This window comes from Serratia sp. YC16, from assembly GCF_009707615.1.
In the GTDB taxonomy this organism is placed as follows: Bacteria; Pseudomonadota; Gammaproteobacteria; order Enterobacterales; family Enterobacteriaceae; genus Serratia; species Serratia surfactantfaciens.
Genome location: NZ_WLYN01000001.1, coordinates 1475502 through 1530839, shown reverse-complemented (window position 1 = coordinate 1530839; position 55338 = coordinate 1475502). Strand labels below are relative to the sequence as shown.

Annotated in this window: 51 protein-coding genes, 11 tRNA genes and 1 other RNA gene (2 of these 63 running past the window's edge); 30 read left to right on the top strand and 33 right to left on the bottom strand. The window is 60.8% G+C overall.

The window, feature by feature from the left end:
* The 7 genes from GKN89_RS07230 to GKN89_RS07200 all read left to right on the top strand — a co-directional run.
* Positions 1-793 carry the 3' portion of a sulfate ABC transporter substrate-binding protein gene (locus tag GKN89_RS07230; protein ID WP_019453853.1) on the top strand. Its footprint begins 230 nt before the window's first position, so 793 of the gene's 1023 nt are visible here — the last part of the coding sequence; its start codon lies off the left edge, out of view; its stop codon occupies positions 791-793.
* Positions 794-1633, top strand: coding sequence for a sulfate/thiosulfate ABC transporter permease CysT (gene cysT, locus GKN89_RS07225; protein WP_019453852.1), 840 nt, complete (start codon positions 794-796; stop codon positions 1631-1633).
* The gene (gene cysW / locus GKN89_RS07220) at positions 1633-2508 is read left to right on the top strand and encodes a sulfate/thiosulfate ABC transporter permease CysW (protein ID WP_019453851.1); all 876 of its coding nucleotides are present in this window, start codon (positions 1633-1635) and stop codon (positions 2506-2508) included. Before cysT ends, cysW begins: the two co-directional genes overlap by 1 nt.
* The gene (gene cysA, locus GKN89_RS07215; RefSeq protein ID WP_019453850.1) at positions 2498-3586 is read left to right on the top strand and encodes a sulfate/thiosulfate ABC transporter ATP-binding protein CysA; all 1089 of its coding nucleotides are present in this window, start codon (positions 2498-2500) and stop codon (positions 3584-3586) included. The genes cysW and cysA overlap by 11 nt, the downstream gene beginning before the upstream one ends.
* Before the next feature lie 84 nt (positions 3587-3670).
* A complete protein-coding gene (cysM, locus tag GKN89_RS07210; protein WP_370520169.1) occupies positions 3671-4552 on the top strand; it encodes a cysteine synthase CysM in 882 nt (293 codons plus the stop codon).
* A gap of 255 nt (positions 4553-4807) precedes the next feature.
* Complete coding sequence (locus tag GKN89_RS07205; RefSeq protein ID WP_025303784.1) at positions 4808-5488, top strand: response regulator transcription factor; 681 nt, start codon at positions 4808-4810, stop codon at positions 5486-5488.
* 6 nt (positions 5489-5494) lie between these two features.
* Entirely contained in the window at positions 5495-6817 is a 1323-nt protein-coding gene (locus GKN89_RS07200) for an ATP-binding protein (protein WP_025160147.1), read from the top strand.
* 76 nt (positions 6818-6893) lie between these two features.
* On the opposite strand, the gene crr is transcribed toward GKN89_RS07200, so the two are convergent.
* The 5 genes from crr to cysZ all read right to left on the bottom strand — a co-directional run bounded on the left by crr (position 6894) and on the right by cysZ (position 11796).
* Positions 6894-7403 (bottom strand): PTS glucose transporter subunit IIA, encoded by a 510-nt coding sequence (gene crr, locus GKN89_RS07195; protein WP_004936467.1) that lies wholly within the window; start codon positions 7401-7403, stop codon positions 6894-6896.
* Between the two features lie 49 nt (positions 7404-7452).
* The gene (ptsI, locus tag GKN89_RS07190) at positions 7453-9180 is read right to left on the bottom strand and encodes a phosphoenolpyruvate-protein phosphotransferase PtsI (protein WP_025160148.1); all 1728 of its coding nucleotides are present in this window, start codon (positions 9178-9180) and stop codon (positions 7453-7455) included.
* A 46-nt stretch (positions 9181-9226) separates the two neighbouring features.
* A complete protein-coding gene (ptsH, locus tag GKN89_RS07185) occupies positions 9227-9484 on the bottom strand; it encodes a phosphocarrier protein Hpr (protein ID WP_004936458.1) in 258 nt (85 codons plus the stop codon).
* Positions 9485-9883: 399 nt separating this feature from the next.
* The gene (gene cysK, locus GKN89_RS07180) at positions 9884-10852 is read right to left on the bottom strand and encodes a cysteine synthase A (protein ID WP_016926786.1); all 969 of its coding nucleotides are present in this window, start codon (positions 10850-10852) and stop codon (positions 9884-9886) included.
* A 185-nt stretch (positions 10853-11037) separates the two neighbouring features.
* Positions 11038-11796, bottom strand: coding sequence for a sulfate transporter CysZ (cysZ, locus tag GKN89_RS07175; RefSeq protein ID WP_019453845.1), 759 nt, complete (start codon positions 11794-11796; stop codon positions 11038-11040).
* 221 nt (positions 11797-12017) lie between these two features.
* Between cysZ and zipA the strand changes: the two genes are divergently transcribed.
* The 3 genes from zipA (at position 12018) to GKN89_RS07160 (ending at position 15359) form a co-directional block, all read left to right on the top strand.
* On the top strand, positions 12018-13043 hold the full coding sequence (zipA, locus tag GKN89_RS07170) for a cell division protein ZipA (protein ID WP_063919828.1): 1026 nt from the start codon (positions 12018-12020) through the stop codon (positions 13041-13043).
* A gap of 79 nt (positions 13044-13122) precedes the next feature.
* A complete protein-coding gene (gene ligA, locus GKN89_RS07165) occupies positions 13123-15144 on the top strand; it encodes an NAD-dependent DNA ligase LigA (protein ID WP_025160149.1) in 2022 nt (673 codons plus the stop codon).
* The gene (locus tag GKN89_RS07160) at positions 15144-15359 is read left to right on the top strand and encodes a DUF3820 family protein (protein WP_004936441.1); all 216 of its coding nucleotides are present in this window, start codon (positions 15144-15146) and stop codon (positions 15357-15359) included. The genes ligA and GKN89_RS07160 overlap by 1 nt, the downstream gene beginning before the upstream one ends.
* Before the next feature lie 27 nt (positions 15360-15386).
* On the opposite strand, the gene GKN89_RS07155 is transcribed toward GKN89_RS07160, so the two are convergent.
* A complete protein-coding gene (locus GKN89_RS07155; RefSeq protein ID WP_019453842.1) occupies positions 15387-16379 on the bottom strand; it encodes a bile acid:sodium symporter family protein in 993 nt (330 codons plus the stop codon).
* A 97-nt stretch (positions 16380-16476) separates the two neighbouring features.
* Here GKN89_RS07155 and GKN89_RS07150 point away from each other — a divergent pair, with 97 nt between their 5' ends.
* Complete coding sequence (locus GKN89_RS07150) at positions 16477-17397, top strand: LysR family transcriptional regulator (RefSeq protein ID WP_019453841.1); 921 nt, start codon at positions 16477-16479, stop codon at positions 17395-17397.
* 1 nt (position 17398) lies between these two features.
* On the opposite strand, the gene GKN89_RS07145 is transcribed toward GKN89_RS07150, so the two are convergent.
* Positions 17399-17866 carry a FlxA-like family protein gene (locus GKN89_RS07145; protein WP_154746595.1) on the bottom strand — a complete coding sequence of 156 codons (468 nt, stop codon included), beginning with the start codon at positions 17864-17866 and terminating at the stop codon, positions 17399-17401.
* A 52-nt stretch (positions 17867-17918) separates the two neighbouring features.
* Complete coding sequence (locus GKN89_RS07140) at positions 17919-18467, bottom strand: nucleotidyltransferase family protein (RefSeq protein WP_019453839.1); 549 nt, start codon at positions 18465-18467, stop codon at positions 17919-17921.
* Between the two features lie 159 nt (positions 18468-18626).
* On the opposite strand from GKN89_RS07140, the gene GKN89_RS07135 reads away from it, so the two are divergent.
* Both GKN89_RS07135 and eutC read left to right on the top strand, forming a co-directional pair.
* Positions 18627-20012, top strand: a complete 1386-nt coding sequence (locus GKN89_RS07135) for an ethanolamine ammonia-lyase subunit EutB (protein WP_154746594.1) — start codon at positions 18627-18629, stop codon at positions 20010-20012.
* On the top strand, positions 20009-20800 hold the full coding sequence (eutC, locus tag GKN89_RS07130; RefSeq protein ID WP_019453837.1) for an ethanolamine ammonia-lyase subunit EutC: 792 nt from the start codon (positions 20009-20011) through the stop codon (positions 20798-20800). The genes GKN89_RS07135 and eutC overlap by 4 nt, the downstream gene beginning before the upstream one ends.
* Here the strand turns inward: eutC and GKN89_RS07125 are convergent.
* Complete coding sequence (locus GKN89_RS07125) at positions 20779-21681, bottom strand: LysR family transcriptional regulator (RefSeq protein WP_019453836.1); 903 nt, start codon at positions 21679-21681, stop codon at positions 20779-20781. The genes eutC and GKN89_RS07125 overlap by 22 nt on opposite strands.
* Before the next feature lie 451 nt (positions 21682-22132).
* Between GKN89_RS07125 and budA the strand changes: the two genes are divergently transcribed.
* The 3 genes from budA to GKN89_RS07110 all read left to right on the top strand — a co-directional run bounded on the left by budA (position 22133) and on the right by GKN89_RS07110 (position 26357).
* Complete coding sequence (gene budA / locus GKN89_RS07120; protein WP_004936416.1) at positions 22133-22912, top strand: acetolactate decarboxylase; 780 nt, start codon at positions 22133-22135, stop codon at positions 22910-22912.
* A gap of 32 nt (positions 22913-22944) precedes the next feature.
* Positions 22945-24630 (top strand): acetolactate synthase AlsS, encoded by a 1686-nt coding sequence (alsS, locus tag GKN89_RS07115; RefSeq protein WP_019453835.1) that lies wholly within the window; start codon positions 22945-22947, stop codon positions 24628-24630.
* Between the two features lie 140 nt (positions 24631-24770).
* A complete protein-coding gene (locus GKN89_RS07110; protein ID WP_154746593.1) occupies positions 24771-26357 on the top strand; it encodes an ABC transporter substrate-binding protein in 1587 nt (528 codons plus the stop codon).
* Between the two features lie 28 nt (positions 26358-26385).
* Here GKN89_RS07110 and GKN89_RS07105 read toward each other — a convergent pair whose 3' ends face one another.
* From GKN89_RS07105 to GKN89_RS07050, 12 genes are all read right to left on the bottom strand, one after another.
* The gene (locus GKN89_RS07105) at positions 26386-27192 is read right to left on the bottom strand and encodes an ABC transporter ATP-binding protein (RefSeq protein WP_004936408.1); all 807 of its coding nucleotides are present in this window, start codon (positions 27190-27192) and stop codon (positions 26386-26388) included.
* A 17-nt stretch (positions 27193-27209) separates the two neighbouring features.
* Positions 27210-28247, bottom strand: a complete 1038-nt coding sequence (fepG, locus tag GKN89_RS07100) for an iron-enterobactin ABC transporter permease (RefSeq protein ID WP_063919822.1) — start codon at positions 28245-28247, stop codon at positions 27210-27212.
* The gene (fepD, locus tag GKN89_RS07095; RefSeq protein WP_019453832.1) at positions 28247-29302 is read right to left on the bottom strand and encodes a Fe(3+)-siderophore ABC transporter permease; all 1056 of its coding nucleotides are present in this window, start codon (positions 29300-29302) and stop codon (positions 28247-28249) included. Before fepD ends, fepG begins: the two co-directional genes overlap by 1 nt.
* Before the next feature lie 216 nt (positions 29303-29518).
* The gene (fepB, locus tag GKN89_RS07090) at positions 29519-30526 is read right to left on the bottom strand and encodes a Fe2+-enterobactin ABC transporter substrate-binding protein (RefSeq protein ID WP_154746591.1); all 1008 of its coding nucleotides are present in this window, start codon (positions 30524-30526) and stop codon (positions 29519-29521) included.
* A gap of 202 nt (positions 30527-30728) precedes the next feature.
* Positions 30729-30853: non-coding RNA, RtT sRNA (locus GKN89_RS07085), on the bottom strand.
* Between the two features lie 75 nt (positions 30854-30928).
* Positions 30929-31004 (bottom strand) — tRNA-Lys (locus GKN89_RS07080).
* Positions 31005-31043: 39 nt separating this feature from the next.
* Positions 31044-31119 (bottom strand) — tRNA-Val (locus GKN89_RS07075).
* A 39-nt stretch (positions 31120-31158) separates the two neighbouring features.
* Positions 31159-31234: transfer RNA gene (locus GKN89_RS07070), tRNA-Val, on the bottom strand.
* A 39-nt stretch (positions 31235-31273) separates the two neighbouring features.
* Positions 31274-31349 (bottom strand) — tRNA-Val (locus tag GKN89_RS07065).
* 39 nt (positions 31350-31388) lie between these two features.
* Positions 31389-31464, bottom strand: a tRNA-Val gene (locus GKN89_RS07060).
* 39 nt (positions 31465-31503) lie between these two features.
* Positions 31504-31579 (bottom strand) — tRNA-Val (locus GKN89_RS07055).
* Between the two features lie 29 nt (positions 31580-31608).
* Positions 31609-31684 (bottom strand) — tRNA-Val (locus GKN89_RS07050).
* Between the two features lie 294 nt (positions 31685-31978).
* Between GKN89_RS07050 and gltX the strand changes: the two genes are divergently transcribed.
* Positions 31979-33394 carry a glutamate--tRNA ligase gene (gene gltX / locus GKN89_RS07045; protein ID WP_063919820.1) on the top strand — a complete coding sequence of 472 codons (1416 nt, stop codon included), beginning with the start codon at positions 31979-31981 and terminating at the stop codon, positions 33392-33394.
* Between the two features lie 70 nt (positions 33395-33464).
* Here gltX and GKN89_RS07040 read toward each other — a convergent pair whose 3' ends face one another.
* The gene (locus GKN89_RS07040; protein ID WP_019453829.1) at positions 33465-34250 is read right to left on the bottom strand and encodes a formate/nitrite transporter family protein; all 786 of its coding nucleotides are present in this window, start codon (positions 34248-34250) and stop codon (positions 33465-33467) included.
* Between the two features lie 308 nt (positions 34251-34558).
* Here GKN89_RS07040 and GKN89_RS07035 point away from each other — a divergent pair.
* The 4 genes from GKN89_RS07035 to GKN89_RS07020 all read left to right on the top strand — a co-directional run bounded on the left by GKN89_RS07035 (position 34559) and on the right by GKN89_RS07020 (position 35039).
* Positions 34559-34634, top strand: a tRNA-Ala gene (locus GKN89_RS07035).
* Between the two features lie 59 nt (positions 34635-34693).
* A tRNA-Ala gene (locus tag GKN89_RS07030) sits at positions 34694-34769 on the top strand.
* Between the two features lie 59 nt (positions 34770-34828).
* A tRNA-Ala gene (locus tag GKN89_RS07025) sits at positions 34829-34904 on the top strand.
* Between the two features lie 59 nt (positions 34905-34963).
* A tRNA-Ala gene (locus tag GKN89_RS07020) sits at positions 34964-35039 on the top strand.
* A 121-nt stretch (positions 35040-35160) separates the two neighbouring features.
* On the opposite strand, the gene GKN89_RS07015 is transcribed toward GKN89_RS07020, so the two are convergent.
* Positions 35161-36348 (bottom strand): NupC/NupG family nucleoside CNT transporter, encoded by a 1188-nt coding sequence (locus GKN89_RS07015; protein ID WP_019453828.1) that lies wholly within the window; start codon positions 36346-36348, stop codon positions 35161-35163.
* 377 nt (positions 36349-36725) lie between these two features.
* Here GKN89_RS07015 and GKN89_RS07010 point away from each other — a divergent pair, with 377 nt between their 5' ends.
* Positions 36726-37961, top strand: a complete 1236-nt coding sequence (locus GKN89_RS07010) for an Nramp family divalent metal transporter (RefSeq protein ID WP_019453827.1) — start codon at positions 36726-36728, stop codon at positions 37959-37961.
* A 40-nt stretch (positions 37962-38001) separates the two neighbouring features.
* Here the strand turns inward: GKN89_RS07010 and GKN89_RS07005 are convergent, their stop codons facing one another.
* Together GKN89_RS07005 and mgrA are read right to left on the bottom strand one after the other, a co-directional pair.
* Complete coding sequence (locus GKN89_RS07005) at positions 38002-38412, bottom strand: DUF2502 domain-containing protein (RefSeq protein WP_154746590.1); 411 nt, start codon at positions 38410-38412, stop codon at positions 38002-38004.
* A 224-nt stretch (positions 38413-38636) separates the two neighbouring features.
* Positions 38637-39626 (bottom strand): L-glyceraldehyde 3-phosphate reductase, encoded by a 990-nt coding sequence (gene mgrA, locus GKN89_RS07000; protein WP_154746589.1) that lies wholly within the window; start codon positions 39624-39626, stop codon positions 38637-38639.
* A gap of 189 nt (positions 39627-39815) precedes the next feature.
* Between mgrA and GKN89_RS06995 the strand changes: the two genes are divergently transcribed.
* Entirely contained in the window at positions 39816-41477 is a 1662-nt protein-coding gene (locus GKN89_RS06995; RefSeq protein WP_195933990.1) for an alpha-keto acid decarboxylase family protein, read from the top strand.
* Here GKN89_RS06995 and GKN89_RS06990 read toward each other — a convergent pair.
* Entirely contained in the window at positions 41453-42343 is an 891-nt protein-coding gene (locus GKN89_RS06990) for a LysR family transcriptional regulator (protein ID WP_025160151.1), read from the bottom strand. The genes GKN89_RS06995 and GKN89_RS06990 overlap by 25 nt on opposite strands.
* 98 nt (positions 42344-42441) lie before the next feature.
* Between GKN89_RS06990 and GKN89_RS06985 the strand changes: the two genes are divergently transcribed.
* The gene (locus GKN89_RS06985) at positions 42442-42894 is read left to right on the top strand and encodes a multidrug/biocide efflux PACE transporter (RefSeq protein WP_019453822.1); all 453 of its coding nucleotides are present in this window, start codon (positions 42442-42444) and stop codon (positions 42892-42894) included.
* A 67-nt stretch (positions 42895-42961) separates the two neighbouring features.
* The gene (locus GKN89_RS06980) at positions 42962-43654 is read left to right on the top strand and encodes an aspartate/glutamate racemase family protein (RefSeq protein ID WP_019453821.1); all 693 of its coding nucleotides are present in this window, start codon (positions 42962-42964) and stop codon (positions 43652-43654) included.
* Here the strand turns inward: GKN89_RS06980 and GKN89_RS06975 are convergent.
* The gene (locus GKN89_RS06975; protein WP_154746588.1) at positions 43651-44898 is read right to left on the bottom strand and encodes an ion channel protein; all 1248 of its coding nucleotides are present in this window, start codon (positions 44896-44898) and stop codon (positions 43651-43653) included. The genes GKN89_RS06980 and GKN89_RS06975 overlap by 4 nt on opposite strands.
* Before the next feature lie 310 nt (positions 44899-45208).
* Here GKN89_RS06975 and glk point away from each other — a divergent pair, with 310 nt between their 5' ends.
* Entirely contained in the window at positions 45209-46171 is a 963-nt protein-coding gene (gene glk, locus GKN89_RS06970; RefSeq protein ID WP_154746587.1) for a glucokinase, read from the top strand.
* 67 nt (positions 46172-46238) lie between these two features.
* On the opposite strand, the gene GKN89_RS06965 is transcribed toward glk, so the two are convergent.
* Positions 46239-47468, bottom strand: coding sequence for an OFA family MFS transporter (locus tag GKN89_RS06965; protein ID WP_154746586.1), 1230 nt, complete (start codon positions 47466-47468; stop codon positions 46239-46241).
* A 397-nt stretch (positions 47469-47865) separates the two neighbouring features.
* Between GKN89_RS06965 and GKN89_RS06960 the strand changes: the two genes are divergently transcribed.
* Positions 47866-48192 (top strand): DUF2502 domain-containing protein, encoded by a 327-nt coding sequence (locus GKN89_RS06960; protein ID WP_048234501.1) that lies wholly within the window; start codon positions 47866-47868, stop codon positions 48190-48192.
* Positions 48193-48196: 4 nt separating this feature from the next.
* On the opposite strand, the gene GKN89_RS06955 is transcribed toward GKN89_RS06960, so the two are convergent.
* The 3 genes from GKN89_RS06955 to GKN89_RS06945 all read right to left on the bottom strand — a co-directional run bounded on the left by GKN89_RS06955 (position 48197) and on the right by GKN89_RS06945 (position 51956).
* Positions 48197-48931 (bottom strand): LytTR family DNA-binding domain-containing protein, encoded by a 735-nt coding sequence (locus GKN89_RS06955; protein ID WP_019453816.1) that lies wholly within the window; start codon positions 48929-48931, stop codon positions 48197-48199.
* Positions 48928-50619, bottom strand: a complete 1692-nt coding sequence (locus tag GKN89_RS06950; RefSeq protein ID WP_019453815.1) for a sensor histidine kinase — start codon at positions 50617-50619, stop codon at positions 48928-48930. Before GKN89_RS06950 ends, GKN89_RS06955 begins: the two co-directional genes overlap by 4 nt.
* A 92-nt stretch (positions 50620-50711) precedes the next feature.
* Positions 50712-51956 carry a DUF1479 domain-containing protein gene (locus GKN89_RS06945; protein ID WP_154746585.1) on the bottom strand — a complete coding sequence of 415 codons (1245 nt, stop codon included), beginning with the start codon at positions 51954-51956 and terminating at the stop codon, positions 50712-50714.
* Positions 51957-52124: 168 nt separating this feature from the next.
* On the opposite strand from GKN89_RS06945, the gene GKN89_RS06940 reads away from it, so the two are divergent.
* The 3 genes from GKN89_RS06940 (at position 52125) to GKN89_RS06930 (ending at position 54649) form a co-directional block, all read left to right on the top strand.
* On the top strand, positions 52125-52664 hold the full coding sequence (locus GKN89_RS06940) for a GNAT family N-acetyltransferase (protein ID WP_154746584.1): 540 nt from the start codon (positions 52125-52127) through the stop codon (positions 52662-52664).
* A gap of 119 nt (positions 52665-52783) precedes the next feature.
* On the top strand, positions 52784-54013 hold the full coding sequence (gene alaC / locus GKN89_RS06935; RefSeq protein WP_019453812.1) for an alanine transaminase: 1230 nt from the start codon (positions 52784-52786) through the stop codon (positions 54011-54013).
* Positions 54014-54124: 111 nt separating this feature from the next.
* Positions 54125-54649, top strand: a complete 525-nt coding sequence (locus GKN89_RS06930; protein WP_019453811.1) for a cytochrome b — start codon at positions 54125-54127, stop codon at positions 54647-54649.
* A gap of 55 nt (positions 54650-54704) precedes the next feature.
* On the opposite strand, the gene ypdK is transcribed toward GKN89_RS06930, so the two are convergent.
* Together ypdK and GKN89_RS06920 are read right to left on the bottom strand one after the other, a co-directional pair.
* Entirely contained in the window at positions 54705-54779 is a 75-nt protein-coding gene (gene ypdK, locus GKN89_RS06925; RefSeq protein WP_099782600.1) for a membrane protein YpdK, read from the bottom strand.
* A 557-nt stretch (positions 54780-55336) separates the two neighbouring features.
* Positions 55337-55338: a 2-nt sliver of a transcriptional regulator gene (locus tag GKN89_RS06920; RefSeq protein WP_019453810.1), read on the bottom strand. The gene runs 436 nt beyond the window's last position; a 2-nt sliver of its 438-nt coding sequence is all that appears in the window; the start codon falls outside the window, past its right edge; only part of the stop codon is in view: it crosses the right edge, with 2 bases visible at positions 55337-55338.

Here is a 55338-nt window from a genome sequence, read left to right as displayed (position 1 = left end):
TATCCTGCAGGGCTTGCGCGCCGACGTGGTGACGTACAACCAGGTGACCGACGTGCAGATCCTGCACGATCGTGGGCAGCTGATCCCGGCGGACTGGCAGGCGCGCCTGCCCAACAACAGCTCGCCGTTCTATTCCACCATGGCGTTTTTGGTGCGCAAGGACAACCCGAAGGGCATCCACACCTGGAACGATTTGGTGCGCGACGACGTGAAGCTGGTGTTCCCGAATCCGAAAACCTCCGGCAACGGCCGCTACACCTATCTGGCCGCCTGGGGCGCCGCCAGCCAGGCTGACGGCAACGATCCGGCCAAGACCCGCGCCTTTATGACCCGCTTCCTGAAAAACGTGCTGGTGTTCGATACCGGTGGCCGCGGCGCGACCACCACCTTCGTCGAACGCGGCTTGGGCGACGTGCTGATCAGCTTCGAGTCCGAAGTGAACAACATCCGTAAGCAATACGGTGAAGACAAGTACGAAGTGATCGTGCCGCCGGTCGATATTCTGGCGGAGTTTCCTGTGGCCTGGGTCGACAAAAACGTCGAGCGCAACGGCACCGAGCAGGCGGCCAAAGCCTATCTGAACTACCTCTACAGCCCGGCGGCGCAGCAGGTGATCACCAGCTTCTACTACCGCGTCTATGACCAGAAAGCGATGGCGGCGGCGAAAGGGCAATTCCCGGACACCAAACTGTTCCGGGTGGAAGACCAGTTCGGCGGTTGGCCGCAGGTGATGAAAACTCACTTCGCCACCGGCGGCGAGTTGGATCAGCTGTTAGCGGCAGGGCGCAAGTAAATGTTGGCGTTGTCGTCCAGTAAGCGGGTGCTGCCCGGATTTGGCCTCAGCCTCGGCAGCAGCCTGTTTTATACCTGTCTGATCCTGCTGCTGCCGCTCACCGCGCTGGTGATGCAGCTGGCGCAGATGAGCCTGGCGCAATATTGGGAAGTGATTTCCAACCCGCAGGTGGTGGCGGCGTACAAAGTGACGCTGCTGGCCGCCGGCGTCGCCAGCCTGTTCAACGCGGTGTTCGGCATGCTGATGGCCTGGATCCTGACGCGCTACCGTTTTCCCGGCCGTTCGCTGCTGGACGGCCTGATCGATCTGCCGTTCGCGCTGCCGACGGCGGTGGCCGGCCTGACGCTGGCCGGTCTGTTTTCCACCACTGGCTGGTACGGTCAGTGGCTGGCGCACTTTGACATTAAGGTCACCTTCACCTGGCTTGGGATCGCGGTGGCGATGGCGTTCACCAGCCTGCCGTTTGTGGTGCGCACCGTGCAGCCGGTTTTGGAAGAGCTGGGGCCGGAATACGAAGAGGCGGCCGAGACGCTGGGCGCCACGCGCTGGCAGAGCTTTCGCCGCGTGGTGTTGCCCGAGGTGGCGCCGGCACTGCTGGCCGGCACCGCCATTTCCTTTACCCGCAGCCTGGGCGAGTTCGGCGCGGTGATTTTCATCGCCGGCAACATCGCCTGGAAGACGGAAGTGACCTCGCTGATGATTTTTGTACGTTTGCAGGAGTTCGATTACCCGGCGGCCAGCGCTATCGCTTCGGTGATCCTGGCGGCGTCGCTGCTGCTGCTGTTCAGCATTAACGTATTGCAAAGCCGCTTCGGCAGACGTTTGGGAGGAGGGCACTGATGGCTGATGTTTCCGCCTTCAACGGCGCCGAGCGCCCGCGCGTCAACTGGGGCAAGTGGACGCTGATCGCCATCGGCGCGCTGTTTTCGGTGCTGCTGCTGGTGGTGCCGATGATGTCGATTTTCGCCGAGGCCTTCTCCAAAGGGTTCGGCGCAATGTGGAGCAACCTGCTCGATCCGGACATGCTGCACGCCATCTGGCTGACGGTCTTGATCGCGCTGATCACCGTGCCGTTCAACCTGGTGTTCGGCACCTTGCTGGCGTGGCTGGTGACGCGTTTCACCTTCCCCGGCCGCCAGCTGCTGCTGACGCTGATCGACATTCCGTTCGCCGTTTCACCGGTGGTGGCGGGGCTGATTTACCTGCTGTTTTACGGCAGCAACGGCCTGCTGGGCGGCTGGCTGGACGCGCATAACATCCAGATCATGTTCTCCTGGCCGGGCATGGTGCTGGTGACCATTTTCGTCACCTGTCCCTTCGTGGTGCGCGAGCTGGTGCCGATGATGCTCAGCCAGGGCAGCCAGGAAGACGAGGCCGCCATTCTTCTGGGGGCGTCCGGCTGGCAGATGTTCCGCCGCGTGACGCTGCCCAACATTCGCTGGGCGCTGCTGTACGGCGTGGTGCTGACCAACGCGCGCGCCATCGGCGAGTTCGGCGCGGTGTCGGTGGTGTCCGGTTCGATTCGCGGCGAAACCTACAGTTTGCCGCTGCAGGTCGAGCTGTTGCAGCAGGATTACAACACCGTCGGCTCCTTTACCGCCGCCGCGCTGTTGACCCTGATGGCGATCGTTACCCTATTTTTGAAGAGTGCGCTGCAGTGGCGTCTGGAACGCCAGAACGCGCGTCTCGAGCGGGAGGAAAATCATGAGCATTGAGATTAACGGCATCAACAAGTACTTCGGTCGCACCAAGGTATTGAACGATATCTCGCTCGATATTGCTTCCGGCGAGATGGTGGCGCTGCTCGGGCCGTCCGGTTCCGGCAAGACCACGCTGCTGCGCATCATCGCCGGGCTGGAAAGCCAGAGCGGCGGCAAACTGGGCTTCCACGGCACCGATGTCAGCCACATGCACGCGCGCGACAGGCGTGTGGGCTTCGTGTTTCAGCACTATGCGCTGTTCCGCCACATGACGGTGTTCGACAATATCGCCTTTGGCCTGACCGTACTGCCGCGTCGCGAGCGTCCGAACGCCGCGGCGATCAAACAGAAAGTCACTCAGCTGCTGGAAATGGTACAGCTGGGCCACCTGGCCAGCCGCTATCCGTCGCAGCTGTCCGGCGGCCAGAAACAGCGCGTGGCGCTGGCGCGCGCCTTGGCGGTGGAACCGCAAATTCTGCTGCTGGACGAACCGTTCGGCGCGCTGGATGCGCAGGTGCGCAAAGAGCTGCGCCGCTGGCTGCGTCAGTTGCATGAAGAGCTGAAGTTCACCAGCGTGTTCGTCACCCACGATCAGGAAGAGGCGATGGAAGTGGCCGACCGCATCGTGGTGATGAGCCAGGGCAATATCGAACAGGTCGGTTCGCCGATCGAAATCATGCGCGAACCGGCCAGTCGCTTCGTGCTGGAATTCATGGGGGAAGTGAACCGCCTGAACGGCGAAATTCGCGGTTCCCAGCTGTTCGTCGGCGCGCACCAGTGGCCGCTGTCGTTCCAGCCGATGCATCAGGGCAGCGTCGATCTGTTCCTGCGCCCGTGGGAAATGGAAGTGGCGACTGAGAGCAGCGAGCGCTGCCCGCTGCCGGTACAGGTGCTGGAAGTCAGCCCGCGCGGCCACTTCTGGCAGCTGACGGTGCAACCGATCGGCTGGCACCAGGAACCGATCAGCGTGGTACTGTCGGAAGGCAACGCCACGCCGGTGCGCGGCGGCCGCTATTACGTCGGCAGCCTCAATGCGCGGCTGTATGCCGGCGATCAACTGCTGCAACCTGTTGCGTTAGCCAAAAGCGCCTGATAGGTTTTAGCGGCCCTTTTATTCAAGGCAACCCCAGGGTTGCCTTTTTACTTTACGTACATCAACAACACACAGGCAAAGATCGTGACAACGCTCGAACAATGCATCGGGAATACCCCGCTGGTAAAACTGCAACGGCTGGCCGCCCAGGCGGGCAGCGAAGTATGGGTCAAACTGGAAGGCAATAACCCGGCGGGATCGGTGAAGGATCGCGCTGCGTTGGCGATGATCCAGCAGGCGGAGTTGCGCGGTGAGATCAAGCCCGGCGACGTGCTGATCGAGGCCACCAGCGGCAACACCGGCATTGCGCTGGCGATGATCGCTGCATTGAAAGGCTATACGCTGAAGCTGCTGATGCCGGAGAACATGAGCCTGGAGCGGCAGGCGGCGATGCGTGCCTACGGCGCCGAGCTGATCCTGGTCAGCCGTGAACAGGGAATGGAAGGCGCGCGCGATCTGGCGCTGGAGATGCAGCGCCAGGGGCTGGGCAAGGTGCTGGATCAGTTCAATAACCTGGACAACCCCTACGCCCACTTCACCACCACCGGCCCGGAGATCTGGCGCCAGACCGAAGGGCGCATCACGCACTTCGTTTCCAGCATGGGCACCACCGGCACCATTACCGGGGTGGGCGGTTACCTGAAGAGCCAGAACCCACAGGTGCAGATCATCGGCCTGCAGCCGGCGGAAGGCAGCAGCATCCCCGGCATTCGCCGTTGGGCGCCCGCTTACCTGCCGGGCATTTTCCGCCCGGAGCTGGTGGATCAGGTGCTGGATATCGAACAGGGCGATGCCGAGCAGACCATGCGTCAGTTGGCGCAGCGTGAAGGTATCTTCTGCGGCGTCAGCTCCGGTGGCGCGGTAGTCGGCGCCCTGCGCGTCGCGGCGGCTCACCCCGGCAGCGTCGTGGTGGCGATCGTCTGCGATCGCGGCGATCGCTACCTCTCCACCGGCGTATTCGACTGAGTCCCCCTCCCGGCGGCGCGTCCCGCCGGGAAACGCCTTCTCACCTCCCTGTTACAGACTGCCTGTCCGGCCCGCCGAAGCGGCGGCTATCGCCTGCTCGCGCGCCAATCCCCTGACTGAAGTAGAGAAATCGCGCAACAGCGGCCACAATAACGGTGGCGAGACGCAAAGAGCGATGTGTAAGGATTGAGTAAAACCGGCTGCGGGCCGGCGGAATTGGCGGGAAAATAACGAAAATCGGTGAAGGAGCAAGGCATGAAAATTTTACTGGTCGACGATGACCTGGAGCTTGGCACCATGCTGAGCGAATACCTGACGGGCGAAGGCTTCGACGCCACGCTGGTGCTGACCGGCAAGGCGGGGGTCGAAGGCGCGCTGTCGGGCGATTATACCGCGATGATCCTCGACATCATGCTGCCGGACATGAGCGGCATCGACGTGCTGCGCGACGTGCGTAAAAAGAGCCGGCTGCCGATCATCATGCTGACAGCCAAAGGCGACAACATCGATCGGGTGATTGGCCTGGAGATGGGGGCCGACGATTACATGCCCAAGCCATGCTATCCGCGCGAATTGGTGGCGCGTCTGCGCGCGGTGCTGCGCCGTTTCGAAGAGCGGCCGCAAGAGGCGGACGACGAGGCCGCCATCAGCTTCGGCGAGCTGACGCTGAACCCTTCTACCCGCAGCAGCGAATGGCGGGGTAAGGCGTTTGATCTGACGGCTTCGGAATTCAATCTGCTGGAGCTGTTGCTGCGCGCGCCGGATCGCGTGGTGTCGAAGGACGAACTGTCCGAGAAAGGACTGGGGCGCCCGCGCGAGGCCTATGATCGCAGCGTAGACGTGCATATCAGCAATATCCGCCAGAAGCTGAGCGCGCTGGCCGGCAGTAAGCTGAGCATCGAGACGGTGCGCAGCATCGGCTATCGCATACGGTAACCAGACATGCGCGGAAGACTGTTCTGGAAAATTTTGCTCGGCTTTTGGCTGACCTTCCTCATTATGACGCAGGCCTTGTGGGTGGCATTTTCTCTTTATGGCGACCGCTATGTGCCGCCGGAGAATTCCATGGCACGGCGGGCGATCGGCTTGCTGCTGACCTCCGCCACCACCCAGTTGCGCAGCGGCGGCATGCCGGCGCTGGAAGCCCTGATGCGCGACTGGCCGGAGGACGATCGGCGTCTGCTGTCCGTTACGCCGATGACCCAACCGCCGCCTGAGCCGGAAGAACCGGTGTTTGAAGGGCGGCGGATGCCGAAAGAGATTTCCGCCTGGGTGCAAACTGGAGAAGGGCAGGGGTACTGGCTGAGTTATAACGTGCGCGGGCTGCGGGAAGAGTATCGGCCGGAGCGGCGTTCCCACTTCTTCAACATTCCAGCGCCGATGCTGTGGGTCGGCGGGCTGGGCGGTTTGCTGTTCAGCGCCGTGCTGGCCTGGAACCTGACCCGCCCGATGCGTCAGCTGCGCGGCGGCCTGGATCGGGTGGCGCAGGGCGATCTGTCGGTGCGGCTGTACCCGAATATGCGGCGGCGTCATGACGAACTGTCTGACGTGGCGCGCGATTTCGATACCATGGCCGAGCGGCTGGAGCTGCTGGTCAGCGCCCGTGAGCAGTTGCTGCACGATGTTTCGCACGAACTGCGTTCACCGTTGGCGCGCCTGCAGTTGGCCATCGGCCTGGCGCGGCAGAATGCCGGCAACGTCGAAACCTCGCTGAAGCGCATCGAACATGAGTCGGGGCGGTTGGACAAAATGATCGGCGAACTGCTGGCGCTGTCGCGTACCGAACACAGCAGCTTGCCGGACGAAGAGTATTTCGATCTGTATGGTCTGGTGGACGCGGTGGTGAGCGATGCGCGCTACGAGGCTCAGGTGCCCGGCGTGGATATCGTGCTGCAGGCCGAATCGGATGTGGAGTACACCGTCAAGGGCAATGCGGAGCTGATGCGGCGTGCGGTGGATAACGTCGTGCGTAATGCGTTGCGCTTTTCCAGCCATGGTCAGCGGGTGACGGTGGCGCTGTCGCGCGTCGACAATCAGTTTCAGATCGCCGTCAGCGATCAGGGGCCGGGCGTCGAGGAATCGAAGCTGTCGAGCATCTTCGATCCTTTCGTGCGCGTGAAATCGGCGCTGTCGGGCAAGGGCTACGGCCTTGGGCTGGCGATTACCCGCAAGGTGGTGCTGGCGCACGGCGGCCAGGTTGAGGCGCGCAACGGCGACAAAGAGGGGCTGATCATCACTCTGCGTGTGCCGCGCTGGTCGTCATGACGCAGCGAGATGGGGATACCCCGAAGGGATAAAAAAAACGGCGCCGAGGGCGCCGTTTTTTATTGATCATCCGCGATTACTTCTTGATGCGGATGATCGGGGTTTCGCCAACGGTTACGCTGCCGGACAGTTTGATCAGCTCTTTGATCTCGTCCATGTTGGAGATAACGACCGGCGTCAGGGTCGACTTGGCTTTCTCTTCCAGCAGAGGCAGGTTGAACTCGATAACGACGTCGCCTTTCTTGACGCGCTGACCTTCTTCAGCGATGCGTTTGAAGCCTTCGCCTTTCAGTTCTACGGTATCGATGCCGAAGTGGACGAACAGCTCAATGCCGCTGTCGGATTCGATAGAGAATGCATGGTTGGTTTCGAAAATCTTGCCGATGGTGCCGTCAACCGGAGCAACCATTTTGTTGCCGGCCGGTTTGATAGCGATACCGTCGCCAACGATTTTTTCAGCGAACACTACGTCCGGCACATCTTCGATATTGACGATTTCGCCAGAAAGGGGAGCGACGATCTCGATAGTGCCCGTGTCTTTCTTGTCATCAGAAACCAGAGATTTCAGTTTATCGAACAAACCCATGATCTTCTCCTAAGCATTAAATTGGGCGGCGTTCCAGTGTCGTGGAAGTTTAGCAGAGCGTTTTTTCTTCGATGAATTTATTGACGCAATTCATCAGGTCTTGTGCCGTTGGCTGTGCCAAGGCTTGCGCTGCCAACGCCTTCACATCTTCGAAATTCGTGTTGCGAATAATTTTCTTGATGCGCGGGATTGAAATCGCACTCATGCTGAACTCATCCAGCCCCATGCCCAATAACAACAGTGTAGCACGCTCATCGCCAGCCAGTTCACCGCACATGCCGGTCCACTTGCCTTCCGCGTGAGATGCATCAATAACCTGTTTAATCAGGCCAAGTACTGATGGGGACATCGGGTTATAGAGATGAGAAATCAGCTCGTTGCCGCGATCTACCGCCAGAGTATACTGGGTTAGATCGTTTGTCCCAATACTAAAGAAGTCGACTTCTTTCGCCAGGTGGTGAGCGATGACCGCCGCAGCCGGTGTTTCCACCATCACGCCCACTTCGATGCTCTCGTCAAACGCCTTGCCTTCTTCGCGCAACTGCGCCTTCAGCGTCTCGATTTCGCCTTTCAGATCGCGCACTTCTTCCACGGAGATGATCATCGGGAACATGATGCGCAGTTTGCCGAACGCCGAGGCGCGCAGGATGGCGCGCAGCTGGGCATGCAGGATTTCACGGCGGTCCATCGCGATGCGGATGGCGCGCCAGCCGAGGAACGGGTTCTCTTCCTTCGGCAGGTTCATGTACGGCAGGTCTTTGTCGCCGCCGATGTCCATGGTGCGGACGATCACCGCTTGCGAGCCCATGGCCTCCGCCACGGCCTTGTAAGCCTGGAACTGCTCGTCTTCGGTCGGCAGCGAGTCGCGGTCCATGAACAGGAATTCGGTACGATACAGGCCGACACCTTCCGCGCCGTTGCGCTCTGCACCCGCGACGTCGCGCACGGTGCCGATGTTGGCGCAGACTTCAACCTGATGGCCGTCCAGCGTAATCGCCGGCAGGTCCTTCAGCTTGGCCAGATCGTTTTTCTCGGTGATGTATTGGTTCTGGGCGGCTTTCAGCTGATCGATAACGTCAGCGGTCGGGTTAACGTAAATTTTGTTGTTAACCGCGTCCAGAATCAGGTAGTCGTCGTTTTTCACCTGCTTGGTCACGTCGCTGGTACCGACGATCGCCGGCAGCTCCAAGGAGCGCGCCATGATGGAGGTGTGGGAGGTGCGGCCGCCGAGGTCGGTGATGAAGCCCAGCACTTTGTCCAGGTTCAGCTGCGCGGTCTCGGACGGGGTCAGATCGGTGGCCACCAGGATCACTTCGTCCTGAATGGAGCCCAGATCGACGATCGGCATGCCCAGGATGTTCTGCAGCAGGCGCTTGCCGATGTCGCGCACGTCGGCGGCGCGTTCTTTCAGGTATTCGTCGTCCAGCTCTTCCAACGCTTTCGCCTGACCTTCGATCACGGTGTAGGCGGCGGCGTCTGCGGAGGCCAGCTCATCTTTGATTAGGGCTATGATTTCCTGCTCAAGCTCTTCGTCTTCCAGCAACATGATGTGGCCTTCGAAGATAGCTTCCTTCTCTTCGCCGAAGGTTTCGCCAGCTTTGGTCTTGATCGCTTCCAGCTGTTCGGACGCTTTCGCGCGGCCGGCCAGAAAACGCGAGACTTCCTGCTCTACTTGATCAGCAGAGATTTTTTTCCGGTTGATGACAATGTCGTCTTCTTTCAGCAAGAGAGCCTTACCAAAAGCGATGCCCGGTGATACTAAAATGCCTGAAATCATAACCCTACCTTACTCTTGACTGGTGTTAACTAAAAAGACGGGCCGATTACTCAAGCTCTGCCATCAGTTTTACCAAGTGCTCAACGGCTTTCTGCTCGTCTTCACCTTCAGCGGAGATGGTCACTACGGTCCCTTGAGTCAGCCCCAGAGTTTGCAGTTTGAACAGACTTTTAGCGCTGGCGCTTTTGCCGTTGGAGGTCACGGTGATGTCAGACGTGAAGCCTTTGGCTTCTTTAACGAACTGAGCGGCAGGGCGAGTATGCAGACCATTCGGAGCGGTAATAGTAACTTCTTGCTGGAACATTGATGTTTCCCCAACTTATTGGATTAATGTTGTGGTGCTAAAGTTTAGCCCAGGGGCCTGACTTTAGCTTGCCTGGTTATAGCGCCTGACTATGGACAGGGGCGAACGTTGATGCAACAGAAAACGACGCGTTAGGCACTTCAGATCAAAAAACTCGGCTTTAGACGTCGTTCCAATCCGCTCCCCATTATGCCCGATTCGACGCGTCGGCGACAGATGAGTAAATCGATTCAGCCTTGACCGGGCTCGGGGGGTGATTAATTTTGCGCATCGAAATAATGCACCGTTAAATACTAAAGCCGACGGGCAAAAGCAATCTTGGACTGCTATAAAGTTTGATCCAGTCCACAAAAAAGCACCCCGCAGGGTGCTTTTTTAGCGATTTGTGCAGTGCAGGAATTACTGTTGCAATTCCTGCTCGGTGAACAGATCGGCAAACAGCGCGGTGCTCAAATAACGTTCGCCGGAAGACGGCAGTATCACCACGATGGTCTTGTCGGCGAACGCCGGTTCTTCGGCCAGTTTTACCGCCGCCGCGACCGCCGCGCCGGAGGAGATGCCCGCCAGGATGCCTTCTTCGTCCATCAGGCGACGCGCCATGCTGATGGCTTCGTCGTTGGAGATTTTCTCGACGCGATCCACCAGGTCCAGATCGAGGTTGCCCGGAATGAAACCGGCGCCGATACCCTGAATCTTGTGCGGGCCCGGTTTCAGCTCTTCACCGGCCAGCGCCTGGCTGATGACCGGCGAGTCGGTCGGCTCGACCGCCACGGTGGTGATGGCTTTGCCTTTGGTGTTCTTGATGTAGCGGCTGACACCGGTCAGCGTGCCGCCGGTGCCGACGCCGGAGATGAACACGTCGACTTCCCCATCGGTGTCTTCCCAGATTTCCGGGCCGGTGGTTTTCTCATGGATCGCCGGGTTGGCCGGGTTGCTGAACTGTTGCAGGATCAGGTAACGGTTCGGATCGGTGGCGACGATCTCTTCCGCTTTGGCGATGGCGCCCTTCATGCCTTTCGCCCCTTCAGTCAGCACCAGGTTGGCGCCCAGCGCCTTGAGCAGCTTGCGGCGCTCGATGCTCATGGTTTCCGGCATGGTCAGCGTCAGCTTGTAACCGCGCGCGGCGGCGACGAAGGCCAGCGCGATGCCGGTGTTGCCGCTGGTGGGCTCTACCAGTTCCTTGCCGGCGGTCAACACGCCGCGTTGTTCCGCATCCCAAATCATATTGGCACCGATGCGGCATTTGACGCTGAAGCTCGGGTTGCGCGATTCAACCTTGGCCAGAATGCGTCCGTTGCCGATACGGTTCAGACGAACCAGCGGCGTATGGCCGATTGTTAATGAGTTGTCTTCATATATCTTGCTCATAGCCCGTCCTTTAACTCTATGAAAATGTGGGGAACATCGAAAGCATACGCTAACAGTACCGGCAGGGAAGTAAAGAATTGGTATATCTATATGTTATTAGGAAATAAGTTTTAAGCACAATGATAAGGGCGCGAAATGCGCGCCCTGTCGAAAATTCCCGCGCTATCGGCGGTAAAAAACGGCGATTATCGGACGAATTGCGAGCGGTAGCGATCGACCCACATCGCGGTGGCGCCGCAGACGGCGACCGGCAGGATCACCAGATTGAGGATCGGGATCATGGTGAACAGGCTGACCAGCGCGCCGAACTGCAGGTTGTCGGTTTTGTGCTGGCGCAAGGCGCGGCGCATGTCGGCAAAGCTCACCTTGTGGTTGTCGAACGGGTAGTCGCAATACTGGATCGCCAGCATCCAGGCGCTGAACAGGAACCACAGCACCGGCGCCACCGTCTGACCGATGCCGGGCACGAAATACAGCGCCAGCAGCAGCAGCGCGCGCGGCAGGTAATACATCAGCTTGCGCCATTCGCGCGCCATGATGCGCGGCAGATCTTTGGCGATGCCGAGCAGGCCGGTGTCCGGCAGCGGTTTGCCGGTCAGGCTGCCTTCGAGCTGTTCCGCCAGCAGGCCGCAGAACGGCGCGGCAATAAGATTGGTGATGGTGCTGAACAGATAGCTGAACACCAGCAGCACCGAAACGACCGCCAGCGGCCACAGCAGGTAGCTCAACCATTGCAGCCAGTCGGGCACGTGGCTCATCATCGCCGGGATCCAGTCGCCGAGCCGGCTGAACAGCCACCAGAAAGCGGAGCCCATCAGCAGCACGTTGACCAGCAACGGCAGGACCACATAGCGTTTAATCCCCGGGCGTGAAATCAGGCGCCAGCCTTCGGCAAAATAGTGAATGCCGCTGGTCGGGCGGGAAGGGGGCTGCGTATAGGACATATCTTAAGTTATCTCGTTGTCTGAACAGGCATCATTATCATATAGGGATGATTTTCCACTGGCTAGGGTAGGGTTGGCTGAAAAACCAGCAGAAAAAGGCAGTATAATCATCTTTATTGGCATAAAGTTCAGCACGGACTTGCACTTGTGTGCGCGGGCAAATAGAGTTAAAGAGTGAATGTTTGCCGCGGTGGCAATGTATTGGAACAACAGAGATAGCAATGATGCAGGATTTGCGTCTGATATTAATCGTTGTTGGCGCGATCGCCATAATAGCGCTGTTATTGCACGGTCTGTGGACCAGTCGCAAAGAACGGTCAGCGCTCTTCCGCGATCGCCCAGCCAAACGTTCCCAAAAGGAACGTGAACAAACTCCGATCGACGATCTCGAAGAAGGCGTCGGTGAGGTGCGCGTGCGCGCCGCTCACCCGCAAGACGAGCCGTCATTCGGCCATTTCGATGCCGCACGCGAAGAACCCGTGGCCGCGCCGAAGCCCGCTCCGGCGGCTGCGCCAGCGCCCCGCGCCGTTCAGCCGGCCGCTCATCAGACACCGCCTCCGCTGTCTCAGCGGCCGGAGTATGATGACATCCTGCTGAACAACTACGCGCCGGACGAAGAACAGGCCGAGCCGCAGCAACCGCAACCGGCCGCGCGCCGCGAGCCGCGCGTCGACGATCTGCCGCATGAACATGAGGCGCCGCAGGTGGCGGAACCGGCATTCCACGCCGAACCGGCCCCTGTGCAGCCCGCGCCGGCAGCGAAGCCGGCGCAGGAACCTGCGCCGCAGCCACAACAGCCGGCGGTTGCGCCAATTCCGGCCAAGCTGAAAGAGACCGTGCTGGTGCTGCACGTCGCGGCCCATCAGGGCGGCGTGATCGGCGGCGAAGTGCTGCTGCAGAGCGTGTTGCAGGCGGGCTTCCAGTTTGGCGAGATGGGCATCTTCCACCGCCATATCAGCCCGGCCGGCAGCGGCCCGGTGCTGTTCAGCCTGGCGAACATGGTCAAGCCGGGATCGTTCGATCCTGACATGATGTCCGACTTCTCCACGCCGGGCGTGTCGATGTTCATGATGGTGCCGTCTTACGGCGACGCCAATCAGAACTTCAAGCTGATGCTGCAGTCGGCGCAGCGCATCGCCGACGACGTGGGCGGTGTGGTGCTGGACGACGAGCGCCGCATGATGACGCCGCAGAAGCTGGAAACCTACAAAGCGCGCATCCGTGAAGTGTTGGAAAACAACGCCTGACCGGGTTGCCGCGCGCACTGAACATCCGTAACAACAAAGCCCCCGCTAGCCGGGGGTTTTTTATCTTTGATGGTGAGCCATGGAATCGATAATCCAACAAATCAATCAACTACGAGCCACATTGCGCCATCATGAATACCAGTATCATGTGCTGGATGCGCCGGAAGTGCCGGATGCGGAATATGACCGCCTGATGCGCGAGCTGCGCGAGCTGGAGAGCGCGCATCCTGAGTGGGTCACCGCCGATTCGCCGACCCAGCGCGTGGGCGCGGCACCGCTGGCGGCGTTCGACCAGGTGCGTCACGAAGTGCCGATGCTGTCGCTGGACAACGTGTTTGACGAAGAGAGCTTCCTGGCGTTTTACAAGCGCGTGCAAGATAGGCTCAAGAGCAGCGATCCGCTGACCTTCTGCTGCGAACTGAAGCTGGATGGCCTGGCGGTCAGCCTGCTGTACGAAGACGGCGAGCTGGTGCGCGCGGCGACGCGCGGCGACGGCACCACCGGTGAGAACATCACCGCCAACGTGCGTACCATCCGCGCCATCCCGCTGCGCCTGACCGGCGACAACATCCCGCGCCGGGTGGAAGTGCGCGGCGAAGTGTTTATGCCGCAGGCCGGTTTTGAGCAAATGAACGAAGAAGCCCGGCGCAAAGACGGCAAGGTGTTCGCCAATCCGCGCAACGCCGCCGCCGGATCGCTGCGTCAGCTCGATCCGCGTATTGCCGCCAAACGTCCGTTGACCTTCTTCTGCTATGGCGTTGGCCTGCTGGAAGGCGGCGAGCTGCCGCGCAGCCACTTTGAGCGCCTGATGCAGTTCAAAGCCTGGGGTCTGCCGGTCAGCGATCGCGCCCAGCGTCGCACCGGCAGCGAGGAAGTGCTGGCGTTTTATCGCCAGGTCGAGCAGGACCGCGCGCAGCTCGGTTTCGACATCGACGGCGTGGTGATCAAGATTGACGACATCGACCTGCAGGAAACGCTGGGCTTCGTGGCGCGCGCGCCGCGCTGGGCGACGGCGTTCAAATTCCCGGCGCAGGAGCAGATCACCGTGGTGCGCGAAGTGGAGTTTCAGGTTGGCCGCACCGGCGCGATTACGCCGGTGGCCCGCCTTGAGCCGGTGCTGGTGGCCGGGGTGACCGTCAGCAACGCGACCTTGCACAACGCCGATGAAATCGAGCGTCTGGGGCTGCGCATCGGCGATACGGTGATCGTGCGCCGCGCCGGCGACGTGATCCCGCAGGTGGTGGGGGTGCTGGAAGACCGCCGGCCGCAGGATGCGCGCGAAGTGGTGTTCCCGCTGCATTGCCCGGTGTGCGGTTCCGACGTTGAGCGCGTGGAAGGCGAGGCCGTGGCGCGTTGCACCGGCGGGTTGATCTGCGGCGCGCAGCGCAAAGAGGCGTTGAAGCACTTCGTTTCCCGTCGCGCGCTGGACGTCGAGGGCATGGGCGACAAGATCATCGAGCAGCTGGTGGACAAGGAGTACGTGAAGAATCCGGCCGATCTGTTCCGCCTGTCCGCCGGCATTCTGACCGGCCTGGATCGCATGGGGCCGAAATCGGCGCAGAACCTGGTCAACGCGCTGGAGAAATCCAAGCAGACCACCTTCGCCCGCTTCCTGTACGCGCTGGGCATTCGCGAGGTCGGTGAGGCGACCGCCGCCAACCTGGCGGCGCATTTCGGTTCGCTGGAGAAGCTGTTCGCCGCCGATATCGAGGCGTTGAAAGAAGTGCCGGACGTCGGTGAAGTGGTGGCCAAACACACCCGCAACTTCCTCGATGAAGCGCTCAATCAGCAGGTGATCAACGAGCTGGTGGGTGCCGAGATCGGCATTCATTGGCCGGCGCCGGTGGTGGTGGTGGCGGAAGAGATAGACAGCCCGTTCGCCGGCAAAACCGTGGTGCTGACCGGCTCGCTGAGCCAGCTGTCGCGTGACGAAGCCAAAGATCGCCTGACGGCGCTGGGCGCCAAGGTCAGCGGCAGCGTATCGAAGAAAACCGACCTGGTGATCGCCGGCGAGGCGGCCGGTTCCAAGCTGGCGAAGGCGCAGGAGCTGGGTATCGCGGTGATCGATGAAGCGGAGATGATCCGCCTGCTGGGTGACTGATGGAAAAAGAAAACCTGCTGGAGATCGCCAATACCGTGATGCCGTTCGGCAAGTACCAGGGGCGGGTGCTGATCGACCTGCCCGAAGAGTACCTGCTGTGGTTCGCTCGCAAAGGCGAATTCCCCAAAGGCAAGCTCGGCATGCTGATGGAGATGACGCTGGCGATTAAAATCGAAGGGCTTGACCACCTGGTCAAGCCGCTGAAGAAAAGCTGATCTGACGGGCCTTGGCCCGTCTTTTTTTTACCCGCGCGACGCCTGTGCGTTGGGCACCGCCTGTTGCGTCTGCCGCTTACGCTGGTACCTCTTCGCCAACACTGCGCAGGTCATCAACTGCACCTGATGAAACACCATCAGCGGCAGCACCATGATCCCCACCTGAGCCGCCGGAAACAGGATATTGGCCATCGGAATGCCGTTCGCCAGGCTTTTCTTCGAGCCGCAGAACACGATGGTGATCTCGTCCGCCTTGCTGAACCCCAGCCAACGCGCCATGTAAGTGTTCACCACCAGCACGATCGTCAGCAACACGATGCTGCCGCCGACGATAAACGCCAGCGAACCAAGCCCGACCTGATGCCAGATGCCGTGCGTCACCGCTTCGCTGAAGGCGGCGTACACCACCAGCAGAATCGAGGTCTGGTCGGTTTTGCCGATCAGCGGGCGATGGCGTTCGATCCAGCCGCCGATCAGCGGCCGCAGCAGGTGGCCGGCGACGAACGGCACCAGCAGCTGCAGCACGATCGAGCCGACCTGCCGCAGGCTGCCGGTATCGCCGTGCACATTCATCAGCAGGCCGACCAGCAGCGGCGACACGAAGATCCCGAGCAGGCTGGAGGCGGAAGCGCTGCACACCGCCGCCGCCACGTTGCCGCCCGCCAGCGAGGTGAAGGCGATGGCCGATTGCACGGTGGCGGGCAGGATGCACAGGTAGATGAAACCGGCGTACAGCTCGGGGCTGACGTCGATCGGCGCCCACCAGGCGAACAGCATGCCCAGCGCCGGAAAAATGATGAAGGTGCTGAACATCACCCACAGATGCAGCCGCCAGTTATTGCTACCGGCCAGGATGGCCTCGCGCGACAGCTTGGCGCCGTGCATGAAGAACAGCAGGGCGATGGCGGCGATGGTCAGGGCGTTGAGCCAGCCGACGAACTCGCCGCGCGCCGGCAGGAACGACGCCAGCAATACGGTGGCGATCAGCGTCAGGGTAAAACGATCGGGCAGAAATCTCATGGCGGTGCGCTCAGGGTAGAAAATCGATGGGGCTATTCTCCCGCGTGGGCATATAATAATTAAATTGATTTATTTAATTCATATATGAATAAAACACATGAATTACTCACTCAAACAGCTGCGGGTGTTCGTCGCCATCGCTCGCCACGGCAGTTTCAGCCGCGCCGGTGAGGCGATTGGTCTGACGCAATCGGCGGTCAGCCACAGCGTGAAAGAGCTGGAAGCAGAGGTCGGCGTGCGCCTGCTGGATCGCACCACGCGTGAAGTGGTGCTGACCGACGCCGGCCTGCGGCTGGCCAACCGGGTCGAGCGGCTGCTGGACGAACTGCAGGCCGCGTTGCTGGATGCGCGCAGCTTTGGCGTACAGCGCAGCGGCACGGTGCGGGTGGCGACGAGCCAAACCATTTCCGCCCATCTGATGCCGCAGTGCATCGCCGCCGGTGAGCGCGAATACCCGGAGATCCGCATCATGCTGCGCGATCAGGCGCAGCAGCAGGTGCTGCACAGCGTACGCAACGCGGAGGTGGATTTCGGCATCGTGGTCGATCCGGTACAGGCGGTGGATCTGGAGTGCGAAGCGGTGCTGCACGAGCCGTTCCTGTTGTTGTGCCGCGACGATCATCCGTTCGCGGCGCAACAGGCGGTACATTGGTCGGCGCTGAACGGTTGCCGCCTGGTGTTGCAGGACTATGCGTCGGGCAGCCGACCGCTGATCGACAGCGCGCTGAGACAGCAGGGCGTGGAGGCGCAGGTAGTGCAGGAAATCGGCCATCCGGCGACGCTGTTCCCGATGGTGGCGGAGGGGATCGGCATCAGCATTTTCCCGGCGTTGGCGTTGCCGCTGCCGGAAGGGGGGCGGCTCCGGGTGCGGCGGCTGGTGCCGGAGATCAACCGTGCTCTGATGCTGGTGCGGCGCAAGAACCGTTCGCTGACGCCGGCGGCGGAGGCCATCTGGCAGGTGGCGCGTCAGCAGGCGGCGCTGCTGCAACAGCGCCGGCAGGAAAACGCGGAATATTGACTCAGATATAGACGTCCACAGCGTTGAACGGCGTTGGGCGGTTTACGCCGTCGCCGGATTGCGCCGCGGCTTTTGCCATCTGCTCCTGCTGCTGCTTTTCCATTTCTTCTTTCTGGATGCGGGCGATTTCTGCCTGCAACATTTTGATCTGCGCTTCGATCAGCTGCTTCTGCTTTTCGATTTCCTTAGGATCGGCGTCGGAGTCCTTTAGCTCCACCAACTTTTGCTGCAGCGCCTGAATCTGCCGGTTCAGCGCCTTGATGCGGGCCGAGGCGCGGCTTTCGTTGAGGTTGACCGGTTCGTCATTGCCGTTGGCGCGTTCGTTTTTCTCCATCTTGCCGCCCTGCGGCTGGTTGTTGACCGGTTTGGCCATCAGCAGTTCGCCCTGATGGCCCGGCGCGCTGAACACGTTGCTGACGCCGGGAACGGTATTTTTGATCGGTACTATCATGGTGATGGTGGTCGACATGGATGCTCTCCCTGAGTCGGTATATCGCTGTTCAGGGTATCGGCAGCGGCGGCTAAATCTTTACCTGCCGCAGATGCGGCCAGCGCAGCAGCCAGCCTTTGTCGAGCACCCGCTGGGCATAGGCGGCGCGGTCGCCGTTTTTCACGTTGAAGGTGATGGTGTCGTTGAACAGCGCCGCGAGCCCGAAGGGGGCCACCAGCGTGATGCTGTCGTCGGCGTTCAGGCGTGCGCCGATCGCCGTTTCCACTTCGGTCCAGAAGCTGATGGCCTCTTCGCTGTTGCGGTAGGGCGCCCGGCCGCTGCGCAGGTGCATGCGCGCCTGGTTCTTGACCGACCACGGCTGCGGCAGCCACTGTTGCAAACGTGCTTCCAGCATGCGATCGCGTTCGGCCTGCGCACGCTCCGCATCGAAATGAATCACGTCGATATCGTTGAGCGGCGTCGCCACGGCGTAGCCATGCCGCCGGTCCCACACCAGATTGCGTACAAAGCCGGCGCCGAGGCACCAGTCATTCAGGCCGAGCCTGCGCACGGTGCGCAGGGCCGCCATGCGAGTGTTATCTTGTTGCAGCCATTCGATAATTTGCCGTTGCGGATCCATCACCCCTCCCGTTTTCGCGGCTACTGTAACCCGAAGCGGCGGTGGGTGAAATGGGGGAAAGCATGATGGCGGCGATCGCCGGCAAAATAATTTTCTTCTCCCGCTGACTACACTTGGTGCAGGGCTTGTATCTCGTCACGCAGGGCAAGGGAGGGGGCTATGTATCAGGCAACGTTGGGCCAACGCGGTTATCGCTTCGGCGACCTGCGCCAGCTGATGGCGAAGGCTTCGCCGGCGCGTTCCGGCGATTATCTGGCGGAAGTGGCAGCGCAAAGCGCCGAAGAGCGCATGGCGGCGCGCATCGCGCTGGCGGATGTGCCGCTCAAGGCGTTCCTGCAGCAGCCGCTGGTGCCGTACGAACAGGACGAGGTGACGCGCCTGATTATCGACAGCCACGATGCCGTCGCCTTTGCGCCCATCTCGCACCTCACGGTCGGCGATTTTCGCGACTGGCTGCTGAGCGAGCAGGCGGACAGCGCCATGCTGGCGCAGGTGGCCGCCGGCATAACGCCGGAGATGGCGGCGGCGGTCAGCAAGATCATGCGCAATCAGGATCTGATCCTGGTGGCGAAGAAATGCCGGGTGGTGACGCGTTTTCGCAATACGATCGGCCTGCCGGGCCACCTCAGCGTGCGGCTACAGCCCAATCACCCGACCGACAGCCTGCAGGGCATCGCCGCCAGCATGCTGGACGGCCTGCTGTACGGCAGCGGCGACGCGGTGGTCGGTATCAACCCGGCCAGCGACAGCCTGCCGCTGCTGGAAAAACTCAACTACATGCTGGACGATGTGATCCAGCGCTTCTCCATTCCCACCCAATCCTGCGTGCTGACCCACGTGACCAACACGCTGCGGCTGATGGAGCGCGGCACGCCGGTGGATCTGGTGTTTCAGTCGATCGCCGGCACCGAGGCGGCCAACCGCGGTTTCGGCATCAGTCTGGCGCTGCTGGCGGAGGCGCAGCAGGCGGCGCTGAGCCTCAAGCGCGGCACATTGGGCGATAACGTGATGTATTTCGAAACCGGGCAGGGCAGTTGCCTGTCGGCCAACGCGCATCACGGCGTCGATCAGCAAACCTGCGAGGCACGCGCCTATGCGGTGGCGCGCCATTTTTCGCCGCTGCTGATCAACACCGTAGTGGGGTTTATCGGCCCGGAGTATCTGTATGACGGCAAACAAATTATCCGCGCCGGGCTGGAGGACCACTTCTGCGGCAAGCTGCTCGGCCTGCCGCTGGGCTGCGACGTCTGCTATACCAACCATGCCGAAGCCGATCAGGACGACATGGATACCTTGCTGACGCTGTTGGCCGCCGCCGGGCTGACGTTCCTGATCGGCGTGCCGGGCGCGGACGATATCATGCTTAACTACCAAAGCACCTCGTTCCACGACGCGCTTTATATCCGCGAGCTGCTGGGGCTGAAACACGCGCCGGAATTCGCCGCCTGGCTGGCGGCGATGAACATCACCGACGAGCGCGGGCGGCTGCGCGACGCCGCCGCCAATCACCCGCTGTTGCTGGCGCTGCAGGGAGAACGCACATGAGCAAACCGGTACACGTCAACAGCTGGGACGCGCTGCGCGCCTTTACCGATGCGCGCATCGCGCTGGGGCGCACCGGCGCCAGCCTGCCGACCGACGAGCTGCTGCGCTTCGGCCTGGCCCATGCCCAGGCGCGCGACGCGGTGCATCAGCCTTTCGACAGCGAGCGGCTGGCGGCGGATCTGCACGAGGCCGGTTGGCCCTCGCTGGCGGTGCGCAGCCAGGCTGCTGACCGCGCCGCCTACCTGCGTCGGCCGGATCTGGGGCGGCGACTGGCGCCGGACAGCCGCAGCCTGCTGCTCGGTCTGCCGCCGCGCCGCATCGATTTGTTACTGGTGGTGGCGGACGGCCTCTCCTCCAAGGCGGTGCATCGCCAGGCGCTGCCGTTGCTGCAGGCGCTGTTGCCCTACCTCGAGACGCTGGGGCTGGCCGTCGCGCCGGTGGCGCTGGCGCATCAGGCGCGGGTGGCGCTGGGGGATGAGATCGGCGAATGCCTGCAAGCCCGGGCGGTGGCGGTACTGATCGGCGAACGGCCGGGGCTGTCGTCGCCGGACAGCCTGGGCGTCTATTTGACCTGGGAGCCGAACTCGCACAGAAGAGACTCTGAGCGCAACTGCATCTCCAATGTGCGGCCTGAGGGGCTGGATTATCCGCAGGCGGCGTTCCGCCTGGCCTGGCTGCTGGAGCAGGCGTTTCAGCGGCGATTGACCGGCATCGAGCTGAAGGACGAGAGCGATAACCCGGCGCTGCACAATCGGGTCACGCCGCTTTACGCCCAGCTGGGCGGCTGACCGATGGTTTGCTGCAGCAGGGCGGTGAAGGCCGCCAGCCGGGCGGATACCTTCGCCATCGGCCGCAGCAGGTAGATGCCTTGCTGCTCATGGCGCGGATCTTCCAGCATCTGCACCAGTTGCCCGTTCTGCACGTCCGGCCCCACCACCCAGTTGGGTAGAAAAGCGATGCCCAGGCCGAGCAGCGCGGCCTGACGCTGCGCGGTGAAATCGTCGCAGCGCAGCGCCATGGTGCAGCGGCTCATCAGCGCCGCGTCGAGGATCTGTGCCCAACAGGCCGGCTGCTGTTTGTGGTAGCGGGCGATCAGCCGGTGCTGCGGCAGCGCCTCCAGATCGGTCGGCAGGCCATAGCGCGCGACGTAGGCGGGGCTGGCGCACATAACCCAGCGTTGGGTGGCGATACGGCTGGCGTACAGCGCGCTGTCCTTCTGCTCGCCGATACGGATGGCGGCGTCCAGCGGTTCCTGCGTCGGATCGGTCTGGCGTTCGGTCAGATCGAGATCGATCCACAGCTGCGGATAGCGCTCCGTCAGCGTCGGCAGCAACGGCAACACATAGGTTTTGCCGAAGGTCGGCAGACAGCTGATGCGCAGCGTGCCCTGCGGCGTTTCGTTCAACGCGCTCAGCTCGGCGTGAATACCGGTAATGTCCGTCATCAGCGCGGCGGCGCGCGTCAGCAGCAGCTCGCCGGCGTCGGTCAGCAGCAGCCCACGGGTGGAGCGGACGAACAGCGCGGCGCCGAGCGCGCTTTCCAGCGCGTCGATATGGCGCACCAGCGAGGAGGGCACCATGCCCAACCGGCGTGCGGCGGCGGAAAAGCTGCCCAGGCGGGCCACGTCGAGAAAGATCGGTAGATGTTCAACATAACGGGCGTCATTCATTTTTGCATTATATGCAAAAGCGTTTCTTATGAATACCCGCTTCTCTGTCGGCGGCGCTGCGGCTACTCTGGCTGCGGGTTGACGGCGGGCTTCAATGCGGCCGCATCCCGGCCGTATAGAGAGAAAACGCATAAACCTCGCGGCGCTTAGCACTAAATAACAGATGTTTTTCCCAGGCTGCACGAGCCGCCTGCGGAGTTGATTGTCGCTCCAACACCAGATTAACCGTTCAATTTGATATCCGACTCGGTATTAATGATTAGTGAGCCTTTACTGTCACACATTATGCCGTGAGTTCTGGATATCGGCCGGCCAGCCGTGCCGGTTTTTTTGTCGCCTCAGGCTGAATCGTTCCAACTGATGAACGCGACCTGGGCGGCATCTTGGCTCACCGCCGGTGGGTCTTTTGAACGCGCGGAACCGCGATTCCGCGCTGGTGGAGGAGTTAGTCATGAACGAAAAACACGGGTGTTCCTGTGCGCGCCATTTGGCGCAGGGTTTCGCCAGGCAGTCGATCAACGCCGGGGAGGGCGAAATCTATCAAATCTCGCTGATGAGCGCGCTCATTGACGGGGTCTACGAGGGCGAAACCACCATTGCCGAGCTGCTCAAACACGGCGATTTCGGCCTCGGCACCTTCAATCATCTGGATGGCGAACTGATCGCCTTCGACCAGGAAATACACCAGCTGCGCGCCGACGGCAGCGCCCGCCCAGCCGGTCTGCAACAGAAAACCCCTTTCGCCGTCGTCACCTTTTTCCAGCCCAGCATCAGCCAGCAGTTCGACCGGCCAATCACCAAGGCGCAGCTGCACCAGTGCATCGACGAGCAGGTCGCCTCGCCGAACCTGTTTTGCGCGGTAAGGGTTGATGGCGAGTTCAGCCATGTGGAAACCCGCACCGTGCCGCGTCAGGAACGGCCCTATCGCCCGATGCTGGAAGCGATAGAAGAGCAGCCGACCTTCTCGTTCCATCAGCGGCGCGGCACGCTGGTCGGTTTCCGCTCGCCGGATTACATGCAGGGCATCGGCGTAGCCGGCTATCACGAACATTTCGTTACCGACGACCGCAGCGGCGGCGGCCACGTGCTGGATTACCAGCTCGATCACGGCCGCCTGCAGTTCGGCGTCATCACCCGTCTCAATCTTCAGTTGCCGCATGATGCGGATTTCTTGCGCGCCAACCTCTGCCCAGAGGATTTGGACCGCGCGATTCGTTCCGCCGAGGGCTAACCCCGGCGATCGTTTTCTTAGGAGGTGGAACCATGGCACAGGAAAAAACAGGCAATGACTGGCAATGCGGCGCTGATTTGGTGGTGAAAAACCTGGAAGCGCAGGGCGTCAAACACGTTTTCGGCATTCCGGGCGCCAAGATAGACCGGGTGTTCGATTCGCTGGAGGACGCACCGTCGATCGAAACAGTGGTGGTGCGGCATGAGGCCAACGCGGCCTTTATGGCGGCGGCGGTCGGCCGCCTGACCGGCAAGGCCGGGGTGGCGCTGGTCACCTCCGGGCCGGGCAGTTCCAACCTGATCACCGGGCTGGCCACCGCCACCTCGGAAGGGGATGCGGTGGTGGCCTTCGGCGGAGCGGTGAAGCGCGCCGACAGCCTGAAGCAGACGCACCAGAGCATGGATACCGTCAGCATGTTCCGGCCGGTGACCAAGTATTGCGCCGAAGTGCACGCCGGCTCGGCGATTTCCGAGGTGATCGCCAACGCCTTCCGCCGCGCCGAGTTCGGCCGCCCGGGGGCGTCGTTCGTCAGCCTGCCGATGGATATCGTCAATGAACCGGTCACGGCGCCGGTGCTGGCCGGCTGCCGCTTGCCGCGCATGGGGGCCGCGGCGGCGGACGACATTCAGGCGGCGGTGAAACTGATCCGCCAGGCCAAATGCCCGGTATTGCTGCTCGGTTTGCAGGCCAGCCGGCCAGAGAACAGCGAGGCGGTACGCCATCTGCTGTACCGCACCCATATGCCGGTGGTCGGCACCTATCAGGCGGCGGGGGTGATCGACGTCAATCACTTCGCCCGTTTTGCCGGCCGCGTCGGTCTGTTCAACAACCAGCCGGCCGATCAGTTGCTGCAGAAGGCCGATCTGGTGGTGAGCGTCGGCTATGATCCGATCGAATACGATCCCTGCATGTGGAACAGCCACGGGCGGCTGAAGCTGGTGCATCTCGACGTGCTGCCGGCGGATATCGATACCTGTTATCGTCCGGACGTCGAGCTGGTGGGCAACATCAGCGCCACGCTGAACATGATGACCGAAGCGTTCAGTGAGGCAGTCTGCGTGCCGCCCGAGGTGGAACTGATCCTCACCGATCTCGGCCGTCAACGCACTGAACTGGCGGAGCGCGCCGCGCGGCGCGGCGGTATGCCGATCCACCCGCTGCGCATCGTCAAGGAGCTGCAGGACATCGTCAGCGACGACGTGACGCTGTGCGTGGACATGGGCAGCTTCCACATCTGGATCGCCCGCTATCTTTACAGCTTCCGCGCCCGCCAGCTGTTGATCTCCAACGGCCAGCAAACCATGGGGGTGGCGTTGCCGTGGGCCATCGGCGCGGCGTTGGTGCGCCCCGGCGACAAGGTGGTGTCGATCTCCGGCGACGGCGGGTTCATGCAGTCGAGCATGGAGCTGGAGACCGCGGTGCGGCTGAAAAACAACATCGTGCACGTCATCTGGGTGGATAACGCCTATAACATGGTGGAGATGCAGGAGGTGAACAAATACCAGCGCAAATCCGGCGTGGAGTTCGGGCCGATTGACTTCAAGGCCTACGCGGAATCCTGCGGCGCGGTCGGTTTCGCCGTACAGTCGGTGGACGATCTGCGGCCGATGCTGCGCAAGGCGATGGCGATCCAGGGGCCGGTGGTGGTGGCCATTCCGGTCGACTATGCCGACAACTATAAGCTGATGGCGCAGATGAACTTCAGCCAGATGATTTAATTTCATCATCGCGCGGTTTCACCGGGGCAGGCCGCTTGCGCGCCTGCCCGTTTTTATGCGCGGAATTTGTCCTTTACATCGCTAACTGCATGATTTATTGCTATCCGTTGGGCTGTTTTTTCACCACTGGGGATAGCGCAATGAAAAGAAAAGCAATAACGATCGGGCTGCTGGCGTTGGCGATTGCCGGCGGCGCGCGGGCCAATACGCTGGTCTACTGTTCCGAAGGCTCACCGGAAGGCTTCAACCCGCAGCTGTTCACCTCCGGCACCACGGTAGACGCCAGTTCAGCGGCGATCTACAACCGGCTGGTGGATTTCAAACCCGGCACCGTCGAGCTGCAACCCAGCCTGGCGGAAAGCTGGGAGGTGAGCGAGGACGGCAAGCGCTATACCTTCCATCTGCGCAAGGGCGTGGCATTCCAGAGCAATAAATATTTTACGCCCACCCGCGATTTCAACGCCGACGACGTCATCTTCTCGTTTATGCGCCAGAAGGACGCCAACAACCCTTATCACAACGTCTCCAACGGCGCCTACACCAACTTCGAGTCGATGGAGTTCGGTACGCTGATCGACCGGATCGTCAAGGTGGACGACCACACCGTGCGCTTTGAGCTCTCCCGCGCCGAGGCGCCGTTCGTCGCCGATCTGGGCATGTACTTCGCCACCATTTTTTCGGCGGAATATGCCGACGCGATGCTGAAGGCCGGCACGCCACAGCGGGTGGACAACGATCCGATCGGCACCGGGCCGTTCCAACTGGTGCAGTACCAGAAGGACGCGAAAATCCTCTACAAGGCGTTCGATCGCTACTGGGAAGGCAAACCGCAGATAGACCGGCTGGTGTTCTCGATCACGCCGGATGCGGCGGTGCGTTACGCCAAGCTGCAAAAAAACGAGTGCCAGGTGATGCCGTTCCCCAATCCGGCGGATCTGGCGCGCATGCGGCAGGACGGCAACATCCAGGTGATGGAAAAATCCGGCTTGAATATCGGCTTCCTGGCCTTCAACACCCAGAAGAAACCGTTGGATAACGTCAAGGTGCGCCAGGCGTTGGCGCTGGCGGTCAACAAACCGGCGATCATCGATGCGGTGTTCCACGGCGCCGGCCAGCCGGCCAAAAACCTGCTGCCGCCGACCCAATGGGGCAGCAACGCGCAGCTTGAAGACTATCCGTATTCGCCGGAGCGGGCGAAGCAGCTGTTGCAGGAGGCCGGGCTGGGCCAGGGGTTCGACATCGATCTGTGGGCGATGCCGGTGCAGCGGCCCTATAATCCTAACGCCAAGCGCATGGCGGAGATGATTCAGGCCGACTGGGCCAAAATCGGCGTGCGCGCCCACATCGTCACCTTCGAGTGGGGCGAATATTTGCAGCGGATTAAAAACGGCGAACACCAGACCGCGTTGATGGGTTGGACCACCGCCAACGGCGATCCGGACAACTTCTTCGGCCCGCTGTTCACCTGCGCTTCGCTCGGCGGCTCCAACTCGGCGAAATGGTGCTACAAACCGTTCGACCAGCTGATCCTGCAGGCGCGCGAAGAGAACGATCACGCCAAACGGGTGGCGATGTACCAGCAGGCGCAGGTGATGATGCACGATCAGATGCCGGCGCTGATGATCGCGCACTCGACTATCTTCGAACCGGTGCGCAAGGAAGTAAAAGGCTACGAAATCGACCCGTTCGGCAAACACATCTTCAAGCAGGTGTCGCTGGAAAAATAACGAAAAGGCCGGGTTAACCCGGCCTTTTTCATGCTTGAGGTGCGTCGCAGTGGTAGCGGCCGCGCGGGATCACCAGCGGCGTGTGGGACAGCGGATCGTCGATGATCATGCACGGCATGCCGAACACCCGCTCCACCAGTTCGGCGGTGATGATCTCCGCCGGTTTCCCTTCCGCCACGATCTTGCCGTCGCGCATGGCGATGATGTGATCGGCATAGCGGCAGGCGTGGTTGAGATCGTGCAGCACCGCGATTAGGGTTTGACCGCGCTCGCGGTTGAGCTGGCGGAACAGATCCAGCAGCTCGATCTGGTGTGCGATGTCCAGATAGGTAGTCGGCTCATCCAGCAGCAGCAGCGGGGTTTGCTGTGCCAGCGCCATCGCCACCCAGACGCGCTGACGCTGCCCGCCGGACAGCTCGTCGACGCTGCGGTCCGCCAGTTGGCTGACGTTGGTGGCCGCCATGGCAGCTTCCACCGCCTGTTTGTCGGCCTGCGTCCACTGTTTCAGCAGGCTTTGGTGCGGATAGCGGCCGCGCGACACCAGGTCCGCCACGGTGATGCTGTCCGGCGCGATCGAGGTTTGCGGCAGCAGGCCAAGCTCGCGCGCCAGCGCCTTGGTGGCGAAGCTGCTGATGTTCTTGCCGTCCAGCATCACCTCGCCGGCGCTGGGTTTCAGCAGGCGGCACAGGGCGCGCAACAGCGTCGATTTTCCGCAGGCGTTCGGCCCGACGATCACCGTGAAGGCGCCGTCGGGGATCGCCACGCTCAGATCGTCAGCGATGATTTTATTGTCGTAGCCCAGCTTCAGGTGCGAGGCGTGCAGGCGGTGGCTCATGGCATTATCACTCTTCATTATCTGCGGGCCTCTCGAATGAGCAGCCAAATCAGGTACAGGCCGCCGATGCAGACGGTCACGACCCCGACCGGCAGTTGGATCGGCGCGAAAAGATGTTGGGACACCACGTCGGCGCCGAGCAGCAACGCCGCGCCCATCAGCGCCGAGGAGGTCAGGGTGACCGAGGATTGTCCGGCCAGGCGACGGGCGATCTGCGGTGCTGCCAGCGCGATAAAGGAAATCGGCCCGGCGGTGGCGGTGACGGCGGCGGTGAGGGTGACGCCGAACAGCATCAGCCACAGCCGGCTGCTTTCGGCATTGACGCCCAGCGCGCGCGCCGTGTCGTCGCCCATTTCCAGCAGCTGCAGCCGTTTGCCCATCAGCAGTGCGGCCGCCGCCGCCAGCACGATGAACGCCGTGGCGGGCTGGGCTTTTTGCCAGGTCATGCCGTTGAGCGAACCGGCCTGCCACATGGCGGCGTCCATGGCGCGCTCGAGCGAAGCGGTGATGATCAGCCAGGTGTTGGTGGAGACCAGCACTGCGCTGATGGCGATGCCGACGATGATCAACCGGAAGCCGGCGATGCCTTGTCGCCAGGCGAGCAGATAGATGGCCAGCGCCGAGAGAATACCGCCGGCCAGCGCGCCGCCAGCGACGTAATAGTAGCCGCCGTTGAACAGGGTGATGGCGATCAGCGCGCCGGTGTAAGCCCCCATATTAAAGCCGATCACGTCCGGGCTGCCGAGCGGGTTGCGGATAATCGACTGGAAAATGGCGCCGCTCATGCCGAGCGCGGCGCCTAACAACAGCGCCATGGCGATGCGAGGCAAGCGCCATTGGGTGACCACAGTCACCAGGTTTTTCGGCGCCTCGCCGCTGAGCGCGGCAAAGACCTGCTCCAGCGAGAGCTGCAGCGTGCCGTAGCACAGCGCGGCAACCGCCATCGCCAGGCACAAAGCCAGCAGCGAAAGGTTGACCAGCAGCAGGCGCAGCGGCATGCGCCAGTTGATGATGCCGTCCGGGCGGCCAATATGCAGAGTGTGGGGCAGACTCATCACAAGCCCCCCAGCGTTTTCTTGCGTCGCACCAGCCAGATCAACACCGGCGCGCCGATAAAGGCGGCGACGATGGAAACCCGCAGTTCACCGGCCGCCAGCAAGCGGCCGACTACGTCGGCGCACAGCAGTAAAATCGGCGCCAGCAGCATGGAGTAGGGCAGGATCCAGCGTTGGTCGGGGCCGACCCACCAACGAGCGATATGCGGCACCATCAGGCCGATGAAGCTGATCGGGCCGACGGTGGCGGTTGCTGCACCGCACAGCAAGGTGATGGCGATCACCGCGATCACCTGAGTCAGCACCACGCGCGCGCCGAGCGCGATAGCCAGATCTTCCCCCATGCCGATGGTATTCAGCGGCCGGGCGATGAGCAGCGTCAGCAGGCAGCCGAGCAGAATGGCGGGGGCGGTCACCGGCAGCGTGGACAGCGTGCGGATATCCAGCGTGCCGGCCTGCCAGAAGCGGAGTTGGTCAAAGGTTTGCGGATCGATCAGCGACAGCCCGGTGGTGATGCCGAGCAGCACCGCGCCGATAGCCACGCCGGCCAACGTCAGCCGTACCGGGTTGATTCGCCCGCCCGCCAGCGTGCCGATCAGGTAGACCAGCAGGGTAGTGACGGCGGCGCCGGCGAAGGCGTAGACCATATAGCTTTCGGTGGTGGCGGCACCGAAAAACATGATGCCGATGACCACGGCGAAGCTGGCGCCGGCGTTGATGCCGAGCACGCCGGGATCGGCCAGCGGGTTGCGCGTCAACGCCTGAATCAGTGCGCCGGCGGCGCCGAGCGCCATGCCGGCCAAAATGCCCGCCAGCGTACGGGGCACCCGGGCGTTGAGAATGATGGTGCTGTCGGAACCGCTCGCTACGCCCTGCAGGCTGAGCCAGACGGTATGGAAAGGAATGGCTTTGGAACCCAGCATCAGGCTGGCAATGACGCACAGCAGCAACAGCGCCAAACCGATACCGAACCCGGCGATGCGTTTGAAGCCACTGGCGTAAGCTGCGTGCGGCGCGGACGAAAGCGTCCGCTCAGTCGGAGTGGGTACGTTCACACCGGTAACTCCTTTATGATTTTTATTCTCATTGCTATTTGCGTTTATAACGGGCGCCAAATAGTAGCACGAGTTTACGCCCGCATGCACCCGTCGGTTCGTGGTTTAGCTGCGTTGAGGATGTTAATAACTATTGATATTTCAATTGATTGAATGTGAACTGCCGATCCGTTTGCGGAAAGCGTCGGCAGGGGATTGGCCTGCCGACAGCGTGATTCAGGGCTTTTTGAACAACTGCTCGATTTGGTTCAGCATGTTGGTGGCGCTGTAGTAATCGAGGCGGAAGGTGTCGTTGCCGACGGCGTAGACGTGCCGCTGTTCCACCGGCTCCAGATGCTTGAGGAACGGGTTGGCCAACAGCTCCTGCACTTTGCGTTCATTGGTGGCGAACAGGATCAGCGTTTTACCGTTCAGGCCCTCGGCCATTTTCTCGCCGGAGATCTGGATGATGTCATGGCGTTTCCCCATGCTGGTGTTGCCTTTGGCGCTTTCCGGCGGAGTAGCCAACTGGAAGCCGAGCTGGGTCAGCAGCTTGCCCTGGGCGGAGCCCGGCGTCCACAGCATGGCCTCGCGGCCATTATCGGCATACACCAGCGGGGTGGTCGGCTGCGGCGGCAGGGTAATCGCCTGCTTCACTTGCTCCACGCGCTGTTCGAAACGATCTTCCGCCTGTTTGGCGCCGGCCTCATGGCCGGTGATCTCGCCGAGCTCGCTCGCCAGCTGTTGCCAGCTTTTGTCGCCGTAATCGAGCACCAGCGTCGGCGCAATGGCAGACAGCTGATCGTACAGTTTTAACGCAGAATCACCGCCGGTTGCGGCGACGACGATCAAGTCCGGCGCGGCGGCGGCGACGGCTTCGGCATTCGGCTCCACCTGATACAGCCGCTCGACGTGGCGCTGTTTGGCCACTTCGCTCCATTGGGTAAAGAAACCTTGTTTATCGGCTACCAGGGGATTCGGACTGGTGGCGGCGCTGGCGACCACCGGGGCGTCGATCGCCAGCAGCGTGCCGGTGATGGTGACGCTGGTGGACACGATGCGCTGCGGCGGTTTTTCCAGCGTAAATTTCCCTTTGGCGCTGTCGATGGTGCGCGGCCAACTGCTGTCGGCAGCGGGGGCGGACGGTTTCTGCTCGTCGCTCTTGTCGTCCGGGCCGCAGCCGCTGAGCAGCAAGGTGGAAACGGCGATGAATGAAATAAACAGCTGACGTAAGGATAGGGTCATGAGCGGGCTCTTTCTTTCCTTGCACAAAGGCGTATCAATCCGACGGCGGAGTGGCCGTGGGGGTTGCCCGCTAATTTACCATTCAAGCGGCCAAAATGATAACCATTCGTATCTCAGCGCGTGGTGAATAGAGAGAATAAGAAGAAGGGAAAGTGAGTGCGGCAGAAACGAAAAAAGCGCCAAAAGGCGCTTTTTTCTGAATTGGTGGGTCGTGCAGGATTGATTCGGCCTGTGGCCTCACCCTGCGGGCAACGCTGCGCGTTGTCGTATCGCTGCGCGATGCTCGAACCTGAACGCAGGATCTCACCCGCACGACTCAGTGGGCCATGTCAGTAAGAGGATAAAGGCAGAGTCAGGTGGCGCAGAAACGAAAAAAGCGCCAAAAGGCGCTTTTTTCTGAATTGGTGGGTCGTGCAGGATTCGAACCTGCGACCAATTGATTAAAAGTCAACTGCTCTACCAACTGAGCTAATCACCCACTTCAGGACTTCCAGGTTACTGCTAAACGAGAGACAGATGGTGGGTGATGACGGGCTCGGACCGCCGACCCCCTCCGTGTAAAGGAGATGCTCTACCGACTGAGCTAATCACCCACTTCAGGACTTCCAGGTTACTGCTAAACGAGAGACAGATGGTGGGTGATGACGGGCTCGGACCGCCGACCCCCTCCGTGTAAAGGAGAGGCTCTACCAACTGAGCTAATCACCCACTTCAGGACTTCCAGGTTACTGCTAAACGAGAGAATGATGGTGGGTGATGACGGGCTCGAACCGCCGACCCCCTCCGGGTAAAGGAGATGCTCTACCGACTGAGCTAATCACCCACTTCAGGACTTCCAGGTTACTGCTAAACGAGAGACAGATGGTGGGTGATGACGGGCTCGAGCCGCCGACCCCCTCCGGGTAAAGGAGATGCTCTACCGACTGAGCTAATCACCCACTTCAGGACTTCCAGGTTACTGCTAAACGAGAGACAGATGGTGGGTGATGACGGGCTCGAGCCGCCGACCCCCTCCGTGTAAAGGAGAGGCTCTACCAACTGAGCTAATCACCCTCATTCGTTCTCATTTTTTCTCAACAAGATGGTGGGCGATGACGGGCTCGAACCGCCGACCCCCTCCGTGTAAAGGAGATGCTCTACCAACTGAGCTAATCGCCCCGTCTTGTTGGAGTCGCATTATAGGGATAGTTCAAAGTGAGTCAACGGTTTTTAAAATGATTTCAATCGTTCGCCGCAAATTTAGGCAGGGCGCGATAATTATCGCCAGAGACGCCGATTCTTTGCGCAATGTTATGCGGAACTGGCCGCAAATCGCGTGAAATCGACCGGTGCAATATCGTGTCGGCGTTGAGGAATTAGCGCGTGGTGATACAATGTCGTCCACTCTTTTTTCAATTCCGAGCAATCGTCGGCAACCGCCGACACGCGTTGCGTAATAAGGCAGTGAACCCAATGAAAATCAAAACCCGTTTTGCACCGAGCCCGACCGGCTATCTTCACGTCGGCGGCGCGCGTACCGCACTTTATTCCTGGTTGTTCAGCCGCCATGCGGGCGGTGAGTTCGTTCTGCGTATCGAAGATACCGATCTGGAACGCTCCACCCAGGACGCGATCGACGCAATTATGGATGGCATGAACTGGTTGAACCTGGATTGGGATGAAGGCCCGTATTTCCAGACCAAGCGTTTCGATCGCTATAACGCGGTCATCGACGAGATGCTGGAGCAGGGCACCGCCTATAAATGCTATTGCTCCAAGGAACGCCTGGAAGCGCTGCGCGAGAAGCAGATGGAAAACGGCGAGAAGCCGCGTTATGACGGCCACTGCCGCGACAGCCAGTGCAGCCACACCGACGACGAGCCGCACGTGGTGCGTTTCCGCAACCCGCAGGAAGGTTCGGTGATTTTCGACGACAAAATTCGCGGCCCGATCGAATTCAGCAACCAGGAGCTGGACGATCTGATCATCCGCCGCACCGACGGTTCGCCAACCTATAACTTCTGCGTCGTCGTCGATGACTGGGACATGGAAATCACCCATGTGATCCGCGGTGAAGACCACATCAACAACACCCCGCGCCAGATCAACATTCTCAAAGCGCTGGGCGCGCCGGTGCCGGAATACGCGCACGTGTCGATGATCCTCGGCGACGACGGTAAAAAGCTGTCCAAGCGCCACGGCGCGGTGGGCGTGATGCAGTATCGCGATGACGGCTACCTGCCGCAGGCGCTGCTGAATTACCTGGTGCGTCTGGGCTGGTCCCACGGCGATCAGGAGATCTTCTCCATCGATGAGATGAAAGAGTTCTTCACGCTGGAAGCGATCAACAAATCTGCCAGTGCGTTCAACACCGAGAAGCTGCAATGGCTGAACCACCACTACATCAACCATATGCCGGCGGAAGAAGTGGCGGTGCATCTGGCGTGGCACGTTGAGCAACTGGGTCTTGAAACCCGCAACGGCCCGGAACTGAAGGAGATCGTCAAGCTGCTGGGCGAGCGTTGCAAGACGCTGAAGGAAATGGCGGAGTCTTGCCGTTACTTCTACGAAGACTTCAGCGAGTTCGACGCCGACGCCGCCAAGAAACACCTGCGCCCGGTTGCACGTCAGCCGCTGGAAGCGGTGCGCGCCAAGCTGGCCGCCATCACCGTCTGGACGCCGGAAAACGTGCATGATGCCATTCAGGGTACGGCGGACGAGCTGGGCGTCGGCATGGGCAAGGTTGGCATGCCGCTGCGCGTGGCGGTGACCGGCGCCGGTCAGTCGCCGGGCATGGACGTGACCGTGCATGCGATCGGCCAGAAGCGTTCGCTGCAGCGCATCGATATGGCGCTGGCTTACATCGCCGAGCGTGAAGCGCAGGCCTGATTAGGCTGATACGCCATCCATAAAGAAAAAGCCCCGAGGAGCGATCCCGGGGCTTTTTTATTGTCGTTTATCAGGCTTGTTCGCCGGCCGGCAATCCCGGGCGATAGGCGAGGAAATACATCAACCCGACAAAGCCGGCCCCGCCCAGCGCGTTGCCGAGGAATACCGCAGCAAAGTTAGGCAGGTATTGCTCCCAACCCATGCCGCCGGCAAAGATGGCCGCCGGTATGATGAACATATTCGCCACCACGTGCTGGAAGCCGATGGCGACAAAAGCCATGACCGGGAACCACATGCCGATGACTTTACCCGGTACATCCCTGCTGGCGAAGGCTAACCATACCGCCAGGCACACCAGCCAGTTGCAGCCGACGCCGGAAATAAAGGCGTGCAGGAAGTCCGCATCCACTTTGGCCTGCGCGATGGCCAGCGTTTTATGCAAAAACGCGCCCTCGGTCAGGCCCAGCAGATGGCCGAAGAAGTAGGCGACGGCCACGCTGCCGGCGAAGTTGGCCAGGGTGACCCAAAACCAGTTGCGCAGCACGGCGATAGCGGGGATTTCGCGGGCGAACCAGGCCATCGGCAAGGTCATCATGTTGCCGGTCAGCAGTTCGCCGCCGGCCAGAATGGTCAGGATCAGGCCGATAGGGAACACCGCCGCACCTAATAGGGCGCCGAAAGAGCCCCATTCGGCCGGCAGGGTGCCGATGACGTGAATATCCAGCAGAAAGCCGGTAGCGATAAAGGCGCCGGCGAGAAAGCCCAGAATCAACAGATTAGCGAGAGGGGCGTGGCTTTTGTTCACCCCGGCCTGAACGGCGAGGGCGGCGATTTCTTTTGGTGAATGCAAAGACATGACGGACTCGGTTTATAGTAATGAAGTTTAAGGCGCGGGCAGTCTATGCCGCGCAGGAGTCCGACTCAAGCGCATTTCACTAACATTCCGTTAATTAAAAATCAACGTGATATGCAGGGTCTTTCGCCATTTTGAGATGTAACGCTCAAAATGGCTGAACTCTGCGCAAAGTGATGATTTTTTGGCGCCAAACATGCTGATTTGGCGGCTTTTTCAACGCTTGGTTCAGTAATTCAATTTAGCCGTTGACAGCTTTGAGCGGGTTTCATATTATGCGCCCCGTTCACAGCACAAAGTGATTGTGGAACGGGGCTATAGCTCAGCTGGGAGAGCGCTTGCATGGCATGCAAGAGGTCGACGGTTCGATCCCGTCTAGCTCCACCAACCTTCTTCTCAGCAAGGTTGGGGATACCGTAACGCCGGTCAATGCGTACCACTTTTGTGGGGCTATAGCTCAGCTGGGAGAGCGCTTGCATGGCATGCAAGAGGTCGACGGGTCGATCCCGTCTAGCTCCACCACCCTTCTTCTCAGCAAGGTTGGGGATACCGGAACGCCGGTCAATGCGTACCACTTGTGTGGGGCTATAGCTCAGCTGGGAGAGCGCTTGCATGGCATGCAAGAGGTCGACGGTTCGATCCCGTCTAGCTCCACCAACCTTCTTCTCAGCAAGGTTGGGGATACCGTAACGCCGGTCAATGCGTACCACTCTTGTGGGGCTATAGCTCAGCTGGGAGAGCGCTTGCATGGCATGCAAGAGGTCGACGGGTCGATCCCGTCTAGCTCCACCACCATTTAAAAAGCCGACCTCAGGGTCGGCTTTTTGCTTTGCGTCATTTCACCTTCGCCGAATGCAGGTCAACAAAAAAAGGCGCCCGCAGGCGCCTTGTTATCGCAGTAGGTTCGAGAGGCTTAGCCCAGCACCAGGCCCGCGATGGAAGCGGACAGGATGCTGACCAGCGTAGAGCCGTACACCAACTTCAGGCCAAAGCGCGACACCACGTTGCCCTGGTGTTCGTTCAGGCCCTTGATCGCACCGGCCACGATACCGATGGAAGAGAAGTTGGCGAAGGACACCAGGAACACCGACAGGATCCCCAGGCTGCGCGGCGACAGTTCGGCAGACACTTTCTGCAGCTCCATCATGGCCACGAACTCGTTGGAAACCAGCTTGGTGGCCATGATGCTGCCAACCTGCAGGGCTTCGTGCTTAGGAATGCCCATGATCCAGGCGAACGGGTAGAAGAAGTAGCCGAGGATCTCCTGGAAGCTCAGGCCGAAAATGGCGCTGAACACACCGTTAAGCGCGGCGATCAGGGCGATGAAGCCGATCAGCATCGCGGCAACGATAATCGCTACTTTAAAGCCGGCCAGGATGTACTCGCCCAACATTTCGAAGAAGCTCTGGCCTTCGTGCAGGTTGCCGAGGTGCAGCTCTTCTTCTTTATTGGTGTCGTACGGGTTGACCAGCGACAGCACGATAAAGGTGCTGAACATGTTCAATACCAGCGCTGCCACCACGAACTTGGCGTCCAGCATGGTCATGTAGGCGCCGACGATGGACATGGATACCGTAGACATCGCGGTCGCCGCCATGGTGTACATGCGCTTTTCCGACATCTTGCCCAGGATATCCTTGTAGGCGATGAAGTTTTCGGACTGGCCCAGGATCAGCGAGCTGACGGCGTTGAACGACTCCAGCTTGCCCATGCCGTTCACTTTCGACAGCACGGTGCCGATAATGCGGATGATGAACGGCAGCACTTTGATGTACTGCAGAATACCGATCAGCGCAGAAATGAACACGATCGGGCACAGCACCTTCAGGAAGAAGAATGCCAGGCCTTTGTCGCCCATGCCGCCGAATACGAAATCAGTCCCTTGTCCCGCAAACCCGAGCAGTTTGTCAAACAGCGCGGCGAATCCTTTTACGAAGCCCAAACCCGCTTCCGAATGCAGGAAAAAGTAGGCCAGCAGTACTTCGATAACCAGTAATTGAATAACATAACGAATGCGGATGCTCTTGCGATCGCGGCACACCAACAGGGCCAGGATCGTCACCACCACTATCGCCAACGCAAAGTGCGCAATATGGGACATGTTTGCTCCAAATTTGAGGCAGGCTGAATTTCGGCTGTCATTTTATGTAACGCTACGTTTAAAAACGAGACTTCTATTGCAAATATGGAAAATCATAGTGGGAGTTCTCCTAAAGTGTTGCGTAAAAGCATAAAAAATCAAGATGTTAAAGCAGGAATAGGAAATTCGTATTCTTGTGCTAACCTGTCTTTCAGGGGTATTGCAGCCAAAATCCCATCAGAAAAGCACGGAAATCGGCCAGCTCCGCGCTGAACCCGGCGATAAAACCGTTAATGTTGGCTATTACAGAGATAAGTTTTACCGCTCTAAATGCGCTTGATAATTATTATCATTTATATAGAGTGGAGATAAACGTAATTTCAGTAAGGGTTCAACATATGCTGAACAGTCGCGTGGTTGAAACCACCTCCGGTCGCTCCGCCAGAAAAATCAAACTCTCGCTGATGGGGCCCGCCTTTATCGCCGCTATCGGCTATATCGATCCCGGCAACTTCGCCACCAACATTCAGGCCGGCGCTTCGTTCGGCTACAGCCTGCTGTGGGTAGTGGTCTGGGCCAACGTGATGGCGATGCTGATCCAGCTGTTGTCCGCCAAGCTGGGGATCGCCACCGGAAAAAACCTGGCCGAGCATATTCGCGATCGCTTTCCGCGGCCCGCGGTGTGGGCCTATTGGGTACAGGCGGAGATCATCGCCATGGCGACCGATCTGGCTGAGTTTATCGGCGCGGCGATCGGCTTCAAGCTGCTGCTTGGCGTCTCCCTGCTGCAGGGGGCGGTGCTGACCGGCATCGCCACCTTTTTAATTCTGATGCTGCAAAAGCGCGGGCAAAAGCCGCTGGAACTGGTGATTGGCGGCCTGCTGCTGTTCGTCGCCGCCGCCTACATCGTCGAACTGGCGTTCTCACAACCGCAGCTGGCGCCGCTGTTGCAGGGCATGGCGCTGCCCGATTTGCCTAACGGCGATGCGGTATTCCTGGCTGCCGGGGTATTGGGCGCCACGATTATGCCGCACGTGATCTATCTGCATTCGTCGCTCACCCAAATCGGCGGCGAGCACGACAAGGCGGAGCGCTATGCCGCCACCAAAGTCGACGTCGCCGTGGCCATGACCATCGCCGGTTTCGTTAATCTGGCGATGATGGCCACCGCCGCCGCCGCGTTTCATTTCAGCGGCCACAGCGGCATCGCCGATCTCGACGTGGCCTACCTGACGCTGCAACCGCTGCTCGGACACGCCGCCGCGACCGTGTTCGGCCTGAGCCTGGTGGCTGCCGGCCTCTCTTCTACCGTGGTGGGCACGTTGGCGGGGCAGGTGGTGATGCAGGGGTTCGTGCATTTTCATATCCCGCTGTGGCTGCGCCGTGCGGTGACCATGTTGCCGTCGTTTATCGTCATCATGCTGGGGATGGACGCGACGCGCATTCTGGTGCTGAGCCAGGTGTTGCTGAGCTTCGGCATTGCGCTGGCGTTGGTGCCGCTGCTGGCTTTCACCGGCAATCGGGCGCTGATGGGCGAGATGGTTAACGGCCCGGTGGTGCAAAACCTGGGCAAACTGATCGTAGTGGTGGTGGTTGGGTTGAACGGCTATCTGCTGATCGGCAGTGTGCTGTAAGCGAAACCGCACGGGCCGGCGTTGCGCCGGCCCGTCGTGGTTAATCGCGGTCGTCGTCGCCGTGGCGGCGCCAGCGATCGCGGTCATGATCGTGGTGGTGTTTTTTCTCTTTCTTCCAGTGATGTTTATCGTAGTGCTTGTCGTACTTACGGTAACGCCCCTCGTGATAGTAATAATGCTTGCGCCAATAGCCGCCGTCGCGCCAGCGATAGCCATCCCAGTAATAGCCGCGCGGGCTGCGGTCACCGAGATAACGCCCCTGATGTGAGCGCCACCAATCGCGATCGCGCCAGTCGTAACCGTCCCAATAACGGCCGCGATTGTCCTGATCGCCGATGCGTAATGAAACGCCCGGCATCAGATCGATGCTGAGGCCTTCGGCATACGCCTGCTGTGCGGCGGGCAGCACCGTCGCCGCCAGGATGGCGGCCAAGAGCAGAGGTTTAAACATGACTTCTCCTTCCCGCTTGCGCGGCTTGGCCGTTGATCACTTTATGAAGCGCGTTCATCAGTTTAAAAAGCGGCCTTATCGTTATTTTTACTGCAATATCGGCATCATAGCGCCGGCAATATAGGGTTGAATCTGAGAACAACTCTGAAAAGGACGCCGCAGGCCGAGATTTGAGATTTTTCTGGGGTATGGCCGCTCGATTGAGCGGCGTTATTTGTAAGCGATTACAATAAGATTTGCTCGATCTGCGCGAGCTCTTCTTCACTGAAGCGACGGTTGGCCAGCATGCCCACCGCGTCTTCTATCTGCGCATTCTTGCTGGCGCCGATCAGCACCGAGGTGACGCGATCGCCGCGCAGCACCCAGGCCAGCGCCATCTGCGATAGCTTCTGCCCGCGTTGCCGCGCCAGCGCGTCGAGGCGGCGCACCTTGTCCAGCCGTTCGGCGGTCAGCTGTTCCGGCTGCAGGAAGCGGCTGCCGCTGGCAGCGCGGGAATCTTGCGGAACGCCGTGCAGGTAGCGGTCGGTCAGCAGGCCGCCCGCCAGCGGCGAGAAGGCGATGGTGCCGACGCCATGTTCAGCCAATGCGTCCAGCAATCCCGCCTCCGGTCCGCGTTCCAACATCGAATACTTGGGCTGGTGGATCACGCACGGCGTGCCGAGGCGCTGCAGAATGTCGAACGCCTGCCGCGCGCGCTCGGCCGGGTAGTTGGACAGGCCGACATACAGCGCTTTGCCCTGACGCACCAGCAGATCCAGCGCCGCCATGGTTTCTTCCAGCGGCGTTTCCGGGTCTGGACGATGGTGATAAAAGATATCCACATATTCCAACCCCATGCGCTTGAGGCTCTGATCGAGACTGGCGACCAGGTACTTTTTCGAGCCCCAGTCGCCATAGGGGCCGGGCCACATGGTGTAACCGGCTTTGGATGAAACGATCAGCTCGTCGCGCCAAGCCCGCAGATCGGCGTGGAGAATGCGGCCAAAATTCTCCTCGGCGGCGCCGGGCGGCGGGCCGTAGTTGTTAGCCAGATCGAAATGGGTAATGCCGCGATCGAAGGCGCAGCGGATCAGGCCGCGGGCGTTGTCATACAGCGTGGCGTCACCAAAGTTGTGCCACAGCCCGAGCGAGACCGCGGGCAGCTTCAGTCCGCTGCGGCCGCAGCGCCGGTATTCCATCTCTTGATAACGGGAGGGAGAGGCTTGGTAGGACATGGGTATCCTTGTCGACGAGAGGTGAAGTGCTTTAAGTGTATGCGTTTTCACTCCGCGCTGCCGGGGGAAGGATCACAAGGCCGGCATGTAACGCCAGGTTGCCGATTGAGGCGAGAGCCATCGTTCGAAATTTGAACAACATCTTCGATACTTAAAGATAATCGCTCCAGCTGCAGACAGGTGATGATCATGACTCAGATCTATACGGTGGCCGATTATCTGCTCGATCGTCTGGCTCAGATTGACATCCGCCACGTCTTTGGCGTGCCGGGGGATTACAACCTGCAATTCCTCGATCACGTCATTGCGCATCCGCAGGTCAGCTGGGTAGGTTGCGCCAACGAGTTGAACGCCGCCTATGCGGCTGACGGCTATGCGCGCTGCAAACCGGCGGCGGCGCTGCTGACCACGTTTGGCGTCGGTGAGTTGAGCGCGCTGAACGGCGTAGCCGGCAGCTATGCCGAATATCTGCCGGTGATCCACGTCGTCGGCACCCCGGCGCTGCGCGCCCAGCGCGCCGGCGATTTGCTGCACCATTCGCTGGGGGATGGCGACTTCACCCACTTCGCCCGGATCGCCAAAGAGGTCAGCGTTGCCCAGGCTAATCTGACCGCCGACAACGCCGCCGTGGAGATCGATCGCCTGATCGCTACTGCCTTGCTGGAACATCGCCCGGTTTACCTGATGTTGCCCAGCGACGTCGCGCAAGCGCCGCTGCCGGCCAAACCGGCGCCGCTGATGCTGCGTCAGGCCGGGTTGTCGCAAAACGCATTGCGGGCGTTTATCGCGGCGGCGCGTGAAAAGCTGCTGGGGGCGCGGCGGGTGTCGCTGCTGGCGGATTTTTTGGCCGATCGCTTCGGCGTTGAAACGGCGCTGGATAGCTGGATGCAGGAAGTGGCGATCCCACACGCCAGCCTGCTGCTCGGCAAGGGCGTGCTGGATGAGAACCGCGCCGGTTTTGTCGGCACCTACTGCGGCGGCGCCAGCGATCCGGCGGTGCAACAGTCGATCGAAAACGCCGACGTGGTGATCAACGTTGGCGTGCGCTTCACCGACACCATCACCGGGGGATTCACTCATCATCTGCCGATGGAAAAGTGCATCGATATCCAGCCGTTCGAAGCCTGGGTAGGGCGGCGGCGGTTCAACCGCATCCCGATGCGAGATGCCGTGCTGGCGCTGCATCGCCTGAGCCTGTCGCTGGCGGCGCGCTGGCCGTTGCCGACGATCGTCCGCCCGCCGCTGCCGGAAGCGGCGGGTGAAGGGCTGGATCAACACGCTTTCTGGCGACAGATGCAGGATTTCCTGCGGCCGGACGATATCGTGCTGGCCGATCAAGGCACGGCCTGTTTTGGTGCGGCCACGTTAACGCTGCCGCGCGGCAGCCGGATGATCGTGCAGGCGCTGTGGGGATCGATCGGCTATACCTTACCGGCGGCGTTCGGCGTGCAAACCGCCGAACCGCAGCGTCGGGTCGTGCTGTTGATCGGCGACGGCGCCGCACAGCTCACCGTGCAGGAACTGGGATCGATGCTGCGCGACGGGCTTAAACCGGTGATCTTCGTGCTGAATAATCAGGGGTACGCCATCGAGCGCGCCATCCACGGGCCGGAGCAGAGTTACAATGACATTGCGGCTTGGAATTGGACACAGCTGCCGGCGGCGCTGGCAGGTGATCGGCCGGTGAAGGCGTTGCGCGTCAGCGATGCTGAGGGGTTGAGCCAGGCGCTGCGTGAGGTAGCGGACGGCGATCGGCTGGCTTTCATCGAAGTGATGCTGCCGAAGAGGGACATCCCCGAACTGCTCGATACCCTCTCGCGCGTGATTCATTCGCGCAACGCCGCCGCTTGAGCCGCGTCGTCTTCCAACAGCCGCTCCAGCATCCAGTACCCCGCCGGGCCCGGCGGGGTCAGTTTCGACCACACCGCATCCACCGAAATCAGTTTGGGCCAGCCGCGCGGGCGCAGCTGGGTGAGCCTGCCGTGGCCGTATTGCTGCACCAGCCAGTGCGGCAACACCGCCCAACCGAATCCCTGTTCCGCCATCTCCAGCAGCAGCAGATAGCTGGGCGCCGACCACACCAATCCTCCTTGCCTGGCCGCCTCGGCGCCGGTGTAGGTGTTCAGGATCAGCTGACGGGTGCTGGATAACTGTTCCGGCGTCGGCGCAGCGACCTGCGCCAGCGGGTGCTGATGGGCGACGAACAGCCCCATTTCGGTCTGTTCAGGCAGCCGGGAAAAGGCAATATCCGGCGGATAGGTTTTTTGCACTTCCACCATGCCCAGGTGCGCGCGGCCGCTCTGCAGCAGATCGATGACGTCGCCTTCTTCGGCGATCATCCATTCCAGTTCAATCTCCGGATAACGCTGTTCGAACCGCTGCATCAGGCTGTCGTGGTGCTTGGGCTGGTAAGTGTCGGAAAACACCATGCTCAGGCGCGGTTCGACGTTGCCCGCCAGCTGAATGCTCAATGCATCGAGCCGCTCGCTGGCGGCCAGGATCTCCTGTACGTGCCCCAACACTTTGCGGCCGGCGGCGGTGAGCACCGGCTGGCGCGCGCTGCGATCGAACAGCGTCAAGGCCAGGTCTGCTTCCAGATTGGCGATGGCGGTGCTGACGGTGGATTGGCTTTTACGCAGCTTGCGCGCGGCGGCGGAAAATGAGCCGAGGGCGGCGGCTTCCACAAAGGCTTGTAACGCTTCCGGTGAGTAGTGCATATGTATCTGCTTTATCGATGGAATCTATTTTTAATCTACCCAAAAAAGCGATGATAATCACCTGGCTTTCGCAACAACTGTCGAATAAAAGGTGATGTATGCAACTGCAAAACAAGTCTCTCATTGAACGTATCGTCCACGCCGTCGGTTTCGAGGCCATCGCCGTGATGGTTTGCGCCCCGCTGGGCGCGTGGCTGCTCAACCGCTCAATGGTGCAGGTCGGTGCGTTGGCGGTGATGCTCTCCACCGTCGCGATGCTGTGGAACATGGTTTACAACACGGTGTTCGACCGTCTGTGGCCGGTCAGCCGGGTGGTGCGTAACCTGAAAGTGCGTGCGCTGCACGCCGTCGGCTTTGAGGCCGGTTTTATCCTGATCGGGGTGCCGATCGCCGCCTGGATGCTGAGCATTTCCTGGGGGCAGGCGTTTATGCTGGAAATCGGTTTCTTCCTGTTCTTCCTGCCGTACACCATGGCCTACAACTGGCTGTACGACACGCTGCGCCAGCGCTGGTTTGAAGCGCGCCAGCCGATCAATTCCGGCGCCAAATAAGGCGTCGTCAGCCCGGCGATTCTCAGGTAAGGTCAGAGGATCGTCGGAAAATGCTGAGGAACGAATGATGAAAGTGTTGGGCTTGCTGGGCGGCATGAGCTGGGAATCCACCATTCCTTATTACCGCACTATCAACGAGCAGGTAAAGGCGCGCCTCGGCGGGCTGCATTCGGCCAAAATCGTGCTCTATAGCGTCGATTTTCAGGAGGTTGAACGCTTGCAGCACCAGGGCGATTGGGACGGTGCCGGCCGGCTGCTGGCCGCCGCTGCCGTGGCTTTGCGCGCCGCCGGTGCCGAAGCGATCGTGATCTGCACCAATACCATGCACAAGGTGGCGGAGGCGGTCGAGCAGGCCAGCGGCCTGCCGCTGATTCATATCGCCGATGCCACGGCGCTGCAGGTGCGGGAAAAAAATATTCGCCGCGTCGGGCTGCTGGGCACGCGCTTTACCATGGAGCAGACCTTCTACCGCGGCCGCCTGCAGGAGTTGCACGGCATCGACGTAGTGACGCCGGTCAGCGCCGATCGCGACATCGTACACCGCATCATCTATGACGAACTGTGCCTGGGTAAAATTCGCGACGCCTCGCGCGACGAGTATCGCCGGATCATCAGCGATCTGGAGCAGCAGGGCGCGCAGGGGATTATTTTCGGCTGCACCGAAATAGGCTTGCTGGTGAGCGAGCGGGATGCGTCGGTGCCGGTGTTCGACACCACCGCGATCCACGCCCGCGCCGCCGCGGCGTTCGCGCTGGCCTAATCGTCGTGCGGCGGCTGCCGGCGGTTCACCAGCATCAACGGTTTGCCCGCCAGCGCCAGCCAGGCGGGCAGCATCACGATGCACAGCACCGGCAGCAGATGCAGATCCGGCACCACCGCCACCGCCATGAACAGGCTGAGCCAGCCGTCGCGCGTCACCACCAGCACCAGCCCCATGATGGCGCAGGAGACGGTGATCGCCGCCGGCACTGCGGGAACGTGTTGATGCAGCATCAGCCCCAGCGCCACGCCGACGAACACCGCCGGGAAGATGCGCCCGCCGCGAAAGCCACAGGCGGCGGCGATCACCAGCGCCGCCAGCTTGGTCAGGGTAATGGTCAACAGTGCCGGCACCGAATAGCCATCGTCTTGCGCGAGGCGCTTCATTTCATCCAGCCCTTTGAACAGGGTAATCTCTCCGCCCACCAGCGCCAGCAGGCCCAGCACAAAGCCCCCCAGCCCTAACATCAACACCGGGTTCTTCATCGAATGGAACAGGCGGTGAACGTGCGGGAAGCACCACAGCGCCACCATGCCGAGCGCGATGGCGATCAGCGCCACGATGGCGCCGCTGAAGATGTCCGGCAGCCGCGTCACGTCGTAGGCGTCGAGCTGCAGGGCGAAGTTGGGCACGAAGAACATCTGGGTGGTGACCGCGCCGGCGGCGGCGGCGACCAGCGGGGCAAACAGCCGGTCCCACAGCGGCGTTTCGTTATTGCCCGCCAGGGTTTGCGAGAAGATCAGCGCGGCGGCGACCGGTGTGCCGAACATCGCGCCGATGGTGCCCGCAGCCGCCAGGATGATCCAGTCCATGCGCGGCACCTTCGGCAGCAGGCGCGCCCCAGCCGCCGCGACCAGCGCGATATTGATGGCGGTGATCGGGTTCTCCGGCCCCAGGCTGACGCCGCCGGCCAGGCCGACGATCAGCGCCAACCCCAGCCCCGGCAGGGCGGAAAGCGGCAGCGGCATGCCGATCAGTGATTCCGTCGCCGGATCCGGCCCGGCGTGGCCCGGCATATAGCGCACGATCAGGCCCACCGCCACGCCGGTCAGCGTCAGCATCGCGACCGGCCACCAGGGCGACTGGGCGTCCAGGCTCAGCATATCGGGCAGCGTCACCCACAGCCATTGCTGCAGTGTGGCGGCGACGTTCATCACCAACAGCAGCACCAGACTGGATGCGGAACCGATAATCAGCGCAGGCAAAGCAAAGGCCAACATGGCATTGGCGCGCGGATGCAGCATGGGTATTCCCTTGTCGATGCCTCCATGCCGGGCAAGGAGAGCGGGTGATTGGACAGTGGCCACAGCTTGCCAGACTATCGGCGTGCAGGCACGCACTGATATTGCCCGGCGTCGATGACGGTTAACAGTCGCCGGGGGGCGTTTTTTGCCGCAATTTGTTTCAAAACGCGGCGTGGCGGGCAAGCTGAAACGTTTTTTGTGATCCGGATCGCTATTGGGGCGCAGATCCGAGGCGGGTGATTGTTGTTTTTGCGGCAGGATTTTACAGTGTGGGCAGCTGTTTATTTTTCATTTTACGGAGACGAAATCAATGACCTATGCCCTCGTAGGTGATGTTGGCGGCACCAATGCCCGCCTGGCGTTGTGCACTGTTGCGACGGGTGAGATTACCCAGGCGAAAACCTATTCCGGCCTGGAGTTCGAGAGCCTGGAGGCGGTGATCCGCCACTACCTGAAAGAGTGCGATATCGAGGTGCAGGACGCCTGTATCGCCATCGCCTGCCCGGTGACCGAAGACTGGGTGGCGATGACCAACCACAGCTGGGCGTTCTCGATCAAAGCGATGAAGGCCAGCCTGGGGCTGAGTCATCTGGAGGTGATCAATGATTTCACCGCCGTCTCGATGGCGATCCCGATGCTCTCGCCGGACGACGTGCTGCAGTTTGGCGGCGGCGAGGCTCAGCCGGGCAAACCGATCGCAGTGTACGGCGCCGGCACCGGGCTGGGCGTTGCCCATTTGGTGCATGTCGATCGCTGCTGGGTCAGCTTGCCGGGCGAGGGCGGCCATGTCGATTTCGCGCCGAACAGCGAAGAAGAGGACATTATTCTGGAGGTGCTGCGCGCGGAAGTGGGGCACGTTTCCGCCGAGCGCGTGTTGTCCGGGCCGGGCCTGGTCAACCTTTATCGCGCCATCGTCAAGGCGGACAACCGCCTGCCGGAAAAGCTGGAGCCGAAGGACATCACCGAGCGGGCGTTGGCCGACAGCTGCATCGACAGCCGCCGTGCGCTGTCGCTGTTTTGCGTGATCATGGGGCGCTTCGGCGGCAACCTGGCGCTGACTCTGGGCACCTTTGGCGGCGTGTACATCGCCGGCGGCATCGTGCCGCGCTTTATGGAATTCTTCAAGGCTTCGGGCTTCCGCGCCGCCTTTGAAGACAAGGGGCGCTTCCGCGACTATGTGCGCGACATCCCGGTGTTCATGATCACGCATGGCCAACCGGGCCTGCTGGGAGCCGGCGCGCATCTGCGCCAGACGCTGGGCATGCAGCTGTAAGCTCTGCGGCAGAACAATAAAAAGGGGCGCAACCCACAGGTTGCGCCCCTTGTCGTTTTCGCGGGGATCAGGCTTTGGCCAGCTCCGCCGCCTGTGCGGTTTCTTCGGTTTCCACTTCCACTGCTTTCGGCGCTTTGATGAACAGCGTAATCAGCAGGGAGGCGGCGGACAGGATGCCAATCACCATGAAGGTGGCGTGGAAGCCGCCGAAGTATTTGGCGACGAACGAACCGGCCAGCGCGCCCAGGCCGAAGCCCTGGTAGATGATGCCGTAGTTCTTGCTGTGGTTTTTCAGGCCGAAGAAGTCGCCGACAATCGCCGGGAACACGGTGATGTTGCCGCCGAAGCAGAAGGCTACTGCACCGACGCAGATGAAGAACAGCGTGTGGTTCAGCGTCATGAAGCTCAGTGCGACAATCGCCAGCACGGTAACCAGCATGGTGAAGCTGATGACGCGCATACGGCCCACTTTATCGGACAGCGTGCCCAGGATGATGCGGCCGGCGGTGTTGAAGATAGCGACGGCGGATACGGTGTTGGCGGCGGTAGCCAAGTCCATCCCGGCCAGCTGAACGCCCATGTCTTTCACGATGCCGATCAGGTACAGACCGCTCATGCAGGCAGCGAAGAAGATGGTGAACAGCAGGTAGGCTTCTTTGGTGGCCAGCATCTGGCGCACGCTGAAGTCGTTGCCCAGGCCGTTGGCGCCTTGCTGTGCGGTGCGGGTCGCCAGCACCGGCTCTTTCAGCAGCAGCGAACCGACGACGATCAGGCCCATCACGATGACACCCCAGTAGAAGAAGGCGCCGGAAACGCCGACGTCGGCGATCAGGGCGGCGTTGACGTATTTGAACAGCAGGCTGCCGCTGCCGAAGGCACCGACGGAGATGCCGGAAATCAGGCCTTTGTTGGCCGGGAACCACTTAATCAGGTTGGACAGGGTGGAGATGTAGGCGATACCGACCGCAAAGCCCACCACTACGCCGGCCAGCAGGTAGATCATGTCGAGCGAGCTGACGTGGGCGCTGGCGATAAGGCCCAGGCCGACCAGAATGCCGGCACACAGCGTCAGGTTGCGGATGCCGAAGCGCTCTTGCAGTTTGCCGGCGAACAGCGTGGCGAAGGCCAGGAAGAAGCTGGTGATGGAGAAGGTGGTGGCGACGTCCGCCAGCCCCCAATGGAACTTGTCGACCAGCGGCTGGTTGAACAGGCTCCAGGTGTAGATGGTGCCCAGACCCATCTGACAGATGATGGTGCCGAGAACGATTAAGCTGCGATTTGCCGGTTTGGTGTTCATGGCCGGTCTCCTTCCTGTGTGTGCGTTGCCGGGCGTGAGCCGCTGGCTGAAATTTGCGGGGTGAATCAACGTTCCCGCGGTATGGGCTTATTATATGGCCGGCTCTCCCGGTGGACGGCGGATCGGGAATGAGTTGCACGACGGAAGGAATGAAATGCATTTTATGCGGCGTGAGTTGCCGTTTTTGCGCCGAAAAGCGCGTGAAATGCCGCGGGTGACACGTGATCTACATCAAAGATATCAACGATTTATTGTTAATCGCCGGTGAACGATTGTGGTGAAATTGTGAAGGATGCGTCTGAAAGGCGTAAATCGGCATTGCGCCTATAGAGCGGCGGTGAGCGCGGGACTATGTTATCTGCGATCGGACAAGGTCCGTTCTGCAGGAGTCCATGAAATGAAAAAAACGCTGTTGTTACTGGCTGCGCTGTTGGCGCTGCCGCTGGCGAGCCAGGCCGATGTGTCCATCGGCGTGAACGTGCCGGGCCTGTCGTTGCATATCGGCGATCGCGACAATCGCGGCCACTACTGGGACGGCTATCGCTGGCGCGATCCGCGCTGGTGGGCCGATCACCACCGGTATGAACGCCCGCGCGGTTACTACTATGGCCCGCCGCCACGGGTGATCTACTACGGGCCGCCGCCGCGCGACTGGCGCGATCGGCCGCATTACCGCATGCCGCCACCGCCGGGCTATTACTACCGTCCGGGCCCGCGCTGGTAAGCGCTTACAGGCGCATCAGCTTGCGGAACTCTTTCACCTTGCTGCGGCTGACCGGCACTTCAAACTCGAGATCGCTCAGCCGCAGAATGTAGGTATTGTTGAACCAGGGGACGATCTCGCGGATCTTCGCCAGGTTAACGCAGTAAGAGCGGTGGCAGCGGAAGAAATGCTCTTCCGGCAGCCGGCCGTAAAACTCGGTGATGTTCATCGGCATCACGAACTCTTCCCGGCGGGTATAGACCCGCGTCACCTTTTCATCGGCGGCGGCGTAATAGATATCGTTGATGTCGGTAACGATGATCCGCTCGTCTTTGATCAGGTTGATGCTGTGGCTGCCGCGGCTTGGCGCGCTGGCCGGCTCGGCCGCGCCGGCGGGGCGTTGATGCAATGCCTCCAGCTTTTGCAGCATGGTGACGATGCGCGCTTCGTGATAAGGCTTGAGGATATAGTCGAACGCCTCTATCTCGAAGGCTTCCACCGCGTGCTCTTTATAGGCGGTGATGAACACGATCGACGGCCGATGGGCGAACTTGCTGATGTTTTGCGCCAGCAGCACGCCGTCCAGGGACGGGATGTTGATGTCGAGAAAAATGGCGTCGACCTGGTGCGTCTGCAGGTATTTGAGGACATCGAGGCCATCCTCAAAGGTGGCGACGATATCGATGTTGCTGTGTTTCTTGATCAGGTAGCTGAGTTCTTCCTGCGCGAGGAATTCGTCTTCCACGATAATGGCTTTCATGAGGCCTCCCCGATCGGCGGCGCGCTCGGTTCCTGATGCAGTTTGCCGCCGTTTTTGCTGATGTAAAACGCGATTTCGGTGCCCGGTTCCAGGCGGCGAATATGCAAGCCTTCACCGTACAGCAACGACACGCGATGATGCACGTTGAGCAGGCCGATATTGTGGCCCGGCATCTCGTTGCGCGCCACCCGGTCGATGGTGTCCTGGTTGATGCCGTTACCGGTGTCCTTCACCGAAATTTTCACCCGGTCGCCCTGATCTTTCACCGCGATCACCACCACCCCTTTCCCCTTGCAGGGCTGGATGCCGTGCACGATGGCGTTCTCCACCAGCGGCTGGATCAGCAGGCTTGGAATGCGCACCGAGACGTCGTCGTCGATGTCGTAAATCACCGTCAGCTTGGCGCCGAAGCGCGCCTGTTCGATGGCGATATAGTCCTGAATCTGGTGCAGTTCCTTGCGGATATCGATCAGCTCGTCGTTCAGCTCCAGGTTGTAGCGCAGGTAGCGCGACAGGTTGATGATCAGCTGGCGCGCGGTGTCCGGATTCAGCCGGATAGAGGAAGAGATGGCGTTCAGCGCGTTGAACAGGAAGTGCGGGTTAATTTTGCTCTGCAGCGCGCGCATTTCGGCCTTGTCCGCCATCTGGCGCAGGTGCTCGATGCGGGAAACCTCCATCTGCGTGGAGATGATTTGCGACAGCCCGACCGCCATCACCTTCAGCGTGTTGGTGATCTGGTGGGCGTGGCAGTAGTAAATCTTCAGCGCGCCGGTCACTTCGCCTTTTTCCCACAGCGGCACCACCAGCTGCGAATGGATCTGCGGCGCGGCCGGGTTTTCCAGGTTGTTCTTGATGATGATTTTGCCGTGGCGAATGCTTTCGCGGGTGACGCGGCTCAGCCCTTCGCGGCCGATCGGGTAGGCTTCGCGCCCCACGCCAACGTAGGCCAGCACCTGATGGGTATCGGTGATCGCCACCGCATCGGCGCGGATGTCCTGGCGGATGATATCGCAGATGGTGGCCAGCGATTCGCTGTTGATATTGCGGAAATAGGGCAGCGTCTTGTGGGCGATATCCAGCGCCAGCTTGGCCTGACGCGCGGCGATCACCTCTTTTTCATCTTCGACGCTCTGCACCAGCAGCACGATCAGGCCGATGCACACCGTGCCGAGGATCATCGGCAGGGCAATCTGCGACACGATATCCAGCCCGAGCTCGGTCGGTTTGGCCCACAGCACGATCAGCAGCATGGTGAGGGATTCGCACAGCATGCCGCCGACGATGCCGGCGCGCCAGCGCTGCTCTTTTTTCACCTTGAGATTGATGTAGCCGGCGCTGATGCCGGCGATGATGCTGGTGATAAGGCAGGGCACCGAGGTGATGCCGCCGATGTCGATCAGGTAGCGGTGCACGCCGGCGATGATGCCGGTGACGATCCCCACCCAGGGGCCGAACAGGATGCCGCCGGCCATGATGGCGATGACGCGCACGTTGACCAGCGATCCCTCAACGTTGATGCCGGAGTAGGTGCTGAACAGCGCAAACAGCGAGAAGATCGCCGTGACGATGCCGAGTTCGAGCGGTGTATGATCTTCTTTTTGCAGCAGTTGGCGGAACAGCCGGGTGCGGGTCAGGAAAAACAGACAGATCAACATCAGCGCGGCGCGATCAAACACCGCCAACAGCATTTCAAAAAAAGGGTGCACGACGGGTTCTCGCTGCGGCCTACGGATGGCGGCAGTATACCACAGCGAGAAAGGCCCGTGGCTCAGGCCGGCGGTCAGCGCATGCCGAGCTGCGTTTTGCCCAGCGGCGTCAGCAGATCGGCGGTGGCGCGGCCGTCAAAATCCACTTCGAAGTCGTCGGGAGCGAAGTCCGGCGGCGTTCTGCCGTCGATAAAGCTCGGCAGTTGGCGCTGCAGGTAGGCGTCGTTTTTCGCGCAGCCCGGCGCGGCGGCGATGTACATCACGTTGCTGTCGAACTCGCCGTTATGCTCGTTCTCCACCGCGTGGATCACGTCGCAATGCCAAAATACCGTGTCGCCCGGCTCTAGGTCGGGAATAGGGGAAATCCCACTTAATAAAAGGGGATGCCATTTTTCCGAGATCGACAGCGCGCGGCCCGGCGCCGCATCGCACAGATCGTCGTCGGCGACGTCGTCCTGCAGCACGCGCAGCAGCACGTAGGCCATGGCGTTGGCGATCGGCACCAGGTTCAGCGTGCCGGCGTTGGTGCGCTGCGGCGTCAGCGCCGTCCAGCCCTGGAAGGTGCGGAACATCGAGCAGACCGCCGGGGAGGCTATCTCGCGCACCTCGGTGCGGCCGTCGGCGGCGAAGGGGTCGTACTGTTGCCAGTCGCCGGAGAACACGTGGCGATACACATAGCGGAAGTTTTCGTCCAGCCAGCGCTCGATGGTGCCGCTGTCGACGTGCGGCGACAGGCCCAGCGACGAGGAGTTCGGCGGGCGGCGGCGGGTGCGATCGGCGTAGGTGGCGACGCGGGTCGGATCGAAATGCTGTTTGCCGTTGCTCTCGGTGGCCCACAGGCTGTTGAGGAACACCTGCACTGCGTGCATGCGCGCATCCTGCCGCGCTTCAACCTGCGGTTTCGACCAATAGATGCCGTAAATTTGCGGCTTGCTGGCGGCCAGCTTGCCGAAATAGTTGTCTTCGGCGGCGTTTTTCAACCGCTCGACGAAGTTGTTGCGCTCGAGGTAGTCGCCGATTTCGCGATTCCAGCCCTCGGCTTTGGCGCGCGGAAACACGCCGCGAATGGCGCAGGCGCCGCGCTGCTTGATCAGCGCTATCTGCTGCTCGCTGACGCGTTGCTGCAGGATATCTTCCGCGTCGATCTGCGGCACCGGATTGTGGCCGGCGGCCAGCTCGCGTCGGATCTGTTCGACTTGGCCGCGGATGTTCTCTTCCAGCGCCTGAAAGACTTCGCGGTAGTTCGGCAATGCCTGGCGCAGCTGGCGCTTGACGTTAACAATCGCCTGCGGAATATCGTCGATGACTAAAGAGGCCATGGTGTTCTCCTGGTGCCGCGTGAGTGACTGCGGCGGGCAGTTGTAGGGAATCGGGCAAGACGTTATGGTTTTGTGGTTTTAACGTGAATGATTATCGGCAACCAATCGGGGAAAATAAAGAGATATCTTTCATTCGTAAGTTCCTCTTTTTCGTTTTTCGGAGATTTTATGAAGCTGGTCACTGAACGTCTGCACTTACAGTCGATAACCGCCGAGGACTGGCCGCTGTTTCTGCGCCTTTACCAGGATCCTGAGGTGATCCGCTATATCGCCGATCCGCTCAGCGAAGCGGCGATCCGCGAGCGTTTCGACGCGCGGCTGCCGGCCTGGGACAAACACGGCGATCAGTGGCTGTGCCTGGTGATGCGTGAGAAGCACAGCGGGGAGGCGGTGGGCATTACCGGCTTTCGCCCGCAGTGGCTGCCGTATCGGCAAGCGGAGGTGGGATACGGCAGTTTGCCTGACGGGCAGGGCAAGGGCTATGGCAAGGAGTCGCTGCGGGCGGTGCTGGATTTTGCGGTGAACGCCTGCGGTTTTCACAAGCTGACCGCTACCGTGACCTCCGGCAACCTCGCCTCGCGCGGTCTGCTGGAGTCGTGCGGTTTTCAGCTGGAAGGCACGCTGCGCGATAACTTCCGCCTGGCGGGAGAGTGGCGAGACGACTGGCTGTTCGGGCTGCTGGCGGCGGAGTTTCAGGGCGGCAAATAAAAATATCGCGCCGGGTATCGACAAGCTCGTCGGCGCTGCGCTATGTTCGATATTCGGTCAGTTCGCTGGCCAGCGTCGCTCGGACGGTCCGGGCGCTAACGTTTATCGAGGAATCCCCTATGGCTGATAACAGTCCACAGCGCCGTTTCACGCGCATTGAACGCCTTCCCCCTTACGTATTCAACATCACCGCCGAACTGAAGATGGCCGCACGCCGTCGCGGCGAGGATATTATCGACTTCAGCATGGGTAACCCCGACGGCCCGACTCCGCCGCACATCGTGGAAAAACTGTGCGCCGTCGCCCAGCGCGACGACACCCACGGTTACTCCACCTCGCGTGGCATTCCGCGCCTGCGCCGCGCCATCTCGCGCTGGTATGCCGATCGTTATCAGGTGGATATCGATCCGGAAAGCGAAGCCATCGTCACCATCGGTTCGAAAGAGGGGCTGGCGCACCTGATGCTGGCGACCCTCGATCACGGCGATACCGTGCTGGTGCCGAACCCCAGCTACCCGATCCACATTTACGGCGCGGTGATCGCCGGCGCACAGGTGCGTTCGGTGCCGTTGGTGGACGGCGTGGATTTCTTCGGTGAGCTGGAGCGCGCCATTCGGGAAACCATTCCGCGTCCGAAAATGATGATCCTCGGCTTCCCGTCCAACCCGACCGCGCAGTGCGTGGAGCTGGATTTCTTCGAACGGGTGGTGGCGCTGGCCAAGCAGTACAACGTGCTGGTGATCCACGATCTGGCCTATGCCGACATCGTCTATGACGGCTGGAAAGCGCCGTCGATCATGCAGGTGCCGGGGGCGAAAGACATTGCGGTGGAGTTCTTCACCCTGTCGAAAAGCTACAACATGGCCGGCTGGCGCATCGGTTTCATGGTCGGTAACCCCGAGCTGGTCAGCGCGTTGGCGCGCATCAAAAGTTATCACGACTACGGCACCTTCACGCCGCTGCAGGTGGCGGCCATCGCCGCGCTGGAAGGCGATCAGCAGTGCGTGCGCGATATCGCCGAACAGTATCGGCAGCGCCGCAACGTGCTGGTGAAGGGGCTGCATGAGGCCGGCTGGATGGTGGAAAATCCGAAGGCGTCGATGTACGTGTGGGCGAAAATTCCCGAACCTTATGCCCACCTCGGCTCGCTGGAGTTCGCCAAGCGTCTGCTGGCGGAAGCGAAGGTTTGCGTCTCGCCGGGCATCGGCTTCGGCGATTACGGCGATACTCATGTGCGTTTCGCGCTGATCGAGAATCAGGACCGTATTCGTCAGGCGGTGCGCGGCATCAAGGCGATGTTCCGCGCAGACGGACTGCTGAAGCCGGGCAAAGGCGGCGGCGCCAAATAATCCCGTCAGGCCGGGCGCCCGCCCGGCCTTATTTTTTTCCGACCCAAGGTTTTCTTCATTATTTCCCCATTATGCTCGACTACGCTGAGTTTTATTTTTTGGACAGAGTGTATGAGCAACCGCTACGCGCGATCGCAAATCGTTTTACATTGGCTGACGTTGCTGATGGTGATCCTCACCTATGCGGCGATGTTGCTGAAGGATTCGGTGCCGGACGAGTGGGCGCCGATGGTCAAAAATCTGCACTTTAACTTTGGGGTGTCGGTCTTTGCCCTGATGCTGATTCGATTGGCGGTGCGCACCTTTCACGCGGCGCCGCCGACCACGCCACCGTTGGCCGAATGGCAGGAAGTGGGCGCCAAGATCTTCCATTGGCTGCTGTACGTAGTGTTCTTGATGTTGCCGCTGCTGGGGATGTTAACCCTGGCCTACGGCGGAAAATCGTGGACGTTGCTGGGATGGCCGGTACCGCAATGGGTGACGCCGGATCCGGTGATGCGCAAGTTGGTCAAAACGGTGCATGAGACGTTGGCCAACATCGGCTACTTTATCATTGGCGCGCATGCGCTGGCGGCGCTGTATCACCACTACCTGCGTAAGGACGACACCTTGCGCCGCATGATGCCGGGAAAATAATCGTAGACTGAAACGACAAAGGGACGCTTGCGCGTCCCTTTGGCTGTATTCCTGGTCAGGCAACCATCAACATGAAGGTGCCAACCCAGGCAACCAGCATGAATGACACGCCCATCAAAAAATATTTCACTGAACAACTCCTGTCTGGAGTCCTCGCCAGCAATGATCCCGATTGTTGTGCTGAGTATTTTATGGGCAACCAGCTTGTCGGGCGGGTTCTTCCAAGCGAAAGAACAACGTCCTCGAGCGCGGGTTGTCCGGTTGTCGCGCCTCATGCTCCGTGAGGTAAAATCTGAACCGCGACAGGATCGGCGCTAATGTACTCTCAATACTGGTCTGATTTCAATACTGTGTTTTTGATCACAATTTTTGGCTGTTTTTTGACCTGCCCGTGCTGTTTTATAACGCTTTTCATCGGCAAGCGACAGGAAGTAGCCCGCCGTGGCGGGCTGCAAAATCGGGGGGTGGCAATGCGGTGGCAGGCGCTCAGGCGAGGGCGTTGATGCCGGTCACCAAAATGGCCCAAAAAACGAGACAAGACAGCAGAATAACGGCCCAAATATGACGGCGACTCCACTCCATTTTTAGCCTTCGTTGTTGCGACAAGTGATTAGGTAACGATCACATCGGCGCCAACTGGGGAAAATTTAGCCCTTGCGGATAATATTTTGCTTACCTGCAGCTAACTT

What these genes read in the sequence shown, in the direction of transcription:
- cysT (WP_019453852.1), top strand. Translation starts at nt 794, where the DNA reads ATGTTGGCGTTGTCGTCCAGTAAGCGGGTGCTGCCCGGATTTGGCCTC.
- cysW (WP_019453851.1), top strand. Translation starts at nt 1,633, where the DNA reads ATGGCTGATGTTTCCGCCTTCAACGGCGCCGAGCGCCCGCGCGTCAAC.
- cysA (WP_019453850.1), top strand. Translation starts at nt 2,498, where the DNA reads ATGAGCATTGAGATTAACGGCATCAACAAGTACTTCGGTCGCACCAAG.
- GKN89_RS07205 (WP_025303784.1), top strand. Translation starts at nt 4,808, where the DNA reads ATGAAAATTTTACTGGTCGACGATGACCTGGAGCTTGGCACCATGCTG.
- GKN89_RS07200 (WP_025160147.1), top strand. Translation starts at nt 5,495, where the DNA reads ATGCGCGGAAGACTGTTCTGGAAAATTTTGCTCGGCTTTTGGCTGACC.
- crr (WP_004936467.1), bottom strand. Translation starts at nt 7,403, where the DNA reads ATGGGTTTGTTCGATAAACTGAAATCTCTGGTTTCTGATGACAAGAAA.
- ptsI (WP_025160148.1), bottom strand. Translation starts at nt 9,180, where the DNA reads ATGATTTCAGGCATTTTAGTATCACCGGGCATCGCTTTTGGTAAGGCT.
- ptsH (WP_004936458.1), bottom strand. Translation starts at nt 9,484, where the DNA reads ATGTTCCAGCAAGAAGTTACTATTACCGCTCCGAATGGTCTGCATACT.
- cysK (WP_016926786.1), bottom strand. Translation starts at nt 10,852, where the DNA reads ATGAGCAAGATATATGAAGACAACTCATTAACAATCGGCCATACGCCG.
- cysZ (WP_019453845.1), bottom strand. Translation starts at nt 11,796, where the DNA reads ATGTCCTATACGCAGCCCCCTTCCCGCCCGACCAGCGGCATTCACTAT.
- zipA (WP_063919828.1), top strand. Translation starts at nt 12,018, where the DNA reads ATGATGCAGGATTTGCGTCTGATATTAATCGTTGTTGGCGCGATCGCC.
- ligA (WP_025160149.1), top strand. Translation starts at nt 13,123, where the DNA reads ATGGAATCGATAATCCAACAAATCAATCAACTACGAGCCACATTGCGC.
- GKN89_RS07160 (WP_004936441.1), top strand. Translation starts at nt 15,144, where the DNA reads ATGGAAAAAGAAAACCTGCTGGAGATCGCCAATACCGTGATGCCGTTC.
- GKN89_RS07155 (WP_019453842.1), bottom strand. Translation starts at nt 16,379, where the DNA reads ATGAGATTTCTGCCCGATCGTTTTACCCTGACGCTGATCGCCACCGTA.
- GKN89_RS07150 (WP_019453841.1), top strand. Translation starts at nt 16,477, where the DNA reads ATGAATTACTCACTCAAACAGCTGCGGGTGTTCGTCGCCATCGCTCGC.
- GKN89_RS07145 (WP_154746595.1), bottom strand. Translation starts at nt 17,866, where the DNA reads ATGTCGACCACCATCACCATGATAGTACCGATCAAAAATACCGTTCCC.
- GKN89_RS07140 (WP_019453839.1), bottom strand. Translation starts at nt 18,467, where the DNA reads ATGGATCCGCAACGGCAAATTATCGAATGGCTGCAACAAGATAACACT.
- GKN89_RS07135 (WP_154746594.1), top strand. Translation starts at nt 18,627, where the DNA reads ATGTATCAGGCAACGTTGGGCCAACGCGGTTATCGCTTCGGCGACCTG.
- eutC (WP_019453837.1), top strand. Translation starts at nt 20,009, where the DNA reads ATGAGCAAACCGGTACACGTCAACAGCTGGGACGCGCTGCGCGCCTTT.
- GKN89_RS07125 (WP_019453836.1), bottom strand. Translation starts at nt 21,681, where the DNA reads ATGAATGACGCCCGTTATGTTGAACATCTACCGATCTTTCTCGACGTG.
- budA (WP_004936416.1), top strand. Translation starts at nt 22,133, where the DNA reads ATGAACGAAAAACACGGGTGTTCCTGTGCGCGCCATTTGGCGCAGGGT.
- alsS (WP_019453835.1), top strand. Translation starts at nt 22,945, where the DNA reads ATGGCACAGGAAAAAACAGGCAATGACTGGCAATGCGGCGCTGATTTG.
- GKN89_RS07110 (WP_154746593.1), top strand. Translation starts at nt 24,771, where the DNA reads ATGAAAAGAAAAGCAATAACGATCGGGCTGCTGGCGTTGGCGATTGCC.
- GKN89_RS07105 (WP_004936408.1), bottom strand. Translation starts at nt 27,192, where the DNA reads ATGAGCCACCGCCTGCACGCCTCGCACCTGAAGCTGGGCTACGACAAT.
- fepG (WP_063919822.1), bottom strand. Translation starts at nt 28,247, where the DNA reads ATGAGTCTGCCCCACACTCTGCATATTGGCCGCCCGGACGGCATCATC.
- fepB (WP_154746591.1), bottom strand. Translation starts at nt 30,526, where the DNA reads ATGACCCTATCCTTACGTCAGCTGTTTATTTCATTCATCGCCGTTTCC.
- gltX (WP_063919820.1), top strand. Translation starts at nt 31,979, where the DNA reads ATGAAAATCAAAACCCGTTTTGCACCGAGCCCGACCGGCTATCTTCAC.
- GKN89_RS07040 (WP_019453829.1), bottom strand. Translation starts at nt 34,250, where the DNA reads ATGTCTTTGCATTCACCAAAAGAAATCGCCGCCCTCGCCGTTCAGGCC.
- GKN89_RS07015 (WP_019453828.1), bottom strand. Translation starts at nt 36,348, where the DNA reads ATGTCCCATATTGCGCACTTTGCGTTGGCGATAGTGGTGGTGACGATC.
- GKN89_RS07010 (WP_019453827.1), top strand. Translation starts at nt 36,726, where the DNA reads ATGCTGAACAGTCGCGTGGTTGAAACCACCTCCGGTCGCTCCGCCAGA.
- GKN89_RS07005 (WP_154746590.1), bottom strand. Translation starts at nt 38,412, where the DNA reads ATGTTTAAACCTCTGCTCTTGGCCGCCATCCTGGCGGCGACGGTGCTG.
- mgrA (WP_154746589.1), bottom strand. Translation starts at nt 39,626, where the DNA reads ATGTCCTACCAAGCCTCTCCCTCCCGTTATCAAGAGATGGAATACCGG.
- GKN89_RS06995 (WP_195933990.1), top strand. Translation starts at nt 39,816, where the DNA reads ATGACTCAGATCTATACGGTGGCCGATTATCTGCTCGATCGTCTGGCT.
- GKN89_RS06990 (WP_025160151.1), bottom strand. Translation starts at nt 42,343, where the DNA reads ATGCACTACTCACCGGAAGCGTTACAAGCCTTTGTGGAAGCCGCCGCC.
- GKN89_RS06985 (WP_019453822.1), top strand. Translation starts at nt 42,442, where the DNA reads ATGCAACTGCAAAACAAGTCTCTCATTGAACGTATCGTCCACGCCGTC.
- GKN89_RS06980 (WP_019453821.1), top strand. Translation starts at nt 42,962, where the DNA reads ATGAAAGTGTTGGGCTTGCTGGGCGGCATGAGCTGGGAATCCACCATT.
- GKN89_RS06975 (WP_154746588.1), bottom strand. Translation starts at nt 44,898, where the DNA reads ATGCTGCATCCGCGCGCCAATGCCATGTTGGCCTTTGCTTTGCCTGCG.
- glk (WP_154746587.1), top strand. Translation starts at nt 45,209, where the DNA reads ATGACCTATGCCCTCGTAGGTGATGTTGGCGGCACCAATGCCCGCCTG.
- GKN89_RS06965 (WP_154746586.1), bottom strand. Translation starts at nt 47,468, where the DNA reads ATGAACACCAAACCGGCAAATCGCAGCTTAATCGTTCTCGGCACCATC.
- GKN89_RS06960 (WP_048234501.1), top strand. Translation starts at nt 47,866, where the DNA reads ATGAAAAAAACGCTGTTGTTACTGGCTGCGCTGTTGGCGCTGCCGCTG.
- GKN89_RS06955 (WP_019453816.1), bottom strand. Translation starts at nt 48,931, where the DNA reads ATGAAAGCCATTATCGTGGAAGACGAATTCCTCGCGCAGGAAGAACTC.
- GKN89_RS06950 (WP_019453815.1), bottom strand. Translation starts at nt 50,619, where the DNA reads ATGCTGTTGGCGGTGTTTGATCGCGCCGCGCTGATGTTGATCTGTCTG.
- GKN89_RS06945 (WP_154746585.1), bottom strand. Translation starts at nt 51,956, where the DNA reads ATGGCCTCTTTAGTCATCGACGATATTCCGCAGGCGATTGTTAACGTC.
- GKN89_RS06940 (WP_154746584.1), top strand. Translation starts at nt 52,125, where the DNA reads ATGAAGCTGGTCACTGAACGTCTGCACTTACAGTCGATAACCGCCGAG.
- alaC (WP_019453812.1), top strand. Translation starts at nt 52,784, where the DNA reads ATGGCTGATAACAGTCCACAGCGCCGTTTCACGCGCATTGAACGCCTT.
- GKN89_RS06930 (WP_019453811.1), top strand. Translation starts at nt 54,125, where the DNA reads ATGAGCAACCGCTACGCGCGATCGCAAATCGTTTTACATTGGCTGACG.